58 protein-coding genes and 1 tRNA gene (1 of these 59 only partly in view) are annotated in these 56,181 nt (G+C 68.2%); 34 read left to right on the forward strand and 25 right to left on the reverse strand.

The features are described 5' to 3' along the window. The first annotated feature begins 23 nt into the window (after positions 1-23). From GX543_RS08325 to GX543_RS08355, 7 genes are all read left to right on the forward strand, one after another. The gene (locus GX543_RS08325) at positions 24-461 is read left to right on the forward strand and encodes an SRPBCC family protein (RefSeq protein ID WP_290851206.1); all 438 of its coding nucleotides are present in this window, start codon (positions 24-26) and stop codon (positions 459-461) included. Between the two features lie 67 nt (positions 462-528). Then, entirely contained in the window at positions 529-1,413 is an 885-nt protein-coding gene (locus GX543_RS08330; RefSeq protein WP_290851207.1) for a pseudouridine synthase, read from the forward strand. Positions 1,414-1,432: 19 nt separating this feature from the next. Beyond that, a complete protein-coding gene (locus GX543_RS08335) occupies positions 1,433-1,780 on the forward strand; it encodes a hypothetical protein (protein ID WP_290851209.1) in 348 nt (115 codons plus the stop codon). Positions 1,781-1,785: 5 nt separating this feature from the next. Continuing rightward, a complete protein-coding gene (locus tag GX543_RS08340) occupies positions 1,786-2,142 on the forward strand; it encodes a YbaB/EbfC family nucleoid-associated protein (protein WP_290851211.1) in 357 nt (118 codons plus the stop codon). 10 nt (positions 2,143-2,152) lie between these two features. Beyond that, positions 2,153-2,764, forward strand: coding sequence for a recombination mediator RecR (gene recR, locus GX543_RS08345; RefSeq protein WP_290851212.1), 612 nt, complete (start codon positions 2,153-2,155; stop codon positions 2,762-2,764). A 56-nt stretch (positions 2,765-2,820) separates the two neighbouring features. After that, complete coding sequence (locus GX543_RS08350; RefSeq protein WP_290851335.1) at positions 2,821-3,354, forward strand: hypothetical protein; 534 nt, start codon at positions 2,821-2,823, stop codon at positions 3,352-3,354. A gap of 67 nt (positions 3,355-3,421) precedes the next feature. Further along, the gene (locus tag GX543_RS08355) at positions 3,422-4,030 is read left to right on the forward strand and encodes a DUF4334 domain-containing protein (protein WP_290851214.1); all 609 of its coding nucleotides are present in this window, start codon (positions 3,422-3,424) and stop codon (positions 4,028-4,030) included. Between the two features lie 57 nt (positions 4,031-4,087). Here GX543_RS08355 and GX543_RS08360 read toward each other — a convergent pair whose 3' ends face one another. Together GX543_RS08360 and GX543_RS08365 are read right to left on the reverse strand one after the other, a co-directional pair. After that, entirely contained in the window at positions 4,088-4,801 is a 714-nt protein-coding gene (locus GX543_RS08360; RefSeq protein ID WP_290851215.1) for a glutamine amidotransferase, read from the reverse strand. Next, positions 4,801-6,078 carry a MurT ligase domain-containing protein gene (locus GX543_RS08365; protein ID WP_290851216.1) on the reverse strand — a complete coding sequence of 426 codons (1,278 nt, stop codon included), beginning with the start codon at positions 6,076-6,078 and terminating at the stop codon, positions 4,801-4,803. The genes GX543_RS08360 and GX543_RS08365 overlap by 1 nt, the downstream gene beginning before the upstream one ends. A 98-nt stretch (positions 6,079-6,176) precedes the next feature. Here GX543_RS08365 and GX543_RS08370 point away from each other — a divergent pair, with 98 nt between their 5' ends. After that, positions 6,177-7,244 carry an alpha/beta hydrolase gene (locus GX543_RS08370; protein ID WP_290851217.1) on the forward strand — a complete coding sequence of 356 codons (1,068 nt, stop codon included), beginning with the start codon at positions 6,177-6,179 and terminating at the stop codon, positions 7,242-7,244. 1 nt (position 7,245) lies between these two features. On the opposite strand, the gene GX543_RS08375 is transcribed toward GX543_RS08370, so the two are convergent. Together GX543_RS08375 and GX543_RS08380 are read right to left on the reverse strand one after the other, a co-directional pair. Beyond that, on the reverse strand, positions 7,246-7,965 hold the full coding sequence (locus tag GX543_RS08375) for a hypothetical protein (protein WP_290851218.1): 720 nt from the start codon (positions 7,963-7,965) through the stop codon (positions 7,246-7,248). 11 nt (positions 7,966-7,976) lie between these two features. Then, on the reverse strand, positions 7,977-9,458 hold the full coding sequence (locus GX543_RS08380; RefSeq protein WP_290851219.1) for an MFS transporter: 1,482 nt from the start codon (positions 9,456-9,458) through the stop codon (positions 7,977-7,979). 132 nt (positions 9,459-9,590) lie between these two features. Between GX543_RS08380 and GX543_RS08385 the strand changes: the two genes are divergently transcribed. Continuing rightward, positions 9,591-10,580 carry a YafY family protein gene (locus GX543_RS08385; protein ID WP_290851220.1) on the forward strand — a complete coding sequence of 330 codons (990 nt, stop codon included), beginning with the start codon at positions 9,591-9,593 and terminating at the stop codon, positions 10,578-10,580. Between the two features lie 16 nt (positions 10,581-10,596). Here the strand turns inward: GX543_RS08385 and leuA are convergent, their stop codons facing one another. The 6 genes from leuA to GX543_RS08415 all read right to left on the reverse strand — a co-directional run bounded on the left by leuA (position 10,597) and on the right by GX543_RS08415 (position 17,912). Then, complete coding sequence (gene leuA, locus GX543_RS08390) at positions 10,597-12,444, reverse strand: 2-isopropylmalate synthase (RefSeq protein WP_290851221.1); 1,848 nt, start codon at positions 12,442-12,444, stop codon at positions 10,597-10,599. A 170-nt stretch (positions 12,445-12,614) separates the two neighbouring features. Next, positions 12,615-14,102: an MFS transporter gene (locus GX543_RS08395; RefSeq protein ID WP_290851222.1), complete on the reverse strand. Its 1,488-nt coding sequence runs from the start codon at positions 14,100-14,102 to the stop codon at positions 12,615-12,617. Positions 14,103-14,110: 8 nt separating this feature from the next. After that, positions 14,111-15,115: a 2-oxoglutarate and iron-dependent oxygenase domain-containing protein gene (locus GX543_RS08400; protein WP_290851224.1), complete on the reverse strand. Its 1,005-nt coding sequence runs from the start codon at positions 15,113-15,115 to the stop codon at positions 14,111-14,113. Between the two features lie 87 nt (positions 15,116-15,202). Beyond that, the gene (locus GX543_RS08405) at positions 15,203-15,877 is read right to left on the reverse strand and encodes a cache domain-containing protein (RefSeq protein WP_290851226.1); all 675 of its coding nucleotides are present in this window, start codon (positions 15,875-15,877) and stop codon (positions 15,203-15,205) included. A 19-nt stretch (positions 15,878-15,896) separates the two neighbouring features. Continuing rightward, positions 15,897-16,628, reverse strand: a complete 732-nt coding sequence (locus tag GX543_RS08410; protein WP_290851228.1) for a GntR family transcriptional regulator — start codon at positions 16,626-16,628, stop codon at positions 15,897-15,899. A gap of 102 nt (positions 16,629-16,730) precedes the next feature. Next, positions 16,731-17,912, reverse strand: a complete 1,182-nt coding sequence (locus GX543_RS08415; RefSeq protein WP_290851230.1) for a hypothetical protein — start codon at positions 17,910-17,912, stop codon at positions 16,731-16,733. 113 nt (positions 17,913-18,025) lie between these two features. Here GX543_RS08415 and GX543_RS08420 point away from each other — a divergent pair, with 113 nt between their 5' ends. The 10 genes from GX543_RS08420 (at position 18,026) to GX543_RS08465 (ending at position 28,024) form a co-directional block, all read left to right on the forward strand. Next, positions 18,026-19,291: an aspartate kinase gene (locus tag GX543_RS08420; RefSeq protein ID WP_290851231.1), complete on the forward strand. Its 1,266-nt coding sequence runs from the start codon at positions 18,026-18,028 to the stop codon at positions 19,289-19,291. Between the two features lie 10 nt (positions 19,292-19,301). Then, positions 19,302-20,327: an aspartate-semialdehyde dehydrogenase gene (locus GX543_RS08425; protein ID WP_290851233.1), complete on the forward strand. Its 1,026-nt coding sequence runs from the start codon at positions 19,302-19,304 to the stop codon at positions 20,325-20,327. A gap of 143 nt (positions 20,328-20,470) precedes the next feature. After that, the gene (locus GX543_RS08430) at positions 20,471-21,769 is read left to right on the forward strand and encodes a lipase family protein (protein ID WP_290851235.1); all 1,299 of its coding nucleotides are present in this window, start codon (positions 20,471-20,473) and stop codon (positions 21,767-21,769) included. Between the two features lie 100 nt (positions 21,770-21,869). After that, a complete protein-coding gene (locus tag GX543_RS08435; RefSeq protein ID WP_290851237.1) occupies positions 21,870-23,276 on the forward strand; it encodes a hypothetical protein in 1,407 nt (468 codons plus the stop codon). A 52-nt stretch (positions 23,277-23,328) separates the two neighbouring features. Beyond that, positions 23,329-23,994, forward strand: coding sequence for a hypothetical protein (locus tag GX543_RS08440; protein WP_290851239.1), 666 nt, complete (start codon positions 23,329-23,331; stop codon positions 23,992-23,994). A 107-nt stretch (positions 23,995-24,101) separates the two neighbouring features. After that, positions 24,102-24,533: an organic hydroperoxide resistance protein gene (locus GX543_RS08445; protein ID WP_290851241.1), complete on the forward strand. Its 432-nt coding sequence runs from the start codon at positions 24,102-24,104 to the stop codon at positions 24,531-24,533. Between the two features lie 33 nt (positions 24,534-24,566). Beyond that, a complete protein-coding gene (locus tag GX543_RS08450; RefSeq protein ID WP_290851243.1) occupies positions 24,567-25,034 on the forward strand; it encodes a hypothetical protein in 468 nt (155 codons plus the stop codon). Beyond that, positions 25,031-26,512, forward strand: a complete 1,482-nt coding sequence (locus GX543_RS08455) for a hypothetical protein (RefSeq protein ID WP_290851244.1) — start codon at positions 25,031-25,033, stop codon at positions 26,510-26,512. Before GX543_RS08450 ends, GX543_RS08455 begins: the two co-directional genes overlap by 4 nt. An 11-nt stretch (positions 26,513-26,523) precedes the next feature. After that, positions 26,524-27,894 (forward strand): DUF2252 domain-containing protein, encoded by a 1,371-nt coding sequence (locus GX543_RS08460; RefSeq protein WP_290851246.1) that lies wholly within the window; start codon positions 26,524-26,526, stop codon positions 27,892-27,894. 56 nt (positions 27,895-27,950) lie between these two features. Beyond that, positions 27,951-28,024 (forward strand) — tRNA-Pro (locus GX543_RS08465). 164 nt (positions 28,025-28,188) lie between these two features. Here GX543_RS08465 and GX543_RS08470 read toward each other — a convergent pair. The 7 genes from GX543_RS08470 to GX543_RS08500 form a co-directional block, all read right to left on the reverse strand. Continuing rightward, a complete protein-coding gene (locus tag GX543_RS08470) occupies positions 28,189-28,971 on the reverse strand; it encodes an ATP-binding cassette domain-containing protein (RefSeq protein WP_290851248.1) in 783 nt (260 codons plus the stop codon). Continuing rightward, positions 28,968-29,996 carry an iron chelate uptake ABC transporter family permease subunit gene (locus tag GX543_RS08475; protein WP_290851250.1) on the reverse strand — a complete coding sequence of 343 codons (1,029 nt, stop codon included), beginning with the start codon at positions 29,994-29,996 and terminating at the stop codon, positions 28,968-28,970. Before GX543_RS08475 ends, GX543_RS08470 begins: the two co-directional genes overlap by 4 nt. Continuing rightward, positions 29,983-31,002 (reverse strand): iron chelate uptake ABC transporter family permease subunit, encoded by a 1,020-nt coding sequence (locus tag GX543_RS08480; RefSeq protein ID WP_290851252.1) that lies wholly within the window; start codon positions 31,000-31,002, stop codon positions 29,983-29,985. Before GX543_RS08480 ends, GX543_RS08475 begins: the two co-directional genes overlap by 14 nt. Positions 31,003-31,008: 6 nt before the next feature. After that, positions 31,009-31,992 carry an ABC transporter substrate-binding protein gene (locus GX543_RS08485; protein ID WP_290851254.1) on the reverse strand — a complete coding sequence of 328 codons (984 nt, stop codon included), beginning with the start codon at positions 31,990-31,992 and terminating at the stop codon, positions 31,009-31,011. Between the two features lie 73 nt (positions 31,993-32,065). After that, on the reverse strand, positions 32,066-32,641 hold the full coding sequence (locus tag GX543_RS08490; RefSeq protein ID WP_290851256.1) for a sugar O-acetyltransferase: 576 nt from the start codon (positions 32,639-32,641) through the stop codon (positions 32,066-32,068). A gap of 13 nt (positions 32,642-32,654) precedes the next feature. Continuing rightward, positions 32,655-33,638, reverse strand: coding sequence for a metallophosphoesterase (locus GX543_RS08495; RefSeq protein WP_290851258.1), 984 nt, complete (start codon positions 33,636-33,638; stop codon positions 32,655-32,657). A 103-nt stretch (positions 33,639-33,741) separates the two neighbouring features. After that, positions 33,742-36,159: a transglycosylase domain-containing protein gene (locus tag GX543_RS08500; RefSeq protein ID WP_290851337.1), complete on the reverse strand. Its 2,418-nt coding sequence runs from the start codon at positions 36,157-36,159 to the stop codon at positions 33,742-33,744. A gap of 288 nt (positions 36,160-36,447) precedes the next feature. On the opposite strand from GX543_RS08500, the gene GX543_RS08505 reads away from it, so the two are divergent. Beyond that, positions 36,448-36,777 carry a WhiB family transcriptional regulator gene (locus GX543_RS08505; protein WP_290851260.1) on the forward strand — a complete coding sequence of 110 codons (330 nt, stop codon included), beginning with the start codon at positions 36,448-36,450 and terminating at the stop codon, positions 36,775-36,777. Positions 36,778-36,834: 57 nt separating this feature from the next. Here GX543_RS08505 and GX543_RS08510 read toward each other — a convergent pair whose 3' ends face one another. Together GX543_RS08510 and GX543_RS08515 are read right to left on the reverse strand one after the other, a co-directional pair. Continuing rightward, the gene (locus GX543_RS08510) at positions 36,835-37,941 is read right to left on the reverse strand and encodes an ArsA family ATPase (RefSeq protein WP_290851261.1); all 1,107 of its coding nucleotides are present in this window, start codon (positions 37,939-37,941) and stop codon (positions 36,835-36,837) included. A 3-nt stretch (positions 37,942-37,944) separates the two neighbouring features. Further along, entirely contained in the window at positions 37,945-38,997 is a 1,053-nt protein-coding gene (locus GX543_RS08515; protein ID WP_290851263.1) for an ArsA-related P-loop ATPase, read from the reverse strand. Positions 38,998-39,020: 23 nt separating this feature from the next. Between GX543_RS08515 and GX543_RS08520 the strand changes: the two genes are divergently transcribed. The 4 genes from GX543_RS08520 to GX543_RS08535 are packed head-to-tail and all read left to right on the forward strand — an operon-like array spanning position 39,021 to position 41,162. Continuing rightward, positions 39,021-39,185: a DUF4177 domain-containing protein gene (locus tag GX543_RS08520; protein WP_290851265.1), complete on the forward strand. Its 165-nt coding sequence runs from the start codon at positions 39,021-39,023 to the stop codon at positions 39,183-39,185. 4 nt (positions 39,186-39,189) lie between these two features. Then, positions 39,190-39,663, forward strand: coding sequence for a RidA family protein (locus tag GX543_RS08525; RefSeq protein WP_290851267.1), 474 nt, complete (start codon positions 39,190-39,192; stop codon positions 39,661-39,663). Positions 39,664-39,667: 4 nt separating this feature from the next. Next, a complete protein-coding gene (locus tag GX543_RS08530) occupies positions 39,668-40,276 on the forward strand; it encodes a TetR/AcrR family transcriptional regulator (protein ID WP_290851268.1) in 609 nt (202 codons plus the stop codon). Between the two features lie 19 nt (positions 40,277-40,295). Then, a complete protein-coding gene (locus GX543_RS08535; RefSeq protein WP_290851269.1) occupies positions 40,296-41,162 on the forward strand; it encodes an MBL fold metallo-hydrolase in 867 nt (288 codons plus the stop codon). A gap of 75 nt (positions 41,163-41,237) precedes the next feature. On the opposite strand, the gene GX543_RS08540 is transcribed toward GX543_RS08535, so the two are convergent. Together GX543_RS08540 and GX543_RS08545 are read right to left on the reverse strand one after the other, a co-directional pair. Further along, a complete protein-coding gene (locus tag GX543_RS08540) occupies positions 41,238-41,912 on the reverse strand; it encodes a Crp/Fnr family transcriptional regulator (RefSeq protein ID WP_290851270.1) in 675 nt (224 codons plus the stop codon). 161 nt (positions 41,913-42,073) lie between these two features. Then, the gene (locus tag GX543_RS08545) at positions 42,074-42,289 is read right to left on the reverse strand and encodes a hypothetical protein (RefSeq protein ID WP_366929060.1); all 216 of its coding nucleotides are present in this window, start codon (positions 42,287-42,289) and stop codon (positions 42,074-42,076) included. A gap of 232 nt (positions 42,290-42,521) precedes the next feature. Between GX543_RS08545 and nth the strand changes: the two genes are divergently transcribed. The 4 genes from nth to GX543_RS08565 are packed head-to-tail and all read left to right on the forward strand — an operon-like array spanning position 42,522 to position 45,896. Next, the gene (nth, locus tag GX543_RS08550; RefSeq protein ID WP_290851340.1) at positions 42,522-43,208 is read left to right on the forward strand and encodes an endonuclease III; all 687 of its coding nucleotides are present in this window, start codon (positions 42,522-42,524) and stop codon (positions 43,206-43,208) included. Further along, entirely contained in the window at positions 43,205-43,891 is a 687-nt protein-coding gene (locus GX543_RS08555) for a TlpA disulfide reductase family protein (RefSeq protein WP_290851272.1), read from the forward strand. Before nth ends, GX543_RS08555 begins: the two co-directional genes overlap by 4 nt. Continuing rightward, entirely contained in the window at positions 43,888-44,697 is an 810-nt protein-coding gene (locus GX543_RS08560) for a CoA pyrophosphatase (RefSeq protein WP_290851273.1), read from the forward strand. Before GX543_RS08555 ends, GX543_RS08560 begins: the two co-directional genes overlap by 4 nt. Next, complete coding sequence (locus GX543_RS08565; RefSeq protein ID WP_290851275.1) at positions 44,694-45,896, forward strand: MarP family serine protease; 1,203 nt, start codon at positions 44,694-44,696, stop codon at positions 45,894-45,896. The genes GX543_RS08560 and GX543_RS08565 overlap by 4 nt, the downstream gene beginning before the upstream one ends. Before the next feature lie 28 nt (positions 45,897-45,924). Here the strand turns inward: GX543_RS08565 and GX543_RS08570 are convergent, their stop codons facing one another. The 3 genes from GX543_RS08570 to acs form a co-directional block, all read right to left on the reverse strand. Beyond that, positions 45,925-46,860, reverse strand: a complete 936-nt coding sequence (locus GX543_RS08570) for an alpha/beta hydrolase (protein ID WP_290851276.1) — start codon at positions 46,858-46,860, stop codon at positions 45,925-45,927. A 15-nt stretch (positions 46,861-46,875) separates the two neighbouring features. Continuing rightward, complete coding sequence (locus GX543_RS08575; protein ID WP_290851277.1) at positions 46,876-47,400, reverse strand: phage holin family protein; 525 nt, start codon at positions 47,398-47,400, stop codon at positions 46,876-46,878. A 138-nt stretch (positions 47,401-47,538) separates the two neighbouring features. After that, positions 47,539-49,482, reverse strand: a complete 1,944-nt coding sequence (gene acs / locus GX543_RS08580) for an acetate--CoA ligase (protein WP_290851279.1) — start codon at positions 49,480-49,482, stop codon at positions 47,539-47,541. Positions 49,483-49,713: 231 nt separating this feature from the next. On the opposite strand from acs, the gene GX543_RS08585 reads away from it, so the two are divergent. Continuing rightward, positions 49,714-50,466 carry an oxidoreductase gene (locus GX543_RS08585; RefSeq protein WP_290851280.1) on the forward strand — a complete coding sequence of 251 codons (753 nt, stop codon included), beginning with the start codon at positions 49,714-49,716 and terminating at the stop codon, positions 50,464-50,466. A gap of 424 nt (positions 50,467-50,890) precedes the next feature. On the opposite strand, the gene GX543_RS08590 is transcribed toward GX543_RS08585, so the two are convergent. Continuing rightward, on the reverse strand, positions 50,891-51,709 hold the full coding sequence (locus tag GX543_RS08590) for an HAD family phosphatase (protein ID WP_290851282.1): 819 nt from the start codon (positions 51,707-51,709) through the stop codon (positions 50,891-50,893). A 383-nt stretch (positions 51,710-52,092) separates the two neighbouring features. Here GX543_RS08590 and GX543_RS08595 point away from each other — a divergent pair, with 383 nt between their 5' ends. The 5 genes from GX543_RS08595 to GX543_RS08615 form a co-directional block, all read left to right on the forward strand. Next, positions 52,093-53,037 (forward strand): alpha/beta fold hydrolase, encoded by a 945-nt coding sequence (locus tag GX543_RS08595; RefSeq protein WP_290851284.1) that lies wholly within the window; start codon positions 52,093-52,095, stop codon positions 53,035-53,037. 92 nt (positions 53,038-53,129) lie between these two features. Beyond that, on the forward strand, positions 53,130-54,173 hold the full coding sequence (ssd, locus tag GX543_RS08600; RefSeq protein ID WP_290851286.1) for a septum site-determining protein Ssd: 1,044 nt from the start codon (positions 53,130-53,132) through the stop codon (positions 54,171-54,173). After that, positions 54,170-55,351: a TadA family conjugal transfer-associated ATPase gene (locus GX543_RS08605; RefSeq protein ID WP_290851288.1), complete on the forward strand. Its 1,182-nt coding sequence runs from the start codon at positions 54,170-54,172 to the stop codon at positions 55,349-55,351. Before ssd ends, GX543_RS08605 begins: the two co-directional genes overlap by 4 nt. Next, positions 55,348-56,142: a type II secretion system F family protein gene (locus GX543_RS08610; protein ID WP_290851290.1), complete on the forward strand. Its 795-nt coding sequence runs from the start codon at positions 55,348-55,350 to the stop codon at positions 56,140-56,142. The genes GX543_RS08605 and GX543_RS08610 overlap by 4 nt, the downstream gene beginning before the upstream one ends. Then, positions 56,139-56,181 carry the 5' end (the start) of a type II secretion system F family protein gene (locus tag GX543_RS08615; RefSeq protein WP_290851292.1) on the forward strand. It continues 527 nt past the right edge of the window, so 43 of the gene's 570 nt are visible here — the first part of the coding sequence; its start codon is at positions 56,139-56,141; the stop codon falls past the right edge of the window. The genes GX543_RS08610 and GX543_RS08615 overlap by 4 nt, the downstream gene beginning before the upstream one ends.

Genomic DNA, 56,181 nt, shown 5'->3' on the forward strand with positions numbered 1-56,181 from the left:
ACAACCCAAAGGAGCCACCACAAGTGGGACAGGTAACAGCCACCGCGAGCATCGCCATCAATGCAGCCCCGGAAACGGTCAGCGCGGCTCTCGCCGACTACGCGACGGTGCGTCCGGCGATCCTCCCGGAGAACTACCGCGACTTCCGCGTCGAGTCGGGCGGCACCGGTGCGGGAACCGTGGTCCACTGGATCCTGCAGGCCACCGAGAAGCGTCAGCGCGACGTGACCGCCGATGTGACCGTCAGCGGTGACACGATCACCGAGACCGACCGCAACTCGACGCTGGTGACCACCTACCGCGTCACCCCGTCCGGTACCGGTTCGCAAGTCGACGTCAGCACCTCGTGGAAGGGTGCCACCGGCATCGGCGGCTTCTTCGAGCGGACCTTCGCGCCCAAGGGCCTGAGCCGGATCCAGACCGCGCAGCTCACCAACCTCAAGACTCGACTCGAGGGCTGAGCTGAGCCGTCGGGGACGCCGTCGCGTCAAACCGCTTGCCGCCCGGGATGGCATCGATGCCACCCGGGTGGTGTTGCGTCTGCCCGACACTGGACTCCACGGAAACGGTGTCCGGCCGTGGGCGGTCGTCGACTCGCTGCTGGCCGCGCCGTCGTTGGCGGGCCTGACGGACGCCGACCTCCGACAGCGGGCGGCCGCGGGCGAGCTCGTCGACGCCGACGGCGGTCCGGTGAACCTCGACAGTCCGGTCACCAGACCGGTGTCGGTGTACCTGTACCGCGACCTTCCGCGGGAGTTCGACGTCCCGTTCGAGATGCCGATCCTGCACCTCGACGACGATCTCGTGGTGGTCGACAAACCGCACTTCCTGGCGACGATGCCGCGCGGCGCGCACGTGGCGCAGACCGCGTTGGTCCGACTGCGCCGGCAACTCGACTCCGACGAGGTGGCACCCGCGCATCGGCTCGACCGGCTGACCGCGGGCGTGCTGTTGTTCACCCGTCGCCGCGAGGTGCGGGCGGCCTACCAGGAACTCTTCGCCGAGCGCCGAGTGCGCAAGGCCTATCGCGCGCTGGCGCCCGTCGATCCGTCGCTGGCCGCAGGCGTCCGGGTGGAGAATCGCATCGTGAAGACCGCGGGCGATCTCCGCGCGCAGGTGGTCGCCGGTGCGGTCAACGCGATCAGCGACATCACCCTGGCCCGCACGCTCGACGGCGGCGTCGGCGAGTACCTGCTGCATCCGACCACCGGCCGCACCCACCAATTGCGGATGCACATGGCCGGCCTCGGCGTGCCGATCCTGGGTGACCCGCTGTACCCGGACGTCGACGCCGACCTCGCGACGGCCCCCGAACGCGGGGACTTCTCGACGCCGCTGCGGTTGATCGCCGCCGAGCTGGAGTTCGACGACCCGTTCACCGGCGAGCCGCGCCGGTTCAACTCGGCACGCTGATCCGCGTACCCTCGCGGGCATGGCGATCATCGGTTCCTACGAACGGCACACGGACCTGGGCTGCGAGGCCGTCGTCTTCTTGGACGAGGAGTCCGACGCCTGTTTTCAACTGCAGCGCGACCTCCCCGGAAGCCCGCGCGCGGGTGAGTACTGCATCACGACCGGGGCCAGCGCGCCGGTCTTCGCGGGCGTGCAGGCGTGGCGACGGGTGGGCGCCGACCGGTTCGAGTTCGCGCTGGTCCCGCAGGCCGCGCGACTGTTCGGCGACGAGGTGGTCTCGTTCGCGCTGGCGGCCGACAGCGACACCGACATCGACGAACTCGCCGGGCACGTCGAAAGGCTCCTCGGCATGGACCGACTACCCTGATGACTGTGACTGATGCATTCGATCCCAGCGCACTGTTCGGCGGCGGAGCCGACGGCGAGAATCCCATGGCCGGGCTGCTCGCCCAGGTTCAGCAGATGCAGACGCAGATGGAGTCCGCCCAGCAGGAGATCGCTGCGGCCGAGGTGACCGGCACGGCCGGCAACGGCCTGGTCAAGGTGACCGGCAACGGCACCGGCGACATCACCGCCGTCGAGATCTCGCGCGACGTGGTCGACCCGGAGGACATCGAGACGCTGCAGGACCTGGTTATCGGTGCGCTCGCCGATCTCGCCGCGCGCCGCGACGAGTTGGTCTCGGAGAAGATGGGACCGCTGGCAGGCGGCATGCCCGGACTGGGCTGACGGCACCACCATGTACGAAGGCCCGATTCAAGATCTCATCGACCAGCTCGCGAAGCTCCCCGGCCTGGGCCCCAAGGGCGCCCAGCGGATCGCCTTTCACCTGCTGGCGGGCGAGAACGTCGAGATCGACCGATTGATCTCGGCGCTCGGCCACGTGCGCGACGACGTCACCTTCTGCGTGGAATGCGGCAACGTCGCGGCCGAGAAGCTGTGCCGGATCTGCGGGGACGCGCGCCGCGACGTCACCAAGATCTGCGTGGTGGAGGAGCCGAAGGACATCTACGCGATCGAGCGGACCAAGGAGTTCGACGGCCGCTATCACGTCCTCGGCGGCGCCCTCGATCCGTTGTCGGGCATCGGTCCGGATCAACTCCGGATCCGTGAACTGCTGCGTCGTCTCGGCGATCAGCCGGACGGGCAGGACGTCTCGGAGATCATCGTGGCCACCGACCCGAACACCGAGGGCGAGGCGACGGCGACCTATCTGCTTCGCATGCTCAAGGACTTCCCGGGGCTGTCGGTCACCCGTCTGGCTTCGGGCCTGCCGATGGGCGGCGACCTGGAGTTCGCCGACGAACTGACGCTGGGCCGGGCGCTGTCGGGCCGTCGAATCCTCGTCTGACGGTGGCAGGCTCCGCTGCGGTGCACGCCGATCCGTCGCCAGGCGACTGGGCGTGGCTGGCGAACGACGTCGCCGTCCGCTACGGACTCACCGACGGGATCGTCGCCATCGACGGGCCGTCCGGCGCGGGCAAGAGCACCTTCGCCGCGGAGCTGGTTCGGGCGCTGGCCGACCGCGGACGCTCCAGCGTGCTGATCAGCACCGACGACTACGCCACCTGGGACGATCCCGCGTCGTGGTGGCCCGAATTGGAACGCGATCTGATCCGCGCGTTCGAACGCCGCCACGACTACTTCTACCGGCCCCGCATCTGGGTGGACGGTCGACCGGAGATCGGGCCGGAGACCTGGATCCGGTGGCAGCCGCTGCTGATCATCGAGGGCGTCACGTCGGCCCGGCGCAGTTCGGCGCATCGATTCGCCCATCGATTCTGGCTGGACGGTCCGTCGTCCGACGATCGGTTGGCCCGGACCGTCGCGCGCGACGGCGAGGCGGACCGCGATCACTTGGTTGCGTGGCAGCAGTTCGAGGAGGGCTGGTTCGCGATCGACGGAACCCGCGACCGTTGCGAGGTGCTCGAAGCCGAGTGAGCGCGCCGCACTACCGTTGGGGAACGATCCCGTTTCGACAAAGGTGTTTCGACAAAGGCGGTAGACCATGACGGATTCCACGGCAGCGGATTCCATGGCGGCGGATTCCATAGCAGCGGATTCCACGATGGCGGCGGGGCAGCGCCTGGCCCGGCTGGAAGAGCTCGAGCGGTCGGCGACACTCGACGACGCGCTGGCCTTCTTCGACGCGTGCCCGGCGGTCGCGGTCGACGACATGCTGGGCGCCTGGCGCGGCGGCGGGCTGGCCACCGACCACCCGATGGACGGCATGTTGGAGGCCACCGGCTGGCACGGCAAGCGCTTCGACAGCGTCGACGCCGTGCACCCGCTGATCTTCGGGACTCGACCGAAGCTCTTCAGCGTCAACCCGGCGCTGCTGCCGATGAAGGCGGCCGTCTCCCTCACCCCGCTCCTGGAGAACCGAACGGTGAGTGCGCTCTCGGCACGCGTCCTTCGCCTGGCGCGGACCACCAAGCCCGCGGCGCGTCTGCGCCCGGTGGAGTACCGGGGCGTCGTCACGGCCACCATGAGCTACGACGCACTGCCGATCAACGATCATTTCCGGAAGGTCGACGACGACACGGTGATCGGTGCGATGGACTTCCGTGCCATCGACCGGCCGTTCCTGTTCACCCTGCGCCGGGAAACCGCCTGACGGACACTGCCGTCAGATCGGGTCACCGGTGGCACGGCTCCCGACGCGCGAGGCGGGCTACTGCGCCGCGGCGATCCGCTCCCGGCGCAGCCGCTCCACCTGCGGGAGGTCGAGTGGGGCCAGCGCGGTGCCGGTGGCCCGCTCCAGGAGGTAGTCGGCGAGTTCGGGATTGCGCGCCAGCACCGGGCCGTGCATGTACGTGCTGATCACGCTGCCCTGCACCGCGCCTTCGACACCCGAGCCGTCGCCGTTGCCGACGCCGTTGCGCACCCTGCCGAGCGGCTTGGCCGCGCTGCCGAGCACGGTGCCGCCGCGGTGGTTCTCGAATCCCGACAGCGGCTGCGACAGCCCGCCGAGCACCGGGGTGGTCACCAACTCGCCGATGGCCCGGGCCTCGCGCGGGGAGGTCGTGAGGTCGAGCATGCTGATGCCCGCGACCCGCTCGCCGGCCGACGTCTCGTACCAGTGGCCGAGCACCTGGATGGCCGCGCAGATCGCCAGAACCGGCCGACCGGCCTCGGCGGCGCGTTGCAGGCCGGGGTACCGCTGCAGGTGGCGGGTGGCGATACGCTGGGCGTTGTCCTCGGCACCGCCGAGCGTGTAGACGTCGAGCGACTCGGGGACCTCGTCGTCGAGCGTGATCTCGACGATCTCGGCGTCCAGGCCGCGCATGCGTGCGCGCTGCCGCAGGATCAGGGCATTGCCGCCGTCGCCGTAGGTGCCCATCACGTCGGGCAGGACCAGGCCGATGCGCAGGGTCGATTCACTCATCAGGCGTTCCCCTCCATGGCGGCAGGCGTTGCGCCCGCCCGTTCCAGTGCGACGTTCAGGTCGCGGAACGCGGTGTAGTTGGCCAGGACCTCCACGCGTCCCGGCGGGCACGACGCGATGGCGTCGAAGGTGCTGTCGACGACCGTGTGCTCGGCGCCCGCGTACAGCAGCCGCACCGAGAGGTCGGCGGCGCGCTCGCCCGCCGCGATCACCTTGGCCTGCTCGAAGGCCTCGAAGCGCACGTCCCACAGCCAGGAGAGGTCCTCGCCGTCGGGCACCTGGCCGTTGACCGCGATCACCAGGCTGTCGGCGGTCTCGTCGATCATCGACAGCGCTTCCTGCCAGCCTGCGGGGTTCTTGGCGAGCAGGGTGCGGATGCGATGACCGCCGAGTTCGACGGTGCCGTAGCGGCCCGCTACGTTGCCGACCGTGCCGACGGCCTTGACCGCCGACGCCGGGTCGGCGCCCATGGCCACGGCGGTCGCGACGGCCTGAGTGGCGTTGCCGCGGTTCGCGCGTCCGGGAACGCTCAGCGTCATCGGTGCGGAGAAGCCGTCGGGGCCGTAGATGTTGTCGTCGTCGAACCACCACTGCGGGGTCGGGCGGCGGAAGTCCTCGCGTCCGGTGGAGTACCAGTCGTCGGCGCTGCGGACCACGGGTTCGCCGGAGCGGGGGCAGCTGACGGAGTCGCCGACCCAGCTCGATCCGGCGGCCACCCAGACGACGTTCGGTGCGTCGAACGCGGCGGAGGTGACCAGCACGTCGTCGCAGTTGGCGACGACGACGGCATCCGCATGAGCGGCGACGGCGCCGCGCAGGCTCTGCTCGATGATGTTGATCTCGCCGACGCGGTCGAGCTGGTCGCGCGAGAGGTTCAGCAGGGTGAACACCGCGGGGGAGGTGTTGGCGGCGACGTTCGCGACGTGCAGTTCGTCCACCTCGAGCGCCGCGATCCGGGCGTCGCGCTGCAGGCTCAGCGTGGCGATGATGCCCGCGTCCATGTTCGCGCCGTCGGCCTGCGTGGCCACGTCGCCGAGTTCGGCGAGGGCGGCCGCGGTCATCCGCGTGGTGGTCGACTTGCCGTTGGTCCCGGTGATCAGGGCGGTGGTGCGGCCGGCGGCGAGGCGCGACATGATCCGCGGGTCGATCTTCTCGGCGATCAGGCCGCCGATCATCGAGCCTTTACCGCGACCGGCGGTGCGCGAGGCCCAGCGGGCCGAGGCCGCGGCGGCGAGCGCCGCGCGGGTACGGACGGGTAGGCGAGTGGCTTCCGGCATTCCACGAGTTTCCCACATCCGCGGGAGTGCCCGGTTCGGCCGGGGACCGGATGCGTCGAGGAGTGACCGTTCCAACGGTCGGTGATAGGTTCGGCACTGTGAGTCGCGCAACAGCAGTGAAGCTGCCCCTTCGTTTCAAGATCCAGCAATCGGTCCTGCGAGGCGCGGGCAAGGTCCCGGCACCGCTGCTGAAAGCGATGTCGCGACTCACCACGGTCAACAGTGACGGCGACCGTCTCGATCCGGCGATGGCCCTGGTCGCGACGGCATCGGCCTACATTCCTTCGCTCGCCCTCGTCGGCAAGTCGGTCGACGTCTCGCGGCACACGCTCGAGCTGAACAGCGTGATGATGGCGCAGAGCTTCGACGCCTTCGCGGTCGAAGAGGACCTGATCATCGAGACCGACGCCGGACCGGTGCCCGCCACTCGGTACAGCGTCGACGGCACCGGCCGCGGCCTCATCGTGTTTTTCCACGGCGGCGGCTTTGTTCTCGGCAGTCGGGCGAGCCATGACTCCGCGGTCCGTGCGCTCGCGGTCTCGTCGGGCGCGGACGTGCTGTCCGTCGACTACCGCCTCGCGCCCGAGCATCAGTTTCCGGCGGCAGTCGACGACTGCCTCGCCGCGTGGCGCTTCGCCGTCAAGAAGGCGCCCGAGTGGGGCATCGACCCGAATGCGGTCGTCGTCGCGGGCGACTCGGCGGGCGGAAATCTCAGCGCGGTGGTCGCGCAGCAGGTGAAGGGCGAAGCCGTCGTGCCCTGCCTGCAGCTGCTGATCTATCCGGTCGTCGACATGTCGCGCAAGCGCGAGTCGATCCACGAGTTCTCCACCGGCTACTTCCTCACCGAGGCCCAGATCGACTACTTCTGCGACACCTACCTCGAGTCGCGCGAGCAGCTGTCGGATCCGCGGGTGTCGCCGCTGCTGGCCGACGACCTCTCCGGGCTGGCCCCCGCACACGTGATCGTCGCGGGCTTCGACCCACTGCGCGACGAGGGGCTGGAGTACGCCGACGCCCTGGAGAAGGCCGGGGTCCCGGTGACCGTCGAGCGCTCCGGCGGCATGATCCACGGTTTCCTCAACATGGCGGCGCTGAGCCCGGCCGCGAACGCCTCGGTGATCCGGATGGGCGAGGCGGTCGCCGCGGCGGTCCGCGCGGTCGGATAGGTCACTCGCCTGCCGGGGTCAGTCGGGGGAGGCGGCCGGTCGTGCGGATCGTCGTGAGCGCGCTCGGCGTGTAGTAGGCGGGCGACAACGGCAATTTGTAACTGATCTGTATCAGGTCGTCACCGTCGTGGCGGACTTCCACGTGGGCGACGATGCCCGACGGTGCGACACCAGTCGTGTCGCTCCCGAGTGAGCAATCGGCGATCAGTTTGGGCACTACCTCGGGGCAGCCCGGCGCGAGATGACGATGCAGGTCCGCTATCAACGCCTCGACGTCGTCGCGGGGTAGACCCCAGTCCTCGACCCCGCGGCGCAGTTCGGCGATGAGCTCGTCGGCGGGGAGCGAACGGTTGGCGTGGACCCAGTTGACGACACCGTCGGTATCGGTGGTGATACTGACGGTGACCGCACGGCTGGTAGAGCGCCCGCTGGGACCGTCGAAGGCGAGCAGGAGCCCCGGACCGAAGGAGAGGGCAGGCCAACGGTCTCTCGCGATGCCGAGCGACGAGCCGGAGATCGGCAACGAGCGCAGGTCCATCCGCAAGATGCGGCTGTCGTAGATGTGGTCCTTGCCTGCATCGTCGAACCGCGAGTACGGGACGGTGTCGACCTTTCTCGCCAGCGCGTCGAAATCGGACGGTGCCTTTCCGCACGCTGAGAGCAGTGTCGCGAGGATGATCCCTGCCGACACCGCAGCCCCGACCCGCAGTCTACTTCGCACGACAGCCGATGCTACTCGGGCGAGACGACGATCTGCTTCGGCATCGCCTGAGCAATCACGCCGCCCACCACTACGAGTCCGATCATGGCGAGCATCGCGACGCGGTAGCCGTCGGCGAGGCCGCTCGACTCCGTGACCGAGGCGTAGACGGTGCCGAGGGCGGCGGCGCCCAGGGCGACCGACAGCGCCTGCATGGTGTTGAAGACGCCCGAGGCAGCGCCGGCCAGGGTGACGGGGACGTCGTTGAGGACCAGCAGCCCGGCGGCGCCGACGATCAGTCCGAAGCCCGCGCCGGCGATCACCAGCGCGACGGTGAACCACAGCGCGGGGTGGGTTGAAGTGTCCGCGGTGATCAACGTCGTCAGGCCGACGACGAACACCCAGGCGCCGACCTGCAGCACCCGCTTGCCGAAACGGGCGGCGAGGATCGTCGCAGAGAGTCCGGCGAACACCGGGACCGCCAGGGAGAACGGGATCCACATCAGACCGGTGTGCAGCACCGACCATCCGTGCGACGCCTGCACGTGCAGCGACTGAATCAGGAAGAAGCCGCCGGTCGGAATGCTCAATGCGGTGAAAGCGGCGAGGCCGGTGCGGAACGATCGCGTCGCGAACACGGCGGGCGGGACCAGCGGCTCCACGCCGTTTCGTGCCGAAGTCAGCTGGCGCCTGGCGAACAGGACGAGTCCGGCCGCTCCCGCCGCCATCACCGCGAACCCCCACGCGGGCCAGTCGTTCTCGGGGCCGAGGGTGATCGGCGCCATGATCGCGGCCAGCGATCCGCCGAGAAGGGCCACCGACCCCGGGGTGATCGGCGCCGGGCGTTCGGCGAAGGTCTCCGGGATGAAGATCCGGGCGGCTATCAGCGCGATCACGGCCACCGGCACGTTGATGAGGAACACCGGGCGCCAGGACAGTCCGAACCAGTCGCCGTCGGTGATGAATGCGCCGAGGACGGGGCCTGCGACGGCGGCGATGCCGATGATCGAGGTGAACAACCCCATGGCGCGGCCGCGTTCGGCGGGCGGATAGAGCACCTGGATGTTGGTCAGGACCTGCGGGATCATCAGCGCCGCCGCGGCGCCCTGCAGGATCCGGAACACCACGAGGGAGCTCGGGGACAGGGCGAGGCCGCACAGCAGCGACGATGCGCCGAAGGCCACGAGGCCGATCAGAAACAGTCTGCGCCTGCCGTACCGGTCGCCGAGTCGGGCGCCCAGGATCAGGCCGATCGCGTAGGCGAGCGGATAGCCCGCCACCACCCACGACATCGCCGTCGCGGACGCCCCGAGGTCGTCGCTCATCGTGCGGAGCGCGACGTTCACCACCGTCGCGTCCATCAGTTCCATGAACGACGCGGCCAGCAGACAGATCAGAGCGATCGTCCGGGCCCGGGCACCGATCGGTGGATCGGCGACGCCCGCGGACGGCGGGGACTGAATCGAGGACGGGGGTGGGGCCGGCGAGGACGACGTGGGTGAATTGACTGACATGAGAGCCTCCCTGCGGTGGGATCGGGGTTTCGGTACTCATGACGGTAGGAATCGTTGTGGACCGAATCGGTCCGGAAGAACGGTGAATACTTCCGGACAGAATCTGACCGGTGAATGCTGCATCATGCAGGTATGGCCGATACGACGACACGCACTCTGAAGCTGCTCGCGCTGCTGCAGGCGCACCGGTTGTGGTCGGCGATCGAGCTAGCCGATCGGCTCGGGACCACGGAGCGGACGGTGCGTCGGGACGTCGAACGCCTCCGGGAACTGGGTTACCCGGTGGAATCGGTGCGGGGGACCGGCGGCGGGTATCAGCTGGCTCCCGGCGGGTCGTTGCCGCCGCTGGTGGTGGACGAGGAGGAGGCGGTCGCCATCGTCAGCGCGCTGCGCACCGCGGCATCGGGGTCCGCGGCCGGCCTGGCGGAGGCCTCGGTGCGGGCGCTGGCCAAAGTGATGCAGGTGCTGCCGCCCAAGCTGCAGCGCCGAGCCGACGCGCTGCGGGCGATGAGCGTGGTGCTGCCCGGCGAGTACCAGGCACCGCCGATCGACGCCGAGACCTTGACGACCGTCGCACTCGCCTGTCGCGACGCCACCGAACTGACCTTCACCTACGCGCCCGGAGAACGGTCGGGCAGCGCGCCCGGGGCGCGTCGCACCGAGCCGCTGCGCCTGGTTCCGGTGGGACGTCGCTGGTACCTGCTGGCCTACGATCTCGACCGGCAGGACTGGCGCACCTTCCGGCTCGACCGACTGCGGGACGCGAAGCCGCAGAAGCGGCGCTTTGCCCCGCGCGCGGTTCCCGGTGGCGATCCCGCCGCCTACGTCCGGGCCGGGCTGAGGCATGGACGCGATCACCAGCGCGTCCGCGCCGTCGTGCACGCCGACCCCGACGCGGTGCGACACCAGATCGGGCGGTGGTCGGAGGTGGCCGCGCACGCCGACGGGGCGCTGGTGGTCATGCACGTCGACGATCCCGGGTGGCTGGCCCTAGCGCTCGGCGGTCTCGATGCCGACTACGAGTTCCTGGAGATCCCCGCCGACCTGCTACGGGACCTGCGTGGACGCAACGCGAGGCAGGCGCGGGCCCTGTACCTGGCCGACCGCGAGACCGACGGGTGACGCAGGCTCGGCTGCCTTACGGCGCCCAGGTGCGCGCGCCCTCGGCGGCCTCTTCCACGACCGTCGGCGAGCGGAATGCGCGGTTCACCGCAGAGACCACGGCTCGCAGGCTGGCGGTGGTGATCGACGGCGCGATGCCGACGCCCCACACCGTCTCGCCGTTGATCTCGGCTTCCACGTAGCTGGCCGCCTCGGCGTCGCCGCCCGCGGTCATCGCGTGCTCGGAGTAGTCCAGGACCCGGACGTCGTAGCCGATCGTCGACAGGGCGTCGACGAACGCGGCGAGCGGTCCGTTGCCCGAGCCGGAGATCTCCTTCTCCACGCCGTCGACGCGGACCACGGCGGTCACCGAGTCCTCACCGTCGTCGGTCTCTGCGGCGTCGACGCGCTGGCGCATGCGCTCCAGCGGGTTGATCGGCTCCAGGTACTCGCGGGCGAAGACGTCCCACATCGCCTTCGCGTTCACCTCGCCGCCTTCGCCGTCGGTGAGCTTCTGGATCTCGCGGCTGAACTCGATCTGCAGGCGACGAGGCAGCTCCAGGCCGTGGTCGGCCTTCATGATGTAGGTGACGCCGCCCTTGCCGGACTGGCTGTTGACGCGGATGACGGCCTCGTAGTTGCGGCCGACGTCCTTCGGGTCGATGGGCAGGTACGGCACCTGCCAGAGGATGTCGTCGACGTCCTTGTCGGCCTCGTCGGCGTCGATCTTCATCTGGTCCAGGCCCTTGTTGATGGCGTCCTGGTGGCTGCCGGAGAAGGCGGTGTAGACCAGGTCGCCGCCGTAGGGGTGGCGCTCGGGGACGTTCAGCTGGTTGCAGTACTCGACGGTGCGGCGGATCTCGTCGATGTCGGCGAAGTTGATCTGCGGGTCGACGCCGCGGCTGAACATGTTCATGCCCAGGGTCACCAGACAGACGTTGCCGGTGCGCTCGCCGTTGCCGAACAGGCAGCCCTCGATGCGGTCGGCGCCTGCCATGTAGCCCAGCTCGGCCGCCGCGACACCCTCGCCGCGGTCGTTGTGCGGGTGCAGGCTCAGGATGATCGAATCACGGCGTGCCAGATTGCGGTGCATCCACTCGATCGAGTCGGCGTAGACGTTCGGCGTGGCCATCTCGACCGTGGCGGGCAGGTTCAGGATCAGCGGCTTCTCGGGGGTCGGCGCGATGACCGCGGAGACGGCGTCGCAGACGTCCCGGGCGTACTCCAGCTCGGTCCCGGTGTAGCTCTCGGGCGAGTACTCGTAACGCCAATTGGTGTCCGGGTACTTCTTGGCCTCTTCCAGGCACAGTTCGGCGGCGTCGGTGGCGATCTTGGTGATCGCCGCCTTGTCGGCGCGGAACACCACGCGCCGCTGCAGCACCGACGTGGAGTTGTAGAAGTGGACGATCACGTTCTGGGCGCCGGCGCAGGCCTCGAAGGTGCGGGCGATCAACTCCGGGCGCGACTGCGTCAGCACCTGGATGGTGACGTCGTCGGGAATCGCGCCGTCCTCGATGATCTCGCGGACGAAGTCGAAGTCGGTCTGGCTGGCCGACGGGAAGCCGACCTCGATCTCCTTGTAGCCCATGCGGACCAGGAGGTCGAACATGCGGCGCTTGCGCGCCGGGCTCATCGGGTCGATCAGCGCCTGGTTGCCGTCGCGCAGGTCGACGGCGCACCACATCGGGGCGCGGTCGATGACCTTGTCGGGCCAGGTGCGATCGGGCAGCGAGATCTTCTCGACCTCGGCCTCGAAGCTGCGGTAGCGATGCACGGGCATCGCGGAATTGCGCTGCGGATTCCAGCTGGGCTGGTCGTCGGGAATGGGGCCGTTGGGCTCGACGATGCGGCTCGGGCCGGAAGTGAATGCGTCTGCTGGTGCCATGATCTGGTCAATCTCCTGATGGAAAGGAATGGGGTTGACCGGCGCGTAAAGAGGCCCCGCGACGGAGGGCCGGTCGGATCAGACCCCGCCGCGGCAACCGAGAAGAAGTGCACGCTGCATGTCTTCGAGCATAACACCGCTCACGGCGGGCTCGCCGCCGCCCAAAGTCCTCACCTGCGGGCGGGGTTCCGCATCGCGACGAACACGACGACGGCGAGGATCGCCAGCAGCGCACCGCCCGCGGTGGCCGAAACGTGCATGCCGTCGACGAAGGCGGCCTTGGCGGCGTCGGCCGTCGCGTCGCCGGCCTCGCCGAGTTCGCTTGTGCGCTTGAGGGTTTCGCCGAGAGAGTCGGAGAAGCCGTGGCCGTCGTCGTGGGAGAGGAAGACCGCCGTGGACAGCGACCCGAGCAGCGCCAGACCGAGTGCGGTGCCGAGTTCGAAGCTCGTCTCGGAGATGCCGGACGCCGCTCCCGACTGTTCGGGCGGCGCTGCGCCGACCACGACGTCGGTGACGAGAGCGAACTGCACGCCGTATCCGACGCCGGCCACCGCGCTGAGGGCCATGTACATCCAGATCGGTGACGACGTGCCCAAGGCCAGGAAACCGATGTTGGCGACGGCGGCCAACAGAACCGACCCCGCGAGCGCGAACCGTGGCCCCAGCAACCGCGAGACACGGTCGGCGAAGATCGAGAACGTGGCGACGGTGACCGCCATCGGCAGCCCGGCCAGGGCGGCAGCCAAGACGTCGTGGCCCAGCACCGACTGCAGGTAGGTGTTCGCGAGATAGGTGATGCCGCCCTGGGCCATCATGCCGACCAGCGCGACGGCCAGGGATGCGCTGAAGAGCGGATTCTTGAACAGGCTCAGGTTCACCAGCGGAGCCGCGGCCCTGGACTGGTGCCAGAGGAAGACGGCCAGCATCACGATGCTGAAGACGCCTGCGCCGATCGCCTGCGGCGAGGGGCCCGCGGTGGCGAGGGCCTTGACCGCGTACACGCCCGGGAGGATGCCGAGCAACGAGAACGCGACACCGAGGATGTCGAACGGCTCGGTGCTCGTCGCCCGGAACTCGGGCAGGATGAACGGCCCGGCGGCGAACAGGATCGCCAGCACCGGCACATTGATGAGGAAGACGATGCCCCACCAGAACTGGTGCAGGAGCAGGCCGCCGAGCACCGGCCCGATCGCCGCGCCGCCGGCGAACGCCGAGGTCCAGATGCCGATCGCGCGGGCGCGTTCGCGGCTGTCGGTGAACATGTTCGCGATGAGGGCGAGGCTGGCGGGCATCAGGGTGGCACCGCCCAGACCCATCAGCGCGCGGGCGGCGATGAGTGCGCCGGGGTCGGCGGCGAAAGCGGCGAGGATCGACGCCCCGCCGAAGACCGCGGCCCCGCACAGGAGGATGCGTCGTCGTCCGATGCGATCGCCGATGTTGCCCATCGTGATGAGCAGGCCGGCGATCATGAACCCGTAGATGTCGAGGATCCACAACTGCTGGGTGGCGGTGGGATCCAGCGAGTTCACGATGGTCGGCATCGCCAGATAGAGGACGGAGAAGTCCATCGAGACCAGTAGGACCGGCAGGGTCAGGACGGCGAGGCCGATCCAGGTCCGCCGGGGTGCGGGTGCGGCGGTGGCCGCCGGTGCGGGCATCCGAGACCTCAGCCCAGCAGATCGTCGTGGTGCCGCGCGGCGACGTCGGGGTGTGCCCGCAGCCGGGCCTTCAGCATGTTCTCGCCGAACGTTCCCGAGATCACGTTGTCGGGGTCCTGCGTGATGCCGGACGCCTCGGCGGCCAGTTCGGGCGGCAACGCGATCTGCGGCATGGTCGACGCCAACGCCGGGTTGAAGAAGAACGGCACCGACAGTCGCTCGGAGCCTGCGGGCGGCGACACCACGCGATGCATGGTCGCCTTGAGGTAGCCGTCGGTGGCGAACTCCATCAGTTCGCCGATGTTCACGACGAAGGCGTCCTCGACCGGCGGCGCATCGATCCACTCGCCGTCGTGCTCCACCTGCAGGCCGCCCTTGCCGGGTTCCACGAGCAGGAGCGTCAACACGCCCGGATCCTTGTGGGCGCCGACGCCCTGCCGGTCCTGCGTCTCCTCGCGGCCCGGGTATCGGACCACCTTCAACAGCGTCGACGGGCGTTCCGCGAACGCCTCGTCGAACGTGTCGGGTGCCGCGCCGAGGCTGACCGCCCACTCACGCATCAAGCGCAGCCCGAGGTCGCCGCAATGCCGCTGCCAGTCGAGCATCACCTCGCGAAAACGGGGGAGTGCGTCGGGCCAGAGATTGGGCCCGTCCAGCCGGAGGAACGCGGGATCCTCGCCGAGTGGCTCGTATTCAGCGGCGATGTCGATCTGTTCGCGCCAGTCGACAGCACCCTGCGTGTACTCGCCGCCGAACCGCGTGTACCCGCGGAACTGCGGGCTGGCGAGCATCTCGACACGGAACTTCTCGGTGTCCGGGAGGGCGAAGAAGTCGCGGGCGGTCGTGAAGAGCGCCTCGCGGGTCTCTCGATCGATCCCGTGTCCGACGAGATAGAAGAAGCCGAACTCGTGTGTCGCGGATCGGAGCGCGGCGCGGAAGGCCTCGCCACCGGACGGAGTCCCGTCGAGCGTCGACATGTCCACGACAGGGAGTCGGGTGCGAGTCTCCGGCATGGTCAGTCCTCTGCTCGTTGAACAACGTCGTTCTAGGAGGTCGATTCTAGAAGTCAGACGGCCGTCACAGCGTCGGCGACTCGATTATCAGGCGATCACCGAGAGGCCGTGACCGATGGTCCACCGCTGGTCGGAGGGTTCGGCGAAGTCGCCCGGTGACGCCTGCGGGGAGACCGTGACGATGATGCGGTCGTCGTTGTTGACCAGGGACGCCGTGGCCGACACCGCCGCGAGCTTGCGGGCGAGTAGGCGTTCCAGGGACGGAATGGCGATGTCGACACCGGCCACGCCCAGCGGCCCTTCCGGCCTGCCCCACTCGACCGGAGCGGTGTACGTGAGGAGGAAGCCGTCGGTGCACAGCAGGTCGACGTACGGTCCGGTGACGGTCAACCGGCCCGAGGTGAGCGGAATCCGGTACCAGTCGGTGTCCCGGTAGCGGCCCGGCGTGGAGGCGGAGAGATTGGCGATCGCGTCGACCCGATCCGCCTCGGGGCCCTGCCACCAGGCCATGTAGTTCCGGTCGGCTCCGACGATGCCTTCAGCGGCGACGAATCCCGCCCCGGCGATGTCGGGGTCGGCGGCGAGCATGGCCTCGACGTCGGGCTTCACGATGCGGTCGATCGCGGCTCCGGTGAGCGGTCCGCGCCGAGCGGTCAGGCTTCGGCCCAGCGTGACGGCCCACCGCTGCACCTGGTCGGACTGCGGTGTGAGCGATCGGGCCACCTCGGTCACCTCGGGCGGGGTCTTACGCGGCGCGGTCATGAAGCCTCTCTCCGGCGGGTCAGACGAGCTCGGCGTGACGGGTCAGCAGCCACGATGCGGAATGCGCGATGAGCGCCCGGGCCGCATCCTCGGCCTCGGCCTCGCCGTGACACGCGATGGCGTTGATCAGTCGTTCGCGATGATCGGCGGCTGCGGTGCGGAACTCCGCATCGGTGTTGGGCAGGAAGCTCAGCACCCCGAACTCCGCTTGGGCCTGCATGAGTGCGCGAGCCAGGCGCGCGATGCGCCCGGCGGCGGCGACCTCGACCAGGAACTCGGTCTCGAGTCGACGCCATTCGGCGGAGTCGGATCCCTCGGCCGAGACGAACGAGCGCATCTGCTCGACATCTCGTTCGCCCGCGCGCCGTGCGGCGGCGCGCGCGCACCCGGCGGCCAGGGCCTCGACGTGTGCGCTGAGATCGGTCAGTTCGGCGCGGGTGGTGTCGCGGAGGCGGGACTCGGCGCGTTCGGTCGACGGCGCGAGCTCGGGCGAGATGAAGCTGCCGCCGTTGCGACCGCGGGTCGTCACGACGATCTCGGCGTCGCGCAGCCGGGCGAGGGCTTCTCGAATCGTCAGCGGGGAGACGCCGAGTGCGGCAGCGAACTCCACCTCGTTGGGCAGCCGCTGGGACGGCTCCAGCAGGCCTGACTCGGCGGCCTCGGCGATGCGTTCGCTGATCTGATCGACCAGCGATCCAGAGCGGAGCGGGGTGAACACCGCCGACATGCTGCGAGTCGGTCCGGTGGGCATACTGCTTCGGTCCTCTCTTCGCCGATTGATTAGGGCAAACATACTCTCGCGGTGGAGGACTCGGTCAGGCGGTACGCTCCCGCAGTTTGAAACGAATACGCTTCAGATTGCGTACTCGAAGACGGTCAGCATGTACGCGCCGAACCAACCGGAGAAGGCTGCGGCCACCGCCAGGAATGCCAGGATCTCGCCGCGCGGGCGTCGGGCGATGCGCAGGGCGACGGGAAGAAGAAGGACGAACGCGGGCAGCAGCAGTCGAGCCCGGCTCATCATCAGGCCGTCCGACAGCAGGATCGACGCGAGCACGCCTCCGCCGTAGAGCAGGACCGGCCACGGCACGCGGTCGGCGACCGACCATGCCGCCAAGAGCAGGACCGCGACGATGATCAGCGCGGTCGCGATCGCGGAGAACTCAGAACTGCGGCCCAGCGACTCGCTGAGAAAGCGCCACGTCGCGGCGCCGCCGTCGATACGGGTGTTCCAGCCCGACGTCTGAATCTGGAACCAGCCGTCGATGCTGCCCGTCCGCGCGCCGACCAATGCCAGGTAGCCGAGGTAGCCGAGCGGGGCGATCACGACCGCCGCCCACGCGCGCGGACCGTCGCGCCGGGCCAGGAAGGCTGCGAGCATCACCGCGCCGATCACGGCGGCGCCCGTCGGACGCACCAGGCCGGCGCCGAATGCGCAGAATCCGGCGAGCAGCCATTGACGTTCCAGGATGCCGACCAGTGCCCACGCTGCGGCCGCACAGAACAGCCCCTCGGTGTAGGCCATGTTCAGGACCACCGACATCGGGGTCGCCGCGAACAGGCCCACCAGCACCAGACCGGCCGTCGACGTGCTCGCCGGACGCACCGACTCCCGCACCCGTTGCGCGCACAGTCGGCCGACATGCCCCACCGCCACCGCGGCGAGGGGGCCGGCGACGACGGCGACCAGCATGGCGCCGCCGAAGGTCGAGACGCCGGGGATCAGGGCCAGCGTCCGGACAGTCATCGGATAGCCGGGGAAGAAGGCGTAGGCGGTGAACTCCGTGTGGATGCCGTTGGCGTCGGTGAAGTTCAACGGAACGCCGCCGTAGCCGTACTGCGCGATGCCGAGCATCCACTCGCCGTCCCACATCGACAGGACGTCGACCATGGGCATCGCGTGATAGGCCGCGAAGGCGGTGAGAATCACGATTCCGACGACCCGGACAACCAGGTAGACCGCGATGCATCGGAGTGCGAACTCGTGAGCCGCGCCGAAGCGCTGAAGCGAGGACATCGTGCGGGCGGTAGTCATCGGAGGCGATCCTACGGCGAGCTCGCCAGAATGTGCCGCGACAGGCGTCCCAGGTAAGGTGAACCCGGCGAAAGTCCAGCAGACAGGTAGATGGATAAGGAAGGTTGCACGACGTGGCACTGGTCGTCCAGAAGTACGGCGGATCCTCCGTGTCGGATGCCGAACGCATCCGCCGGGTCGCCGAGCGCATCGTCGAAACCAAGCGCGCTGGCAATGATGTCGTCGTCGTGGTCTCCGCGATGGGTGACTCCACAGACGAGCTCCTCGATCTCGCACAGCAGGTCACTGAGCATCCGCCGGCGCGCGAGATGGACATGCTTCTCACCTCGGGTGAGCGCATCTCGAACGCGCTCGTTGCGATGGCTATCAACGCCCTCGGCGAAGATGCGCAGTCGTTCACCGGCTCCCAGGCCGGCGTCATCACGACCAGCACGCACGGTTCGGCGAAGATCATCGACGTGACTCCCGGTCGAGTCCGCGACGCCCTCGACAACGGCAAGATCGTCCTGGTCGCCGGTTTCCAGGGCGTTTCGCAGGACACCAAGGACGTCACCACGCTCGGCCGTGGCGGCTCCGACACCACGGCGGTCGCGCTCGCCGCGGCGCTGGAGGCGGATGTCTGCGAGATCTACACCGACGTCGACGGCATTTACACCGCCGATCCGCGGATCGTCCCGAATGCCAAACATCTCGACAACATCTCGTTCGAGGAGATGCTGGAGCTCGCCGCGTGCGGCGCCAAGATCCTCATGCTGCGCTGCGTGGAATACGCCCGCCGCTACAACGTTCCAATTCATGTGCGCTCGTCGTACTCGACAAAGCCCGGCACGTTCGTGTCCGGCTCGATGGAGGACATCCCAGTGGAAGACGCAATTCTCACCGGTGTGGCCCATGACCGCAGCGAAGCTCAGGTCACCGTGGTCGGCATCGACGACAAGCCGGGCTACGCGGCCAAGGTGTTCCGCGCCGTCGCCGACGCCGAGATCAACATCGACATGGTCCTGCAGGGCGTGTCGGCGGTCGACACCGGCAAGACCGACATCACCTTCACGCTGCCCCGCGAACTCGGCGACCTCGCCGTCGAAGAGCTCGGCAAGCTGAAGGACGAGATCGGTTTCAGCGAGGTGATCCTCGACAACGACATCGGCAAGGTCTCGCTGGTCGGTGCAGGCATGAAGAGCCACCCCGGCGTCACCGCGACGTTCGCCGAGTCGCTCAGCGACGCCGGCATCAACATCGAGTTGATCTCGACCTCGGAGATCCGAATCTCTGTTCTGATCAGCGAGAAGGACCTCGACCGCGCGGTTCAGGTCCTGCACGAGGCCTTCGGTCTCGGCAGCGAAGAGGACGCCGTGGTCTACGGCGGCACCGGACGATAGGAGAACTGACATGGGTATCCGACTCGGAGTGGTCGGCGCCACCGGCCAGGTCGGCGGCGTCATGCGTCAGCTTCTCGAGGATCGGGACTTCCCGGTCGACGAGATCCGGTTCTTCGCGTCCTCGCGTTCTGCGGGCAAGACCCTGCAGTTCCGCGGTCAGGACGTGGTGATCGAGGACGCCACCACCGCAGACCCCACGGGTCTCGACATCGCGCTGTTCTCGGCGGGCGGCACCATGTCGAAGGTCCAGGCCCCGCGGTTCGCCGCAGCGGGCGTCACCGTCATCGACAACTCGTCGGCATGGCGTAAGGACCCCGACGTGCCGCTGATCGTGGCCGAGGTGAACGGCGAACTCGCAAAGAATCCGCCCAAGGGCATCATTGCGAACCCGAACTGCACCACCATGGCCGCGATGCCGGTCCTCAAGCCGCTGCACGATGCCAAGGTGCTCAAGCGTCTCGTCATCTCCAGCTACCAGGCGGTCTCCGGCAGCGGTCTGTCCGGCGTGCAAGAGCTCGCGGGTCAGGTCCGAGCAGGCGTCGCCGACGCCGAGAAGTTGGTGTACGACGGCAGTGCGGTCGATCTCGGCGAGAAGATCAACTACGTCGCCCCCATCGCGTTCAACGTGGTGCCGCTGGCCGGCTCCCTCGTCGAGGACGGCAGCGGTGAGACCGATGAGGACCAGAAGCTGCGCAACGAGTCGCGCCGCATTCTGAACGTCCCGGAGCTGCTCGTCAGCGGCACCTGCGTGCGCGTCCCGGTCTTCACCGGTCACTCGCTCTCGATCAACGCGGAGTTCGCCGAAGCGGTGACCCCGGAGCAGGCGCGCGAGATCCTCGCGAACGCTCCCGGCGTCTCGCTCGCCGACGTCCCGACTCCGCTCGACGCGGCCGGCGGCGACGTCTCGCTGGTCGGTCGCATCCGTCAGGACGAGGGCGCCCCGGAAGGACGCGGTCTAGCGTTGTTCGTCTCGGGCGACAACCTCCGCAAGGGCGCGGCACTCAACACGATCCAGATCGCCGAGCTGTTGGTCTGAGCGCCGGATCGGAACGCTTGTTGCGCCGCTCGTGAGCCTCGCTCGCGAGCGGCGCCTCTTTTGTTACCGAATGTGGCACTTATCACTGCGATGGCACGAATTTGGGGCTACTCACGAGTAGCATTGTGTCGTAGATTACCGATGTGAGAAACATTCGGGGCTTCGTCTCATTTCGTCATCAGTCATTCGTTGGAATCGGTAAGAAGGCGGCCGCGGTCACCGTCGCCGGTGCCGTCGTCGGAAGCGGGCTCGTCATCGCGCCCGGTGCTGCGGACGCCGCAGGCAACTTCTACACGCCGCCCGCCACGGTGTCGGACCATCCCGGCACCGTGCTCAAGAAGCAGTCGACGGAACTGCTCCTGCAGATCCCGGGCATCCGCGGCCAGTGGCCGGGAACCGCGACCAAGATCATGTACTCCTCCACCAAGCAGGACGGGAAGCCGACGGCCGTCACCGGAACCGTCGTCGAGCCGACCGCACCGTGGAAGGGCAAGGGGCCGCGGCCGACCGTCGTGCTCGCGCCCGGCACCGTCGGGCAGGGCGATCAGTGCGCAGGCTCCAAGATGCTCGCGTTCCCGCTCGCGATCGATCCCACCAAGCCGAGCATGGGCGTCAACTACTCCGGTCTGGAGATGAACCTCTTCCTGCTCAACGGCGTCCGCGTCGTCATGACCGACTACATCGGGATGGGCACTCCGGGAATCCACACCTACGTCAACCGCGTCGAATCGGGCCATGCGGTCCTCGACGCCGCACGCGCGGGCCTCAAGGCCGTCGGCGCCCCCAAGGACGCACCGGTCGCCTTCTCCGGATACTCGCAGGGTGGTGGATCGGCGGCGTCGGCCGCCGAGCTGGCCTCGACCTATGCCGCTGACCTCAACGTCAAGGCCACCTACGCCGGAGCCCCGCCCGCCGACCTCTCCAAGGTGATCAACCAGATCGACGGCACCTTCATCACCGGAGCCATCGGCTACGCGATCAACGGCCTCGCGGCCCGCTATCCGGAGCTCGACCCGATCCTCAAGAAGGAGACCAACGCGCACGGCAAGCAGTTGCTGCGTCGCGTCGCCACCGAGTGCATCGGCGACACCGGCCTCTCGCACGGCTTCCAGCGGTCCAGCAGTTGGACGCGCAGTGGCAAGTCGCTCGCCGCTGTCATCAAGCAGTACCCGGAGATTCAGAAGATGATCGACGAGCAGCGCATCGGGCGGCTCAAGCCCAACGCTCCGGTCCTGATCTCCACCGGTGTCAGCGACGATGTGATCCCGCACGGCCAGGCGGTTCAGTTGTACCGCGACTGGAAGAAGCAGGGCGCCCCGGTGACGTTGGCCAACGACTACGTGCCGCCGATCTTCCCCGGGCTGGTCGTGAACCACGCGCTGCCGATGCTCACCCAGTTGCTGCCGGGAACCACCTTCATCCTGACGGAATTCAACCGCTGAGAGATTCGACCGCTGAGTGGAGCGGTCGATATGGGCAGACCGGTGCCGTGTGCGGGGGAAGTCTGCACGCAAAAGTTGATCGTGTGATCGACTGACAGGCATGACCGTTTCCAAACGCATCCTGATCGTCGTCGCAGCGACGATCCTCGGGCTCGCCACGGCGTCGTTCGCGACCGCCGCGGCGAGCCCTTCTGTTCCCGGTATGGGCCCGGCGTGGACGTCGCTGATGCACGGTGATCCGGAGTCGACCGACAGCACGGCTTTCCGCGGGCCCGGTCGCGGTGCCCACCTGGCGGCGTCGAGCGTTCCCGGCGGCGTATGCGCGGCCACCTTCGTCGGCAGCGACGGCTATCCGCTCTCCCTCTGCACCGCGTACGCGGCCGGGACGCCGCCGCAGTTCGCGACGCCCGTCGTCACGCTGTTCCACCCGCGCACCGCGCAGGTGTTGGCCCAGCTGCCGCTGACCAAGGGCAAATTGCTCGGCGGCGTCTACGGCTTCCTCGACGACAAGAACCGAGTGGTGGTGGCGGACGGATCGGGCAAGATCCTTCGCGTCGGGCACCATCGCACCGCAAGCGGCTGGACGCTGCGGATCGACAAGAGCACCGACGTCTCGCGGCAGATCGGCTCCGACGGGATCACCGGCCTCGCGCCCGATTACCAGGGGCGCACCTGGTTCGCGACCACCGGCGGCGTGGTGGGAACGGTGCTGCCCGACGGTCGGATAGGCTCCACGCGACTGCCCCGGGGCGAGGAACTGGGCAACGGACTCACCATTCGCGCGGCCGGCGCCTCGGTACTGACGACCCACGCGCTGTACGAGATGAAGGCCGACGCGAACGGCGTGCCGCGCACGGTGTGGCGTCGTTCCTACGACCGCGGGGCCGCCCGCAAGCCCGGCCAGCTGACCTGGGGTTCGGGCACCACGCCGACCTACTTCGGTCCGGGCGGCGACGGTTGGGTCGCCATCGTCGACAGCGCGGCCGTGCCCGAACTCATCGTCTACCACGCCGACAGCGGGTCCGAAGTGTGCCGGATGCGGGCGTTCAAGTCACCCGTCCAAGGGACGGAGAACTCCCCGATGGCCTGGGGCAACAGCCTCGTCATCCCCAGCACTTACGGATTCCAGTACCCGCCGATCGCGGTGACCGGTCCCAGCGTGCCCGCGACCGCACCCTTCCGCGGCGGCATGACCAGGATCGACGTCGAGGACGGCCGGTGCTCGCGGGTCTGGGAGACCACCACCGACCGGATGGCGACGCTTCCGCGACTCTCGCGTGCCGACGGCATGATCCACGGTCTCGCCTACGGGCGGTACGTGCCGGGGCCGCAGCAGCTGGGGTCGGTGAACTACGCGGCCATCGACTTCCAGACCGGACGTCGCGTGGTCACCCGCCAGGTGGCGACCGCACCACTCGACGAGCCGCTGCAGCTCACCGGAATGATCGGCCCCGACGGCAGCCTCTGGCAGGGGACCGCCACCCGCATGCTGAAGATCGCGCGGTGACGGCGAACGCTGCGATGCCGGCGGATCCGGCGAGTCTGTCATCATCGAGGGCATGACCACAGCCGGACCGTCCGATCCTGATCCCGATCGCCCTCGGATCCCCACGCAGGCCGAGCTCGACGCGGAAGACATGGCGGAGATCGCCAGGCTGTCCAAGGACAAGGACCGCCAGAATCGGTACCCGTCGCGGCGGGCCGATCCGGGGCCGCCGCCGGCGCCGCTGGTGCGCGATGCGCGGGTGCTGTGGTGGATCGCGGCGACCGCGTGTCTGGCGTGGGTGATGTACGGGCTGATCAACCTGGGCTGGCTGGAAGACCTGATGGCCGAGCGCCTGCTGCCCGGACTGTACGACGTCCCGGACGTCGATCCGGAGTCCAAGGCGTCGTCGATGGCCGATTTCTGGACCCCCGCGCTGCTCCTCGGAATCCCACTGTTCACCGCACTCGGCTACCCGCTGCTAGTGGGGATCGCGAAGTCGAACAGTCGTAACGTGCGCAGCATCTATCTCGCGTTGATCACCGTCACCGTTCTCTTCACCGTCGTCGGCGCCGACCTGCTGTTCGGGTACGACGAGGTGTCGGTGACGGTCCGGATCCTGGCCTGGGTGCAGTGCGGCGCGCTGGTGCTGTCGGGGATCGTGACCATGCGTCGCAGTATCAGCCAGTGGCTTCCGGGCGCTATGACGGTGAAGCCGTTCCGGCGGGCCGCCGACGAGTAGGCTGGGGAGCAGCGGGTTCTCCTCCTGCGAACGTTCGGAACTTCTGAACTCCGGAACTTCAGCGAGGCGGACCTGTCCGCTGCTCGAAGAATCGATAGGAGAATGCAATGACCGTGAGCCCCGTGTACCACGTCTCGTCGACTTCCACCGGAGGTGGCCGCGACAGCGAAGTGGTCTCCGAATCGGGTCGCGTCGATCTCGTCCTGGCACCCCCTGTCGAAATGGGCGGCAACGGTGACGGCAGCAACCCCGAGGAGCTGTTCTCGGCGGGCTACGCCGCCTGCTTCATGGGGGCGCTGCGCCACGTCGCGGGCACCAAGGGCGTCAAGCTGACCGACGAGACCGCGGTCAAGATCACCGTCGGCATCGGCAAGGACGACGCCGACGGGGGCTTCGGGCTCACCGCCGACATCGACGTCTACCTTCCGGGCCTCGACACCGCGCAGGCGGCCGAACTCGCCCAGGGCGCGCACGCCTTCTGCCCGTACTCCAAGGCCACCCGCGGCAATATCGCGAGCACCGTCACCTCGCGAGTGTGATTGGCGGCACGATGCCCGGTACCGTGAGTCCTCGTGAGTAACTGGGCAATCGTCGCCGCAGCCGCAGTGCTGGCGGTAACCATCGCAATCATCGCCTACGTGCGATACCGCCAGAACGAGACTGCGGTCCTCAAACGGGATGCCGAACTGGCGGTGGCGCTTCGCGACATCGCGGGCAAGGACGCTGTTCGTCTCGCCGCCGTCGACGAGTTCGAGACGGCCGTGTACCGACGGCTGTTCTACACGCGAGCCATCGCCCCGCGGGCCCGTTCGGCGGCCTGGGCGCTCCTGGGCACCGTGCTCGCCGCGGTCCCGGTGGTCGTCCTGGACGGCAACTCCAGCACCGTCAGCGTGGTGCTCTGGGCCGCATCCATCGTCCTGGCGGTCGGATTCGGTCTGGCGACCGTCGTCTACGTGGTCCTCGCGGGTTACGCCGCGCTGACCACCCCGCGGGTCTCGTTCGACGAGTCATACGAAACCGAGACCGCGGACAACGAATGACGTCGGCGCGCCGCTGGGCGGCGCTGCACCGGTCGCCGGTGAGCCGATGGGCGGCGGCCATCTCGATCGGGGTGGCCGTCGCTCTGCTCGTTGTGTCGTCGGCCCTGGTGGTGGTCGCGGACAAGCCCGCGGTGGCACTGCCGTCGCGGTCGGTCGAGACGGTGTCCGATCCCGGTGTACCCGACGCGGTGCTCGTCAGTCGGACGCTGTTCACCTCGGCGCCCGCGGCGGTCGTCGTTGCGGCGACGGCAGATCCGGATCGCCTCGCCGAAGCAGTGGACCTGGCGCGTGCCAACCGGGTCCCGGTGTTCCGGGTCGCCCCCGGTGCCGCCGCGCATGTCACCGCCGAACTACGGCGGCTCGGCGTCGACCAGGCGGTCGCCGTCGGCGACGTTTCGGACCTCGGCGTACCGGTCACGGACCAACAGAACGTTCTCGCGGGCGGTGCGACGGCCAACGGTGGCGGCGTGCTGGTCCTGTTGTCCGGGGACGCCGCCGACGCCGTAGCGACCGCCGAGGCCTCCGGTGCTCGCGCGGTCGCACTGCCCGAACCGGATCCTCGGAGTTCGGGGCGGGCCGTCGAACTCCTCACAGCTGAGCCCGACGCCGCGATCCGAGCGATCGGCGACGGTTTCGGCAGCCGGGATCAGCTCGCCGAGCGGATTCGGTTGGCGCGGACTGTTCCGGAACTGCCGGGCGGCGGCCAACTGATGTTCCCCGGCCGCCGCGTGGTGGCGCTGTACGGTGCGCCCGGCTCGCCGGAACTGGGTCCCCTGGGACGCCAGAGCATTCCGGCGTCCGTCGCCCGGGCCAAGGCGCTGGCGGCTCGCTACGACCGACTGTCGCCGGTTCCGGTGGTTCCCGGATTCGAGATCATCGTGACCGTGGCCTCCGCCGAGCCCGGCCCCGACGGCAAGTACTCGACGGTGGCCGATCCGGCGGACATCCGCCCCTGGGTCGACGCGGCAGCCGAAGCGGGCGTCTACGTGACTCTCGACCTGCAGCCCGGCCGTTCCGACTTCCTGACGCAGGCCAAGAAGTTCCGCGAACTGCTGCGGCAGCCGCACGTCGGACTGGCCCTCGACCCGGAGTGGCGACTCAAGCCCGACCAGGTACACCTCGAACAGATCGGCGCGGTGACGCCCGCCGAGATCAATCGGACCTCCGCCTGGCTGGCGGATCTCGTGGCTGAGGACAACCTGCCGCAGAAGGCCTTCGTGCTGCACCAGTTCGACGCCGACATGCTGGGCGATCGCTCCAAGATCGACACCCGCCGCCCCGAGCTGGGATTCCTGATCCACGCCGACGGGCACGGGACGCCGCGCGTCAAGATGGGGACGTGGAATCGGATCGTCGCCGGGATCCCGCCGCGAACGTGGTTGGGGTGGAAGAATTTCTTCCAGATGGACAAGCCGACGTTCTCACCGCGCAGAACGATGGGGGTCGACCCGGTTCCCTGGTTCATCTCCTACCAGTAGAGGGGCTCGGCATGGCATCGTCCGTCGATCAACTGTCCGTGGATCAGCTTTCAGGGGTACCGGCTTCGGCCGATCGTGCCGATCCCATGGCGATCCTTGCCGAGCAAGACCGGTCTCGTCTGCCCGACCTGGTTCCGGTGCGCCACTACCGCATGGCGGCGAGCGCGTTCACCTTCTACCGCGGTGCGGCGGCGGTGATGGCGTCCGACCTCGCGGCCACGCCCGACACCGGCATCATCACTCAACTGTGCGGCGATGCGCACCTGAGCAACTTCGGTCTCTTCCGCTCGCCCGAGCGCACCCTGGTCTTCGACCTCAACGATTTCGACGAGACCCATCCCGGCCCCTTCGAATGGGATGTGAAGCGCCTCGCGGCCAGCGTCGTGATCGCGTCGCAGGCCAACGGCTTCGACGAGAAGGCGGTGCGCGACGCCGCCCGGAACGCGGCCAAGACCTACCGCAAGACCATGATCGCCAGTGCGAAGAGGACGGCCCTCGCCTGCTGGTACGCGAGGGTCGACGCCGACGAGGTGGCCAGCGACCTCGGGGATCGGTTCGACACCGCGACATCGACCAACACCCAGAAGATCCTGGCGAAGGCACGTCACCGCGACAGCGCGCAGGCGTTGGAGAAGCTCTGCTACTTCGACCTCGCAGGCGCCCACATCAAGAGCGATCCGCCGCTGCTGATGCCGGTGGCCGAGATCGTGCAGAACGTGCCGAAGAGTCAGCTGGACCAGGAGTTCATCGCCGGCTTCGAGCGTTACCGCAAAACCCTGCCGGACCATGTCGCCGCCCTGTTCGCCCAGTACTCCTACATCGAGGCGGCACGGAAGGTGGTCGGTGTCGGCAGTGTCGGCACCCGCTGCTGGATCGCGCTGTTCGGCGGCAGTCACGTCGACGACCCGCTGTTCCTCCAGATCAAGGAGGCGTCGAAGTCGGTGCTGGCCCCGTACGTGCCGGGCCACGAGTACCCGAACGAGGGTAAGCGTGTCGTGTACGGACAGCAGCTGCTCCAGGCCTCCAGCGACATCATGCTCGGCTGGGTCCAGGAGACCGCGTTCGTCGGCGGATTGGAGACCGACTTCTATGTCCGACAGCTGCGCGACGGCAAGGGCTCGGTGGTCGTCGAGGCGCTGGCGCCGCCCGGCATGGCGTACTACGCGCGACTCTGCGGCGAGGTGCTGGCGCAGGCACACGCGCGGACTGCGGCCCGCGGCGAGATCGCAAAGTACCTCGACGGCGCGGGCAAGGCCTTCGATGCCGCGATCGCCGATTTCGCCGTGGCCTACAGCGAGATCAACGTCGGTGACCATGCTCGCCTGGAAGCGGCGATCCAGGACGGCTCGATGTCGTCGGACGCTGTCGAAAAGAGCTCTTGACCAGTCGATTTAATACTTTCGCCACCCACGTTGTAGGCTATTGCAGGCTAGACCAGCGGGGTATGGCGCAGCTTGGTAGCGCGCTTCGTTCGGGACGAAGAGGTCGTGGGTTCGAATCCCGCTACCCCGACGCTTTGGTTGAGAAGCAGTAGAGGCCCCCGGATCGCAGAAATGCAGTCCGGGGGCTTCCTCGTGTTCAGCGCAAGACCTCGCGCACCACTTCCGGTCTGTGCACTTGGTCGCGACTGAGTGCGCAGGCCGGAAGTGGTGCGGGACGGCCGGAAGTGGTGCGGTCTATTCCGCCGCGGCCAGATCCGGCAGCCCCGCGTACACCGCGACCGGGACGCCGTCGAGCACGTGGACGCGCACGGTGGTCCGGAAGATCTCGGTCAGGAGGTCGGAGTCCATGATCTCCGCGGGTGTTCCGCTGGCGACGATGTCGCCGCCCTGCAGCACGACGATCCGATCGGCGTAGGCGGCGGCGAAGTTGAGGTCGTGCACCACGACGATGATCGTCTTGTCGAGGGCGTCGGCGGCCCGGCGCAGCTGGCTCATCATGCGGACTTGGTGGCGCATGTCGAGGTTGTTGAGCGGCTCGTCGAGCAGGATGACGTCGGTGTCCTGGGCCAGGGTCATGGCGACGTAGGCGCGCTGCCGCTGGCCGCCGGAGAGCTCGTCCAGGAAGCGGTCCGCGAACTCCTCGAGCCCGAGGAAACCGATGGCCTCGTCGATCTTGGTCTCGTCCTGGGCGGTGAGCCGACCGCGGCTGTGCGGGAAGCGCCCGAAGGCCACCAGATCGCGCACCGACAGCCGGGCGTTGACGCCGTTCTCCTGGCGCAGGATCGCCAGCCGCTGTGCGAGCTCGGCCGGTTTGAACGACGCGATCGGCCGACCGTCGAGACTCGCGGTGCCGGAGGTCGCGTCGATGAGGCGGCCGATGATGGTGAGCAGCGTCGACTTGCCCGCACCGTTGGGGCCGACGAGCGCGGTGACGCCGCCGCGGGGGAAGGCTCCGGACACCGGGCCGAGAACGGTGCTGTCGCCGTAGGACTTGGTGAGGTCGGCGAACTCGATCACAGGTTGCCCTTTCGTAGAAGCAGGATCGCCAGGAAGACGGCGCCGCCACAGAATTCGATGATCACGGTGAGCGTGCCCGCCGCATAGAAGACGTTGTGGATGATGAACTGTCCGGCGGCCAGGGTGAAGACGCCGATCAGCACCGACATCGGCAGCGTCGCGCGATGCCGCCAGTCGCCCGCGAGCTGGTAGGCCAGCGTCGCGACGATGAAGCCGAAGAAGGTCAGCGGGCCGACCAGCGCGGTCGACACCGAGATCAGCACGGCGATCAGGATCAGCGCGAGAGTCAGCTCGCGCTTGTGGTCCACGCCGAGGCCGGTGGCGCTCTCGCGGCCGAGGAGCAGGACGTCGAGCACATGGCGGCGTCGCCAGACGACGACCCCGACGATCGCGCAGATCACCGCTGCGATCGGCAGCAGATCGGTGTTGACCGAGCCTAGCCGACCGAAGAGCTTGATCTGCAGGGCGTCGAAGTCCGACGGGGTGATGAGGCGCTGCAGGAACTCCGAGATGGAACGGAACGCCATGCCGATCACCACGCCGGCCAGCAGCAGCAGGAACAGGCTGGTGAAGCGGCCGGAGAACATCCACCGGTAGAGGAGCGCGGCGAACAGCACCATGCCCGCGGTCTGCAGGAGGAACTGGCCGACCGAATCGCTGTTGTCGACGAAGCGGGCGCCGACCACGGCGACGCCGACAGTCTGGATCAGCACGTAGAGGGCGTCGAGCCCGATGATCGACGGCGTCAGGATGCGGTTGTGCGTCACGGTGTGGAACAGCACCGTCGCCACGCCCTGGCAGAAGGCTGCCAGCACGATGGCGGCGACCGTCTTGAGTCGGCGCTCGAACGACGGGCCGAAGCGGAGGTCCCAGCGGAGGACGTCGTCGGCCCCGGTGCGCAGGAGCAGGTACAGGGCGACGGCTGCGGCCGCGACACCGGCGGCGATCAGCAGCCGCATCCGCCATGAGACCCGCGTGCTGCGTCCGGCGTCGAGTGACGGGGCGGAGGTCTCAGAGACTGCCACGGAACCTCCCGGAGAAGATGATGGCGAGGAAGGCGCCCGCGCCGATCACGCCCATGATCACCGACGTGGGGATCTCCATCGGGCGGACGATGATGCGGCCGATCAGATCGCAGCCGATGATGAGGACGGTGGCGACGACGCCGATCCACGGAAGGTTCTTCCGCATGTCGTCGCCGCGGAGCATGCTCACGATATTCGGCACCACGAGGCCGAGGAACGGGATGAATCCGACGACGACGCTGGTGACGCCGGTGGCCAGGGCCACCATCGTCACTCCGATGGCCAGGGTGCGGCCGTAGTTGAGGCCGAGGCTGGTCGCGACGTCGCGCCCGAGGCCCGCGATGGTGAAGTAGTTGGCGAGCAGGTAGGCGCCGATGGCCACGAACAGCACGGCCCACAGCGGCTCGTAGAAACCGCGGACGATGTGCGCGAACCCGCCGGAGCGCCAGGCGACGACGGCCTGAAGCATGTTCTGCTCGACGGCGATGTAGGTGGTGGCGGCGCCGACCACGGCGCCGAGCATCAAGCCGACCAGGGGGACGATGGCCGTCTTGCGTGCCCGGATGCGGTTGATGATCCCCAGGAAGACGACGGTGCCGATGAACGCTGCCGCTGTCGCGATCACCATCCGGACCAGTGGCGAGGCGCCGGGGACGAAGATGAAGCACAGGAGGACGCCGAGGCCGGCCCACTCCGCGGTGCCCGCGGTGGTCGGCTCCACGAATCGGTTCTGGGTGAGCCGCTGCATGATGACGCCGGAGAAGCTCATGGCGAGACCGGCGAAGATCAGGGCCAGGGTGCGCGGCACGCGGGAGATGAAGAACATCCGCCACATGTCGCTGTCGCCGGACAACAGACCGGACAGGGTGATCCGATACTCGCCGACCATGAGCGACGCGAAGACGAGGACCACGCACAGCGCAGCGGCGGCGGGGAGGACGAACCGACCCGGGCCGGGAACCGTGGAGTTCCCCGCCCGGGTCTTGGTGACAACGGTGCTACTCACGGCGGGCTATTTCGCGCCCATCGCGTCGGCGATCGTCTGGTAGTTGTCGCCGTAGCACTGGATCCCTTCGCGCAGGTAGAACTGCGGATCCAAGTGGACGATCTGGTTCTTGTCGGCGAAGGTGGTGCCCTTGAAGGCCTCCTGTGCGGCGAAGACCTGCGCGGCCGGGGTGGCCTGCTGGCCGTTCTCCGGCTTCACGGCGGCGTCGCGATCCATCGCGAGGACCCACTCGGGGTTCGCCTGGGCGATGGCCTCGGGGGTGAGGCCCGAGTTCTGGTGGAGGTCGCCGCCCTCGCCGCCGAAGACGTCCTTGACGTTCAGCGGTGCGACGAGCGGGCTCAGTCGCTTGGCGCCGTTGTCGATCTTGCCGCCGCTGACCACGGCGAGGAACACCGACTTGCCCTCGGCGACGCCCTTGGCGGCGTTCAGCTTGGTCTGGAAGTCGTCGACGATCTGCTTCGCCTGCTCCTGCTTGCCGAAGATCTCGCCGAGGGTCTCGGTCTGGCGGATCATCGCGGCGACGCGACCATCGGCGGCGTCGTCGCTGGCGGCGATGTCGATGTACGGTGCGCCGACTGCGTCGCCGACCTTCTTGAGGTCGTCGTTGTACTTGCTGAAACGGTAGCCGCCGATGATCAGATCGGGTTCGACGTCTTCGATGACGTCGAACTTGGGCTCGTTGTGCGTGCCGACGTCCTTCACCGCGTCGTTGTCGGTCCACTCCTTGAGTTGATCGGTGGCGAACAACTGCTTGGGCACGGCGACGGGGGTGATGCCGAAGGCCTTGACGGTCTCGGCTGCGGTGTTGTCGAGGACCACGACGCGCTTCGGGGCGGTGGTCACCTCGACGTCACCGGAGTTGGTGGTGACGGTGATGGACTCACCGGATGCCGACGTCTCTTCGGATGCGGTGGAGCACGCGGTCAGGGCGAAGCCGGCGGCGACGACGGCGGCCGCGACGGCGCTGCCTCGGCGGAGTCTGGAGAACATTAAGTAAGCCTCTCATTACGCAGGTTAGGCAAAGGTAACAAACCTGTGTATCTCAGAGGTATTTGGGTTTCGCTCAGCGGGTGGGCTCGGCGGGAAGTGTGCGGATCACCCGCGCCGGATTACCCGCCGCGAAGACGTGATCGGGCAGGTCGCGGGTCACCACGCTGCCCGCCCCGACAACGGTGTTGCGGCCGACCGTGACGCCGGGACAGACGATGACGCCACCGCCGAACCAGACGTTGTCGCCGATGACGATGGGCGCTGCGGACTCCCAGCGGGCGCGACGGGCCCGGTGATCGTCCATCGGGTGGAGGGCGGTCAGCAGTTGGACGCGGGGCCCGATGGAGCAGTCGTCGCCAATAGAGATCGGTGCGCAGTCGAGCAGGATCGCATCGTAGTTGAGGAAGCTGTTGGTGCCGATGGTGATGTGGGTGCCGTAGTCGCATTGGAATCGCGGCATGATCCAACTGTCGCCGCCGATATCGCCTAGAAGCTCTCGGAGGATCGCGGCGCGGTGGTGGTCGTCGTCCGCTGCGGTCGCGTTGAACCGGTCCAGGAGTCGCTGACACGCCTTCCGCATCCCGACGAGTTCGGGATCGCTGTCGGCGTAGGGCTCGCCGGCCAGCATCAACTCGCGATTGGTCGGCATTCGTTGCCGGGGGTCAGCTCAGCTGGTTGGCGAGCTGCGGGAGCGACTGCTGCTCGCTGGCGTCGTCGCCGCCGTTCGAGACGGCGGTGAGGGTCAGCAGCGAGGCCTCGGGGCGGCAACAGAATCGGGCGGGCGCATACGGCGACGTGCCGAGGCCCGCACTGACGTGCAGCTTCATCGTGGATCCCCAATTGGAGACGCCCTTGACCCGGGATCGGTCGATGTGACAGTTGGTCACCAGCGCGCCATATCCTGGGAGGCACAGTTGGCCGCCGTGCGTGTGGCCCGCCAGGACGAGGTCGTAGCCGTCCTCGGCGAAGGCGTCGAGGACGCGGGGCTCCGGCGAGTGCGTCAGACCCAGGCGCAGCTGCGCGAGCGGATTGGGACGACCGGCGATCGCCTCGTAGCGGTCGCGCTCGATGTGCGGATCGTCCACACCCGCGGCAACGATGCGCACCGAGCCCGCCTCGAACTCGCGGACGGTGTGCGTGGCGTCGAGCCAACCGCGCTCGGTGAACGCGGCGCGCAGGTCTTGCCAGGGGAGGGGCTCGCCGTGCGTGCGACGGTGGTCCTTCTTGAAGTACTTGAACGGATTCTTCGGCTTGGGGCCGAAGTAGTCGTTGGAGCCGAACACGAACAGGCCCGGGCGAGCGAGCAGACCGCCGAGCGACTGCACGACGGCGGGCACTGCGTTCGGGTGGGCGAGGTTGTCGCCGGTGTTGATGACGAGGTCGGGCTCCAAGCTGTCGAGCTCGGCGATCCACGCCTGCTTCAACTGCTGGTTCGGCATCATGTGGATGTCGCTGATGTGCAGGACACGTAGCGGCGACGCGCCCGGCTCGAGTACCGGCAGCGTCGCGTGACGAAGGGTGAACGCATTCCGTTCGATCACGGTCGAGTACACGAGTCCCGCCGCGGCGGCGCCGGCCGCACCGGCCGCCACGCGAGCGAGGGCTGACGAATCACGGGCGGAGGGGAAACCGGGAACCGAAGGCATGACCACAGGATACGCGCCGTCAAGGACACCCGGACCGATCCCGACCCCGGATGCCGGACCGATCGCGACCCTGGATCGGTCGGTGGGCTCGGACGCCCGGCGATCAGCCTCCCGGCACCTCGATGACCACGGGTCCGACTCCCGGGACTTCGATCGTCTTCTCCGCGGGCGGCTGGTTCTCGTCGTTCGACGTCTTGCCTCGACCGTTGCTCACGTACATCGCGATCTCGCTGCCGGGCATCGCGCTGTCGGACGGCGCGGTGAAGACCACGGTGCCCTTGGGGCGTGAGCTGTCGACTTCGAGTTCGGTGACCTTGAAGCCCGCCTCCTGCAGCCGCGACGTGGCCTGGCTCGCGGGCAGTCCGCTGACCTGGGGGATCCGGCCCCGGTCGCTGCCTGCCACGTACCGGGGGTCGGAGGGCGGGAGGTTCACCGGACCGAACTTGGTCGCGATCGGCCCCATGGCCTCGAACCAGGTGCGCGCGGGTTCCATGCCGCCGTACAGGTCGCCGTCGTAGCACTGGCGCAGGGGCGACGAGCAGATCCCGGACGGGTGGGGACCGTCGTTGTAGGTGTAGACGGCGGATGCGAGACGGTTGGTGAAGCCGAGGAACGCCGACGACCGGTGGGCCTCGGTGGTTCCGGTCTTACCTGACATCGGTAGTCGCCAACCGGCGGAGTTGGCCGCCGCGGCCGACGTGCCCGCGCCCTTGTCGTCCTCGCTCATCGCGTTGGCCAGGGTGTTGGCGAGTCCGGCTTCGACCACCTGCTCGCACTTCGGGGGGTTGAACGGCACGTTGATCATCGCCGGCTGCCCGTTCTTGTCGAGAATCGGGTTGCTGTACGGGTCGCGCTTCATCTGCTGGATCGACGCGATCGGGTTCGGCGGGCACCAGACGCCGCCGGACGCGAGGGTCGCCGCCACGTTCGACAGCTCCAGGGCGTTGACCGCGAACGGACCCAGGGTGAACGAACCGAAGTTGCCCTTCTTGATGTACTCGGCGAGGCTCTGCTCGCTGACGCCCGACGTGCCGGGCAGGTTGTACGACCGCAGGCCGAGGCGGACGGCCATGTCGACGGCGGGCTTCACGCCCACCTGCTGCAGCAACTGCACGAACGTGGTGTTCGGGGAGGTCGCGAGCGCCTGCGTCACCGACAGCGCGCCGGGGTAGGGCCCGGCGTTCTTGACGCAGTAGGCGTTGACCGGACATCCGAAGGCCCCGTTGCTGTTGCCCATGCCGTAGACGGCGACGCTCGACGGGACGGGCAGCACGCTGCCGGTGCCCAGTCCCTTCTCCATCGCGGCCGCGGTGGTGAACAGCTTGAACACCGATCCGGCGCCGTCACCGACCATCGAGAACGGCTGTGGCTGAACAGTTTCGTTCTTGGCTGCGTCGAGACCGTAGTCGCGGCTCGACGTCATCGCCAGGACGTCGTGCGAGTTGGTGCCCGGCGCAACGATGTTCATGACCGTCGCGATGCCGTCGGTGTCGGGTGATGTCTGCGCCTTCACGGCACGCGACGCGGCCGCCTGCACCTCGGGGTTCAGCGTGGTGCGAATCAGATAGCCGCCGCGCATCACCTGGGCGCGCGGAATCCCGTTGTCCGCCAGGTACTGCAGAACGTAGTCGCAGAAGAAGCCGTTGTCGTCGGCCGCGATGCAGCCCTGCGTCGGCGTGCGGGGCGACGGCAACACGCCGAGCGGCTTCTTCTTCGCCGCCTCGAGTTCTGAGCGCCGCTCGGGGAAGTTGGCGATCATCGTGTCGAGCACGGTGTTCCGGCGCGCCATCGACGCCTGCGGGTCGGTGTACGGGTTGAGGCCCGAGCTCGACTGCACCATGCCCGCGAGCATCGCGGCCTGCTCGACGTTCAGGTCTTTCGCCGGGATGCCGAAGTAGGTCTGCGCGGCGGCTTCGATGCCGTACGCGTTGTTGCCGAACGGGACCACGTTCAGGTAGCGGGTGACGATCTGCTTCTTGGCGTCCTGCTTGGCTGCGGCGTGGTCGAGGCCCTTCTCGCGCTTGGCCTGCTCGATCAGCGTCTGTTCCAGCGTCAGCGCCATCCGCACCTCGCGCAGCTTGCGGGCCGGCGTGGTCTCGACGGCGGCTTCGCGCTCGGCCTCGGTCCGAGCCAGGACCAGCAGTTGGTAGTTCTTGATGTACTGCTGGTCGATCGTCGACGCACCCTGCTGAACCTCGCCCGACGACGAGTTCTTCAGTGCCGCGCGGATGGTGCCGCGCCAGTCGACGCCGTCGTGCTCCAGGAACCGGCGGTCCTCGATGGAGATGATCGCGCGGATCATCTCCTGCGAGATGTCGTTGTAGCCGACCTGATAGCGGTACTGGTCGAACAGCGTCGCGATCGGTTTGCCGTTGACGTCGGTCACGGTGGTGACCTCGGGGACGGTGCCGCCCAACAGCTCGGACGACGAATTCTCCATCGTGGCGGCCGCTCGGTTGGAGAGGACGCCTGCTCCGGTGGCGATGGGAAAGAGCAGTCCGGCCACGAGGACGGCGGCCATCACGATGGCGATGGCCAGGCCTGCGAGGTTCGAAGTCTTGCGCACGACCGCCAGGATACGTGGGATTCGCCACGGTGCGTTGAAGCGACCTGCGGCAATGTGCGCTATCGGATCACGAAGAGGTCGCACCATAAACGACCGACTTGCGCTGTATCGGCACCCTCAATAGATTGGAGACGTGAGTTACCTAACAAAAGAACTCGCGGGTAGGTACGAATCACACTTGGATCTTATGCATGCACCTCACAAGGGGCATGTCGATGGGTTTGTGAAAGGCGGGATCGCGTAATGACTCTGGCGCCGTTGTCCACCGTTGACTCTGAAGCTCGGCTGGCTTGGGTTTCCCAAGCACGTTGCCGTGGAGGTGACCCGGACGACCTGTTCGTCCGCGGAGCTGCTCAGCGGAAGGCCGCGACCATCTGCAGACACTGTCCGGTTCAGCTCGAGTGCGGAGCAGATGCACTCGACAACCGCGTCGAATTCGGTGTCTGGGGCGGAATGACCGAGCGCCAGCGGCGCGCTCTGCTCCGCCAACACCCCGACGTGACGTCCTGGGCCGACTTCTTCGACGGCCAGCGTCGCCGCCAGCGCCTCGGCGCGGTGCGGGACTCCAACTGATCACACAAGCAAGCCCGGCTCGCGCCGGGCTTGCTTGTTTCGTGGGCGCGGAGGCGCTCAGCCGCGGCTGACGATCTGCTCGGCGACGGCTCGCAGCGCCTTCGCGTCGGCGACCTCGAACGGAAGTGCGGGGACACCCACCAGTCGCACGCTCGGATGCGACGAAGTGAAACGCTGCAGCAGGTGCAGTTCGCGCTTGGCGGTGGCCGCTCGCTCCACGTGGACCTTCAGCACGCCGCGCGTGAGGTCGTCGTCGACGGTCACCAGCGCGGTCTCGGCCGCTGCCGCGGTCATCCCGGTCAGGGTCGGGTGGGTGCGGTTGACGATCAGGCCGGCCAGCGGCATGGAGTCCTTCGACAGCCGCTCCACGAAGAACGACGCCTCGCGCAGTGCGTCGGGTTCGGGGGCGGCGACCACCACGAACTCCGTGCCCGGCTGCTTGAGGAGCGCGTACGTGCGGTCGGCCCGCTCCTGGAAGCCGCCGAACATCGAGTCCAACGACTGCACGAAGGTGGCGACGTCGCGCAAGATGTCGCCACCGACGATCGTCGAGATGCCGCGCATCGCGATGCTCATCGCGCCCGTCAACACGCGGCCCACGCCGCGTCCGCCGCCCACCAGCATCTTCATCAGGCGGCCCGACAGGAACGAGCCGAGTCGCTGCGGCGCGTCGAGGAAGTCGAGCGCGTTCCGCGACGGCGGCGTGTCGACCACGATCAGATCCCAGCGGTCCTGATCCAGCAGTCGGCTGAGCTTCTCCATCGCCATGTACTCCTGCGTTCCGGAGAACGACGACGCGACGGTCTGATAGAAGCTGTTGTTCATGATCGCCTCGGCGCGCTCGGGCGTCGAGTGTTCGACGACCATGTCGTCGAACGTGCGCCGCATGTCGAGCATCATCGCGTCGAGCGTGCCCGAGCCTGCGGCGTCGGGGTTCTCGAGCGGAACCGGCTGCGGCTCGTTGGTCAGTTCAGTCATGCCCAGCGACTGCGCGAGGCGTCGAGCGGGGTCGATCGTCAAGACCGCGACGCGCCTGCCGTTCTCGGCCGCGTGCAGAGCCATCGCCGCGGCGGTGGTGGTCTTGCCGACGCCGCCGGAGCCGCAGCAGACCACGACGCGCGTGGCGGGATCGGCCAGAACGGATCCCATCTTCAAATCGGGCATGCCTTACGCTCCAGCCTTCTTCAGCACCGCGGAAAGTTCGTACAGGGCGCCGAGGTCGACGCCTTCCTCGACAGTCGGCAACTCCACCTGGGCCGCGTCGACCTCGTCGAGCTCCGAGCGCGCCACCTGCTGCGCCTGCAGTCGGGAGGCGTAGTCGATGGCCTCGGTCAGCAGGCCCGCGAGATCGTCGTCCGCCAGGCGGACGCCGACGTCGGCGAGGCTCTTCTCGATGCGCGCCGAATCGATTCGACCCTCGGCGATCGCGTCGGACTCCTCCTCGGGCAGGTACGGGGGGTTGACGCGGTTGATGATGATCGCACCGATGTGGAGTTCCTTGCTCCGCAGTTCGGCCACCGACTCGATGGTCTCCTGCACCGGCATCGCCTCGAGCAGCGTGCAGAGGTGCACGACGGTGTCCGGCGAGTGCAGAAGCGCCGCAACGCCTTCGGACTGGTTGCGGATCGGGCCGGTCTTCGCGAGGTCGCGCATGGCGGTGGTGACGTCGAGGAAGTTGCCGATGCGTCCGGTGGGCGGCGAGTCGACGACGATGACGTCGTACGTGCGCGCGCCCGCCTTGTCGGTCGCGATGGCACGTTCCTTGATCTTGCCGGTCACCAGCACGTCCTTGAGGCCGGGTGCGACGGTCGTGACGAAGTCGATCGCTCCGACCTTCTTGATCGCCCGGCCGGCGAAGCCCAGGTTGTAGAACATGTCGAGGTACTCGAGCAGTGCGTGCTCGATCTGCAGGGCCAGGGCCCAGACTGATCCGCCGCCCTCCATCGCCACCAGCTGGGTGTCGGTCGGGGGGAGCGGGGGAACGTCGAAGAGCTGCGCGATGGCCTGCCGCTCCTCGCATTCCACGAGCAGCACCTTCTTGCCCCGGGAGGCGAGCGTGAGGGCGAGGGCTGCCGCCACGGTCGTCTTGCCCGTTCCGCCCTTGCCGGACACGAAATGGAGCTTCGCGTCACGCGCCTGTGCCGGCCACACCCCGGGACCGTCCTTCGCAACTTCATTGACCACGTCGATCACCTTATCCACCGCGTCCACCGAGACCATCGACAACCGTTAAGGTTGGCACCATGAGTGAAGTCACCGTCTGGGAATACGTCACCGTTCCGCTGCTCACGCACGCGACCAAGCAGATCCTCGATCAGTGGGGCGCCGACGGGTGGGAGCTGGTCAGCGTCCTCCCCGGTCCGACCGGTGAGCAGCACGTCGCGTACCTGAAGCGCGCGAAGGCCTGATCGCATGAGCGGACAGTGGTCGCAGCGTCTCGCAGCACTCGGGATCGAGCTCCCGGCCGTCGTGAAGCCGGTGGGCAGCTATGTGCCCGCCCTGCGGGTCGGCGACCTGGTGTACACGTCGGGGCAACTCCCGGTGGTGGCGGGCGAGCTCGCATTCACCGGAAAGGTCGCCGAGGGCGCGGAGGGCCTGGTCTCCCCGGAGCAGGCCAACGCCGCGGCGCGTCTGTGCGCGTTGAACGCCCTCGCCGCGGTGCACGCCGAGGTCGGCATCGACTCGGTGGTCCGGGTGGTCAAGGTGGTCGGCTTCGTGGCTTCGGCACCCGGTTTCACGGGGCAGCCCGGCGTCATCAACGGGGCCTCGGACCTGATCGGCGAGGTCTTCGGCGACGCGGGCGTGCACGCGCGCTCGGCGGTCGGCGTCGCGGCGTTGCCGCTCGGCGCGCCCGTCGAGGTGGAAATCATCGTTCAGGTGAACTGACCGGGTGGTCGGCGGAAGCGGTCCGCGTCTGCGGACCTCCGCGGCGCCGGAGGAACAGGAAGCGGAGATCCTCGCCGCCGCGCGGCGTGAGTTCACCGAGATCGGCGTGCGGCGAGCCAGCATGGACGCGGTGGCGCGGGCGGCGGGCGTCTCCCGCAGCACCCTGTACCGGCGCTTTCCCAACAAGGACGCGCTGCTGGCGGCGGTCGGTCAGGGCATGGCGGCCGAGACCATGGAACGGCTCGGTGAGGTGGTCCGCGGGCTCTCCCCGGGCGACGCGGTGGTCGAGGCGTTCGTCGAATGCGCTCGCATGGTGGCCGACGACCAACTGATCCGCAGGCTGCTGCTGGACGAGCCGGACCTCACCGACGTGCTGGTGAGTCGTTCGCCGCGTGGCGCCGGCGAGTTCCTCGAAGCCTCCAGCCTGGCCGTCGCGAGCACCCTGCGGCGTACCGGAGCCACCATGTCCGACGACGACCTCGCATTGGTGTCCGAGCACTTCGTGCGGATCGCGCTGTCGCTGACGCAGGTCCGGACCCGGCTGCTGGACGTGGCCGACCTCGACTCCATCCGCGTGTACGCGGCGCGGTTCTTGGCGCCGATGGTGTCCTGAGCCTGGGTAATGTGGGTCCATGGCTCCCGACGTCCCCAACACTGAATCCGCACCCGAGATCGCTTCAGGCGACGCCGGTGCGACCCCCGCTCATCCGGCGTACGGTGTGCTCCGCGAGGTGACGCCGTTCGCCTCCGTGCTGCTGTGCAATAACCCGGGTGCCTTCGAACTCGACGGCACCAACACCTGGATTCTGCGGGCGCCGGACTCGGAGACCTCGGTGGTCGTCGACCCCGGGCCGGCCAAGCACGGCAAGCACGTGCGCGCGGTCGCGAAGGCTGCGGGGGAGGTGGAGCTGGTCCTCATCAGCCATCGGCACCACGATCACGTCGGCGCGTGCAAGAAGATGCGCAAGCTCACCGGCGCCCCGCAGCGTGCGTATACGGACAAGTACTCCGACAATGCCCCGCGGCTGCGCGACCGTGAGGTCATCAAGGCCGCGGGCCTCACCATCACCGTGATGCACACGCCCGGGCACACCGCTGATTCGGTGAGCTTCCTCGTCGAATGGGAGGGGCAGCGCGCGCTCCTCAGCGGCGACACCATCCTCGGGTTCGGGACCACCGTCCTCGACCCGACCGACGGCACACTGACCGACTACTTCAACTCGATCAACCGGGTGATCGTCGACGCCTCCGACGCGGCGCTGCTGCCCGCCCACGGTCCCGACCATCCCGAGGTCGGACCCATCGCGCGCTACTACAAGACGCACCGGGAAGAGCGCTTGGCGCAGATCGTGGCCGCGCTCGACGACATGGGAGTGTCGCCGGAAGACGCCAAGCCGATGAAGGTGGTCCGCAAGGTCTACGCCGACATCGACAAGAAACTGTGGCCTGCGGCCAAGATGTCGGTCAAGACCCAGCTGGAGTACCTTCGCACGCTGTGAGGCACGAAACGAGAAGAGGTCCGGGGAGACAATCCCCGGACCTCTTGTCGTTCTCGGTCTGAACTGCGCGAGCCGTCAGCGTGCGCGGCGTGCCAGGCGCTCGGAGTCGGCGATCAGGACGCTCTTGCCCTCGAGGCGGAGCCATCCGCGCTGGGCGAAGTCGGCGAGCGCCTTGTTCACGGTCTCGCGCGAGGCGCCGACCAACTGGGCGATCTCTTCCTGCGTGAGGTCGTGGGTGACGCGCAGGGCGCCGCCCTCCTGCGTGCCGAAGCGCTGTGCCAACTGCAGCAGCTGCTTCGCCACGCGACCCGGAACGTCGGTGAAGATCAAGTCGGCGAGGTTGTTGTTGGTGCGGCGCAGGCGACGTGCCAGGACGCGGAGCAGCTGCTCGGCGATCTCGGGACGGTCCTTGATCCACTTGCGGAGTGCGTCGCGGTCCATCGTGACGGCGCGGACCTCGGTGACCGTGGTGGCCGACGACGTGCGCGGGCCGGGGTCGAAGATCGAGAGCTCGCCGAACATGTCGGACGGGCCCATGATCGTCAGGAGGTTCTCACGGCCGTCCGGGGAGCGGCGTCCGAGCTTCACCTTGCCGGACAAGATGATGTAGAGCCGATCGCCCGGCTCGCCCTCGTGGAAGATCACATGGCCGCGCGGAAACTCGACCGGCTGAAGTTCTTTCGCGAGAGCGGCAATGGCAGTGGGTTCGACACCCTGAAATATGCCTGCCCGTGCTAGTACTTCTTCCACCTCAAAGAACCTCTCTCGTTACTTTCGCCGCGTCCAGTGACAAAGACTACCGTGAAAAAGCATAGATGTTGGATTGATCACTGTGCGCATTAGTAGGTAACTACCGCGCGCCAGACCCGGCGTGTCGGCTCGCGATTGCGTTCGACGACACGGTTTTTGTCCTAGGACGCGCGGGTGCTGACCGCGTCGTCGGGTTCGATCTCGATCCGCGGCCGCCTACTCCGGAGCTCGTCGAGCGCTGCGGGCAGGCCGTCGTTGGCCAGGTTGTGGACGTCGGTCGCGTCGGCGTCCTCGAGGAACTCCTCGACATGCTCGGGTCGGACCGACAGGCGGTCCAGTCCGGTCTGCACGCGGTCCATCGCGACGGCGAAAAGCATCAGCGCAACGGGAAAGAGAAGTACGGCCAGTCCTTGCATACGCACCAGTAAACACCGCTACGGCGGGGGGTCGCCAAACCCAGACGGACGTCGTCACCGAGTTGTGACCTGGGTTTTCTCGGCCGGCGGCTCCTGCGGTGGCCGGTCTGCGGGGCGCCGACGGCTAACCTGGTGAGTTGTGAGCAGACGCAAAGAGGAGACCAGGCTGGGACTGGTCCGGCGCGCCCGGCGGATGAACAGATCGCTGCAGGTGGCTTTTCCTCATGTCTACTGCGAGTTGGACTTCACGACGCCGTTGGAACTGTCGGTGGCGACGATCCTGTCGGCGCAGTGCACGGACGTTCGGGTGAACCAGGTGACGCCGCCGCTGTTCGCTCGCTACCCGGATGCGATCTCGTACGCGGAGGCCGACCGGACCGAACTGGAGGAGATGATCCGCTCCACCGGGTTCTACCGAAACAAGGCGAACTCGATCATCGGTCTCGGGCAGGCGCTGGTGTCGCGGTTCGACGGCGAGGTCCCGAGCAAGCTGAAGGACCTGGTGACGCTGCCGGGCTTCGGGCGCAAGACGGCGAACGTGGTGCTCGGGAACGCGTTCGGTGTTCCGGGGATCACCGTCGACACGCATTTCGGTCGGCTGGTCCGTCGCTGGGATTGGACGCAGGAGACCGATCCGGTCAAAGTTGAGCGCGAGATCGGCGAGTTGTTCCCCAAGAGCGACTGGACGGACCTCTCGCACCGAATCATCTTCCACGGACGTCGCGTGTGTCATGCCCGCAAACCCGCGTGCGGCGTCTGCATCCTCGCGAAGGACTGCCCTTCGTACGGGGAAGGGCCTACCGACAAGGGGCAGGCTGCCGCTCTGGTCAAGGGGCCCGAGACCGAGCACCTGCTCCGACTTGCTGGAGTAGCTGAGTGAAGCTTTTGAAAGAACCCGCGACCCGCGCGACGATCGTCTTCGTGGTGATCGTCGTGGCGGCGATCGTGGCCCTGTGGCCGCGGGACAGCGAACCGAGTTCCACCGGGCCCACTGCCGGGCCGATCGCGGGACAGACCGCGTTGCCGGAAGTGAGCGACCAGGAACTGGCCAAACTGCGCGCCGACGTCGCGCTGCGCCCATGCCCCGACGCCCCCGGTCCGGCGGCCCCCGGCGCCGCCCTCGCGGGGGTCACCGTGCCGTGCATGGCGAGCGGTGAGCCGGTGAACCTCGGGAATGCGACGGCCGGCAAGCCGCTGGTGATCAACATGTGGGCGGTGTGGTGCCTGCCGTGCCGCAAGGAATTGCCGTTGTTCGACGAGTTCTCCCAGCGGGCGGGCGATCGGCTCAACGTGCTTGCCGTGCACGCGCGCGAAGGCGGCGACAACGAACTCTTCGTGCTGAAGTTCTTGGAGGAGGTCGGTGTGCACGTGCCGGTCGTCACCGATCCGAAGGGCGACGTCGCGAAGGCGGTCGAGGCGCCGCGGATCTTCCCGTCGACGATCCTGGTGAGCGCCGACGGCAAGGTCGTCAAGGTGCTCTCCGAGCTGTTCGAGACCGAAGCCGAGATCGCCGACGTGGTCCGCGAGCACCTCGGCGTCGACATTCAGGGAGCGGCGTCGTGAGCGACATTCCGGTGGGCCCGCTGGTGGCCCGCGAGCAAGTGCCCCCGTGGCTGCGGGCGATCACCGACGACCCGTACATCGTCAACGAGAAGGTCCTCGGTCGCGGCGGCAACCGCGCGCGCATCGCCGCGGCATTCCGCGCGCAGCGACGGGCCGCGGTCCTCGTGCTGTTCTCCGGTGCGTTCGACGGCGATCCGCTGGCTCCGGGCGGGCTTCCCGCAGACGCCGACGTCCTGCTCCTGGAGCGGGCCGCGACGCTGCGCACCCACAGCGGTCAGGTGGCCTTTCCCGGTGGTGGCCGCGACCCCGGCGACGATTACCCGGTCGGTACCGCGATGCGGGAGGCGAACGAGGAGACCGGACTCGTCAGCGACGGGGTGAGCATCCTGGCGAACCTGCCGGGCTTCCCCGTCCCGACGGGGTTCGAGGTGCACCCGGTGCTGGCGCACTGGGCGCAGCCGTCGCACGTGTACGCCGTCGATCACGGTGAGACCGCCAGTGTCACGCGCGCCAACCTCCGGGAACTCCTGGCGCCGGAGAACCGTTTCCAGGTCAGCCGATCGATCGCGGGCGTCTCCGTCTACAAGGGGCCGGCCTTCATGCACGAGGGCATGCTCGTCTGGGGCTTCACCGGAGGATTGATCGCAGCGATCAGTGAGGCCGCAGGCTGGGACGTCGAATGGGACACCGACGACGTCCGACCGCTGGAACAGATGATCGCGGAGACCGGCGGACGTCAAGTGTCCGGTTTCGAGGACCCGCCGCCCGGCGACGGTCCCGAATCCGAAGCGAATGGAGATCGATGAGCGGATCGGTGTGGGTCGACCTGGCGATCCTCGGGGTGGCGCTGCTCGCCGGCCTGAGCGGCTACCGCCAGGGTGCGGCGGCGTCGGCCTTCGCGTTCTTCGGCGTGGTTCTCGGCGCCGTGGCAGGCATTCTGCTCGCCCCGATCATCATCTCGCGCTTCGACGAGCCGCGACTGCGTCTGGTGGTCGGGATCCTGCTGATCGTCACGCTGGTGGTGATCGGTGAGGTCGCTGGCATGGTGCTCGGTCGCGCGGTGCGCAGCGGCATCCATTCGCCGAGCCTGCGGCGCATCGACAGCTGGGTCGGTTCGATCCTGCAGGTGATCGCGATCGTCATCGCCGCTTGGCTGCTGCTGTTTCCGCTCCGCAGCTCGGACCAGCTGCGGATCGCCGCCGCGATCGACGATTCGAAGGTGGTCCAGACCGTCGACCAGGTGGCGCCCCAGTGGGTGCGGGACCTGCCGGGCGAGTTCACCGCCCTGGTCGAGAGCTCTGGCCTCAAGGAAGTCATCGGCCCGTTCGGCCAGACGCAGGTGGCCAACGTCGACGCTCCGGACGCGACGCTGACCGATCAGCCCGGTGTGCGGTCGGCGCGGCCCAGCGTCATCAAGATCACCGGCGTCGCGCACAGTTGCGGGCAGGCCCTCGAGGGCAGCGGCTTCGTCGTCTCCGCCGAGCGGGTGATGACCAATGCGCACGTGGTCGCGGGTACCGACACGGTGAGCGTCGAGACGACCTCCGGCCGCAGGCTCCAGGCCAAGGTGGTGTGGTTCAACGCTCGCAACGACATCGCGGTGCTGGACGTTCCGGGTCTGCGAGCGCCCGCTCTCAAGTTCGCCACCGATCCGGCGGAGACCGGATCCGATGCGATCGCCCTCGGCTTCCCGGAGAACGGTCCGTTCACGGTGACTCCGCTACGCGTGCGCAACGTGGTGGAGCTCAACGGCCCCGACATCTATCAGTCTCCGCGCGAGGTGGAACGCCAGGTGTACACGGTGCGCGGCAACATTCGCTCCGGCAACTCCGGCGGCCCGATGATCTCGCCGTCGGGCGAGGTGCTCGGCGTGGTCTTCGGTGCGGCCGAGGACCCGACCGACGACACCGGTTTCGTGCTGACCGCCCAGCAGGTGCAGCGCGATCTCGCTGCGTCGAAGCAGAACGACGTCGCCGTCAGCACACAGCAGTGCGTGTCGCAGTAGCTCGCGCTGCTGCGAGAGACGCCGACCGCTAGCGGGCCAGCAGCTCCAGCAGCATACCGTTGAACTCCGCGGGCGACTCCTGGTGTGCGAAGTGCCCGGTGTGGGGGATGGTGCGGTAGTCCATGTCGGCTGCCCACTGCCTGCTGTTCGCCATCAGGGAGTCGAGGATGTACTCGTCGTCCCGGCCGCGAGCGGCGAGAACCGGGATCTGCAGGCGATGGTTCATCAGCTCCATGAACCGCCAGCCGTCGGTGCGGAACTGCGAACGGAAGGCCCAGCGACGGTACTCGAGGCTGCAGTGCGCCACCCCGGGGATCTGGATGGCGAGACGGTTGCGGGAGACGGCCTCGGTGAAGTCGGCGGTGTGCTGCCACGAGGGCCCGGAACGCTCGCGGAAGTAGTCCTCGATGAACGCGCCGTTGCCACGCGTCAGGCGACGTTCGCCGAGACGTGGCAGCTGGTTGTGGAGGAACGGTGCGAGGAAGGCCGTACGTTCTTCCGGGTTGCGCAGCACCCCGTGCTTCAGGGCCCTCGGATGGGGCGACGACAGGACCGCCACGCGGTTCACCACACTCGGGTGGAGGGTGGCGGTGGCCCAGCAGACCAGCCCGCCGTCGGCGTGCCCCACCAGTGCCGCGCTGGAGTGGCCGAGCGAGCGGATCAGGGCGTGCGTGTCGCCGGCGAGCGTCCAGCCGTCGTAGCCGCGAGGCGGCTTGTCGGAGTCGCCGTACCCGCGCAGATCGACGGCGACCGCGCGATACCCGGCGTCGGTCAGGGCCTCGAGCTGGTGCCGCCACGACCACCAGAACTCGCCGAATCCGTGCAGCAGCAACACCAGCGGGCGGTCGGCGACGAAGCGCTCGGTCTCCACAGCATGGAAGCGGAGGCCGTTCGCGCGGACGTCGAAGTGTCGCCAGGGCCCGTCGAAACGGACCAGCGTGGGGTCGGGCGGAGGTGTCGTCAAGCTACGAGCGGGTGGTCAGCGTTGCATCGGGTGGCGCGCAGGCGGGATCTGCGGGTGCGCCATGCCGCCGGTGTGATCGCCGCGTCCGGGGATCACCGAAGCCAGTTCGTTGACCGACTCGATGGTCTTCTCCGGTGCCTTGAGCCGCTTCAGGAACAGGTAGCCCACCAGGATCAAGACGATGGAGACCACCAGGAGCAGCAGGAAGACGATGCCGAAGGCCGCCCATTCGGGGAGCCAGAGCGACAGCAGGAAGCCGAGGAAGACGAAGAAGAACAGGCTCGCGTAGAGCAGGAGCACGCCTGCGACCACCAGGAGGCCGCTGCCGGCTCCGGCCTTCTTGGCCTCCTGAACCAACTCGGACTTCGCCAGCTTGATCTCGGCGCGGAACAGGGTGGAGGCGCTCGCGGTGGCGTCCTTGACCAGGTTGCCGATGGTCGGCTCGCCGTTTCGTCCGAGGTTCGCATCCGACATCGGAATCGACGGAACACGCGGAGTGTTGCTCGGTTCGCTAGGCCAGGTGTCGGAATTTCCGCTCACGAATTCTCCCTTGAAGATCGTTTGGGTCGGTCTCATGGTGCCACGTCGCGTCTTCGGGCGAAACGACACCGCCGCACCGGCGACGTGTGTCGCGGGTGCAGCGGTGTCGTCGGCAGGCGTGTGAAGGTGCGCCAGAGGTCAGCCGCGACGCGATCGGATCGCTTCGAACACAGACGGATCGACCAGGGTCGAGGTGTCGCCGAGTTCGCGACCTTCCGCGACGTCTTTGAGGAGGCGACGCATGATCTTGCCGGAGCGAGTCTTGGGCAGCTCGGGTACCACGTTGATCTCGCGCGGCTTCGCGATCGGCGAGATGTCGACCGCGACCTGTTCGCGCAACTCGGCGATCAGCGCCTCGCCGGTGTCCGTTGCGCCCTCCATCAGGATGACGAAGGCGACGATGCCCTGGCCGGTGGTCTCATCGGCGGCGCCGATGACCGCGGCCTCGGCGACGGCGCTGTGCGCCACCAGTGCCGACTCCACCTCGGAGGTGGAGATCCGGTGGCCCGACACGTTCATCACGTCGTCGACGCGACCGAGCACCCAGAGCGCGTGGTCCTCGTCGTACCGGGCGCCGTCGCCTGCGAAGTACCAGCCCTGCTCGGCGAAGCGCGACCAGTAGGTCTCCTTGAAACGGTCCTCGTCGCCCCAGATGCCGCGGAGCATGCCCGGCCACGGCTTGTCGAGGACCAGGTAGCCCTGTTCGCCGTCGGCGACGCTGTTGCCGTTGTCGTCGACGATGTTGGCGCTGATGCCGGGCAGCGGACGCATGGCCGAACCCGGCTTGCACGCGGTGACGCCGGGGAGCGGCGAGATCATGATGCCGCCGGTCTCGGTCTGCCACCAGGTGTCGACGATCGGGCACTTCTTATTGCCGATGACCTCGTAGTACCACTGCCAGGCACCCGGGTTGATCGGCTCGCCGACGCTGCCGAGCAGGCGCAGCGACGAGAGGTCGTGGGCGTCGGGGATCTCGCGGCCCCACTTCATGAAGGTGCGGATGAGCGTGGGGGCGATGTAGTAGATCGAGACGCCGTACTTCTCGATGATCTGGAAGTGGCGGTGCTCGTCGGGCGTGTTCGGGGTGCCCTCGTAGATCACCTCGGTGGCGCCGTTCGAGAGGGGACCGTAGACGAGGTACGAGTGTCCGGTGACCCAGCCGATGTCGGCGCCGCACCAGAAGACGTCGCGACCCTCCTTGTGGTCGAAGACGTTGTGGAAGGTGTAGCTGGCCTGCGTCAGGTATCCACCCGATGCGTGGACGATGCCCTTCGGCTTGCCCGTGGTGCCGGAGGTGTACAGCAGGAACAGCGGGTGCTCGGCGTCGAAGGCCTCCGGCGTGTGGTCGGGGGAGGCCTCGCCCACGGTGTCCTCCCACCAGACGTCGCGACCCTCGACCCAGTTCAGGTCGTCCTCGTGGTTGGTACGGCGGACGACGATGACCTTCTCGACCGACTTCGCGGCGTCGTCGCCGGTGCCGAGGGCCTCGTCGACGGCGACCTTCAGCGGGGCCGGCTTGCCGCGGCGGTACTGGCCGTCGGTGGTGATGACGACCTTGGCCTCGGCGTCGTCGACGCGCGAGCGCAGCGCGGTGGCCGAGAATCCGGCGAAGACCACGGAGTGAGTCAGGCCGAGGCGCGCGCAGGCGAGCATCGAGACGATGGCCTCGGGCACCATCGGCATGTAGATCGCGACGCGGTCGCCGGTCTGCAGGCCGATCGCCGAGAGGTAGTTCGCGGCCTGGGAGACCTCGGCCTGGAGCTGGCGGTAGGTGATGTCACGGGAGTCGCCGGGCTCGCCGACCCAGTGGATGGCGACGCGGTCGCCCTTACCTGCTGCCACATGGCGGTCCACGCAGTTGTACGCGACGTTGAGCTTGCCGCCGACGAACCACTTGGCGAAGGGTGCGTTGGTCCAGTCGAGGACCTCGCCGAACGGGGTCTCCCAATCGAGACGGCGGGCCTGCTCGGCCCAGAACTCCATCGGGTCGGCCTCGGCGCGGTCGTACATCGCCGCCGTCGCGTTGGCGTTGGCTGCGAATTCTGGGGACGGGGGGTAGACCTGGTTAGCGCTCGAGGACATCGTCGTTATGCCTTTCCATACTGTTCAATTCCGGTCACTGTGCAAACCCGGTCTCGCGGCGAGGCCGGGCCCGGACGGCAGGGCGAAGATCTTTTATGTGAAGGTAGTCACTTCATCCTTGCAGTGTGACGTCGTCACGGTTGCATGCGGGTTGCGCGCGATAAACGGTCGATCCTTCGCGATCGGCGGCGGGCGCGGCGTGCGCTTCTCACGGTGACTACCCTTGACCGGGTGAGTCAAGATCCGCTGGCACCCCTGCTCGACCTTCCCGGCGTCCGCGATGCCTCCGACCGGGCGCGCGACGCGGTGAGCGCCGCGCACCGGCACCCGATCAACCTGCGCCAGTGGGACAAGACCTCTCGCGAGGCCTCGTGGCGCGCGGGGCGGTCGTCGGCCGCCATCGACGGCGCCACCACCGACATCTCTCGCGACGACCTGGGGGATCCGATCGCCGCAGGTGCGATTCGCGTGGCGCAGTCCCTCGACAGCGATGCGATCGATCAGGCGGTCGCGGTATTCCGTCGCGCGCCGGCGCAGGCCCTGGCGCGCCTGCACACGCTGGCCGCATCTGATCTGGTCGATGACGCCGCGCTGTTGGGGCGGCCGCGCTCGGAGCCGCACATCGCACAGCGACTGGATTTCCTCGGCCAGTTGATCACCGGTGGCACCGCGGTGCCTGCGCCGGTGCTGGCGGCCGTGGTGCACGGCGACCTGCTGGTCCTGGCGCCGTTCGCCGAGGCGAATGGCGTCGTCGCGCGCGCGGCGTCGCGGCTGGTGTCGGCGACCACCGGTCTGGATCCGCATCTGCTCTGTGTTCCCGAGGTGACCTGGCTCAAGCGGCTCGGCGAGTACCGCGAATTGTCGGCGCAGTTCGCGACCGGTGATCCCGAAGCGCTCGCCGCGTGGATCGTCTTCTGCTGCGAAGCGATGGAGGCCGGCGCGGACGAGGCGAAGTCGATTGCCGACGCCGCTCGCGGACAGTAGCTGCGGCGGGGGCTCACCGGTTCTTCCTACATAGCCGGTGAGCAGGGCTTCAGCGCACATATTTGCGGGCGGCCGCCCGACCGGATTCCCGGTTCGGATTGCCGCCCGCAAGCACGGACTCAAGATACCAATGCGTGCATATGTGGGTTGTGGGATCGCCTAGGCGAGGGAAAGCTGACGTCTCGTCGTGACTCGAAGGTAGATCGGGGATCAGCGCGAGTCGCGAATAACGCCTGCAATGTCGCAAGCGCACAACACTTCTGCCAATGCGGCGCGCTCCGCGTGGGTGCTTGCCGCCCGTGCTGGGAACTTGCCGAGCCGGGGGTTTCTACCTTCTCTTCCGGTAGAAGCTTTGCCGTCCGGGGTTCCGTAACTTCATTTGTACACGGTGACCGGCATCACATCAAGGGCTTTGTGGAAAAACTTATGCGGCCTCTGGCCTGGGGTTTTTCGAGTGTCGGAGTTGGTAGATGATGGCGGCTGCCGCGGCTGCGCCGATTCCAGTGGCACACAACGCAGTACGCGCCAGTACCGGTTTCGAGGGCCATGTCGGGTGGGCTAGGGGGTTCGGGAAATCGAGGATCTCCCAACCGTTTTCGCTCGCGTGCTGGCGAAGCGCCTTGTCGGGATTCACCACCGCCGGGTGGCCGACCGCGGTCAGCATCGGCAGATCGGTGCTCGAGTCGGAGTAGGCGTAGCAGTCGTCGAGGCGGTACCCGCGCTCGTCGGCGAGTTCGCGGACGGCGGCGGCCTTGTTCTCGCCGTAGCAGTAGAACTCGAGCTCGCCCGAGTAGTGGCCGTCCTCGATGTGCATGATGCTGGCGCGGACGTGGTCGACGCCCAGCAGTTCGCCGATCGGCTCCACCATCTCGATGCCCGAGGCGGAGATCAGCACGACGTCGTGGCCGGCGTTCTTGTGTTCGGCGATCAACGCGGCGGCTTCGGCGAAAATGGTCGGTCGGACCACGTCGTCCAAGGTCTCGGAGACGATCTCGCGGACCTGTTCCGCGTCCCACCCCCGGCACATGTCTGTCACGTGTTTGCGGAGGCGCTCCACTTGATCGGCTTCGGCCGATGCGAGGAGGAATTGCAGTTGGGCGATCGCTGATTTCAGCATCGCGCGACGGGTGAGCAGGCCGCCCTCGAAGAAGGGTTTGGTGAAAGCCAGTACGCTGGATCGGGCGATCACAGTCTTGTCGAGGTCGAAGAACGCGGCGATTCGGCTGGATGACGTCGAGGTCACACCGCAAATCCTACGACGACCCGAGGAATCAGGGGAAGGGCGGAAGTAATCCCGCAAAGTGTGACCGGGGGAACAAATGGCGGAGATAGTTGGTGTTGCAATGTTCGCGTCTACGCGTGTAGGTTGTAGATATCCGGTTCACGCCGGTAGCTTTCAGCCCGACCCCCCGGGGCTGAAACGCTGATGACCCCGGCCTCCTCCCCCCTGGCCGGGGTCGTCCCTATTTCTAGACCTTTTCCTCTGATGCGCACCCAGAGCTCGCGCCCTGATGAATAGAGACGTTTCTAGTCAATAGTCTCACGCTGCGCGATATTGCGCTGTAGGTTCAAGAATGTGACGCCTGGACAGGTGTCTGACACGAATCTCACAGGGGGAGCTCCCGCATGAAATCCGTCCTACGTCTCGTGGTGGCCGTGTGTGCCGCACTGCTCGGTGCGGTCACCGTGATCGCACCGGCGCAGGCCGAACCCAAGCTCCCGGAGAACTACAACTTCTTCGGCGGCATCCCGTACGAACTCCAGCATCCGGGCGGTTCGCTGCCTGGCTCCAACGACTTCTCCTGTAAGCCGAGCGCGGAGCACCCGCGTCCGGTGATCCTGGTCCACGGCACCGGCGGCGCCAAGACCACCAACTGGGGTTCGTACGTCCCGATGCTGAAGAACCGCGGCTACTGCGTCTTCGCGCTCACCTACGGCGCGCTGCCGGGACTGCCCTGGCCGTTCACTGCGGTCGGCGGCATGGACAAGATCCAGGTCAGTGCCGCGCAACTCGCCAAGTTCGTCGAGCGGGTGCGCAAGTCGACCGGTGCCGAGACCGTCGACCTGATCGGCCACTCGCAGGGCACCTACATGCCGACCTATTACTTGAAGTACTACGGCGGCGCGGACAAGGTGACCAACTACGTGTCGATCGCACCGCTGTGGAAGGGCACCGGCTCGCTGACCCCGCAGTCGAAGACCCTCGGGCAGTTGCTCGGCAACGTGCCGATGCCGATGTGCATCGGCTGCGGCGGAATGATGCCGGGCTCGGACGTCAACAACAAGATCTGGCGCGGCGGCAGCCCGTACGTCAAGGGTGTCAAGTACACCAACATCATGACCCGGTACGACGAGCTCGTGATTCCCTACACCGCAGGCTACGTGCGCGGCCGCAAGGGCGAGAACGTCAAGAACATCGTCGTGCAGGACACCTGCTCGCAGGACTACAGCGATCACCTCGCCATCGCCGGTTCGCGTCGCGCGGCGTACTTCGCGCTCAACGCCCTGGACGAGAAGAACCCGGTCAAGGTGCCGTGCTCGTTCGTGCCGCCGTTCACCGGGCAGTCGTAGCGTCGCGAGTATGTGCACGTCTGTGGATGGAAGTGTCGGATTCTGTGGATGACGCGGTTTCTTGAACCGGTCCGGGGGCGCACGCTCGACGCATGAGCGATGTGCTGCTGGTCCTGGCGGGCAAAGAACTCCACGACGATCTCGCGCGGTGCAGTGCGGCCGCCGGCTACTCGATGGTGATCGCCGAGGCGGAGCGGGCGCGGCACCAGTGGATGCGGGCGGCCGCCGTGGTCGCGGACGCCGACTCGCTGCGCGTTCTCGGGGCCGTCGGGCTGCCTCGCCGACCGGGGCTGTTCGCGGTTTCTGCTCCGGACGGCGACGGCGAACTGTGGCGGTCCGGGCTGGCGCTCGGTGCCGACGGCGGGTTCGTCCTCCCCGACGAGGAGGGTGCGCTGGTCGCCGCCTTGACGCGAGTCCGCGAGCCGCGGCGACATCGAGCGGGCGCGGTCGCGGTGGTCCCCGGTCACGGTGGCGCCGGCGCGAGCACGTTGGCGGCAGCCGTTGCGCTGGTGGCAGCGCGGTCGGCGAAGGTGCTGCTGCTCGACGTCGATCAAGCCGGCGCGGGTGCGGACTTGATGCTGGGCCTCGAGGCCGCGGCCGGCTTGCGGTGGCCCGATGTGAACGGTGAGACCGGGGCCATCGGCGGCGCCGCTCTGCGCGCCGCCGTGCCGCGAACCCGGGGAGTCGGGGTGCTCGCGGGAGCGCGCGACGCCGCAGTACCGCTGCTGCCGGAGACGGTGATGGCCGTCCTCGACGCCGGACGTGGAAACGGTGACGTCGTGGTGGCCGACGTGGGACGCGAGCCCGGGCCGGTGGCGGCGGGCGTTGTCGACTCGGTGGATCTGACGGTGGTCGTCGCGTGCGCGACAGTGCCCTCCGTGGCCGCGACGCGTCGGACCGTCGCGCGGATGCTGGCCGATCGCGAACCGGCGCTGCTGGTCCGCGGGCCGTCGCCCAGCGGATTGACCGCCCGCCAGGTGGCCGACTCGATCGGCCTCCCGCTCCTCGCGCACCTACGCCCGGAACCGGCGTTGGCCGCGCGCTGCGAGTCGGGCGGGTTGGTGCTTCGCCGCTTCTCGCCCCTGGTGAAGGCCGCCGAAGCCGTGTGCGAGCGACTCGGAGTGCCCGCGCGATGACGGCGATCGACGCGAATCTTCTCGATCGTGTTCGGCAGCGCCTCGCAACGGAGGCGGGCGGGTCGTCGTCCGCGCCGCCGCCTGACGTGATCGCGTCGGCCATCAGGGCGGAGTCGGGCGGTCTGCTCGGCGACACCGATCTGCTTGCGGTGCTGCGGTATCTCCAGACCGAGATGATCGGGGTCGGGCGCTTGGAGGTGCTGCTGGCCGATCCGTCGGTGACGGACGTGCTGGTCGTGGGGGCGCAGCGGGTCTGGGCCGATCGCGGGGATGGACTGGAGTTGACCGACGTCGTCTTCGATGACGAAGCGGGTGTCCGCCGTCTCGCCTCTCGGCTCGCGTTGAGTGCCGGACGACGCCTCGACGATGCGCAACCGTGGGTGGACGGTCGCCTGACCGGTGTGGGACGCGGCGAGTTTCAGATCCGACTGCATGCGCTGATCCCGCCGCTCGCCTCCGACGGCACGTGCATCTCGCTGCGGGTGCTGCGTGGCGCGACACACGACTTCGAGAGCCTCGTCGCCTGCGGTTCCGTGCCGACGGAGATCGCCGAGACGGTGGCGGCGATCGTGGCTGCCCGGCTGGCGTTTCTGGTGGTCGGCGGGACCGGCGCGGGCAAGACCACGGTGCTGAACAGCCTTCTGGGCCTGGTGGATCCGGGCGATCGGATCCTGTGCGTCGAGGACGCTCCCGAGCTCGAACCCCACCATCCGCACGTGGTGCGCATGGTGGCGCGTGCGGCGAACGTGGAAGGCGTCGGTGAGGTGACGGTGCGGACGCTCGTCCGGCAGGCCTTGCGGATGCGGCCGGATCGGATCGTCGTCGGGGAGGTGCGAGGCGCCGAGGTGATCGACCTGCTGACCGCGCTCAACACCGGTCATGACGGGTGTGCGGGGACGCTGCACGCCAATTCGATCGGTGAAGTTCCCGCCCGGATGGAGGCACTGGCGGCGCTCGGCGGAATGGAACGAGCGGCTCTGCACAGTCAGCTCGGCCCGGCCATTCAGGTGATCCTCGGCGTCGGGCGCGATCGTTCGGGCCGTCGCGGACTCAACGAGATCGGGGTCGTGGAGCGCGATGAGCGCGGGATGGTGCGGGTGGAACCGGTGTGGCGTCGCATCGGCGGCTTCACCGATCGGCGCGAGGTGCTCGATCGGCTGATCGGGGAGCGGCGGTGAACCCGGGGGCGCTGTTGGTCGCCGTCGCCGCACTCCTGGTGCTGTGGCCGATTCCGGAATCGCAGCGTCGGCTCGAGCGGTTGGTCGGCGTCGGCGGTCGGCCGGTGCGTCGACGAGTCGATCCATGGCAGTTGATCTGGGCGCTACCGGTGGTCGGAGTCGTCGGTTTCGGTCCCGCGCCAGGGATCGCGGGCGCCATGGTGGCGGGTCTGGTCACCCGGCAGCGTCGGCGGGGCGTGCGCGACGCGGAACGCGATCGCGATGTTCGCGAACTCATCGCGGCGCTCGCGGTGATGGGCGCCGAACTCTCCGTCGGCGCGCCGGTGGTCGGGGCATGCCGCGCGGCGGCGTCGGAGTTGGCGTCGGCCGACGACGGCGGCCCAGTGGGGCCGGAGCTGGCATTGATGGCCGCGCGCGCCGAGCTGGGCGGCGATCCCGGGCCGGCGGCGCACAGCGGCGCGGTGCGCCGGCTGGCCGAGGCGTGGTCGACGTCCCTGAGGTTCGGCTTGCCCGTCGGCGACGTGCTGGCCGCGTTGCGCGCGGACCTCGTGGCCCGGCAGGACTTCGCGGCACGCACCAAAGCCGGGTTGGCCGGTCCGCGGGCGACGGCCGCGGTGCTGGCGGGGCTCCCGATCCTCGGGTTGCTGCTCGGTGAGGCGATGGGGGCCGGGCCGATCGGCGTGCTGTTACACACTGGGATCGGAGGCGTCCTGCTGGTGGTCGGGACGGGCCTGTCGGTGGGTGGCGTGCTGTGGTCGGGTCGGATCACCGACAAGGTGGTCTCGCGATGATGGTGCCGTTTCTGCTGCTGGCCGCGGCACTTCTGGCGT

Origin of the sequence: Gordonia sp. (in: high G+C Gram-positive bacteria) (assembly GCF_012515855.1) — a bacterium.
Classification (GTDB): Bacteria; Actinomycetota; Actinomycetes; order Mycobacteriales; family Mycobacteriaceae; genus Gordonia.

Bases quoted from the DNA above. Each gene is read 5' to 3' on its own strand.
- GX543_RS08410 (WP_290851228.1), bottom strand. From the start codon at position 16,628: ATGCCCACCGGACCGACTCGCAGCATGTCGGCGGTGTTCACCCCGCTC.
- GX543_RS08605 (WP_290851288.1), top strand. From the start codon at position 54,170: ATGACGGCGATCGACGCGAATCTTCTCGATCGTGTTCGGCAGCGCCTC.
- GX543_RS08565 (WP_290851275.1), top strand. From the start codon at position 44,694: ATGAGCGGATCGGTGTGGGTCGACCTGGCGATCCTCGGGGTGGCGCTG.
- GX543_RS08360 (WP_290851215.1), bottom strand. From the start codon at position 4,801: ATGAGTGAATCGACCCTGCGCATCGGCCTGGTCCTGCCCGACGTGATG.
- GX543_RS08380 (WP_290851219.1), bottom strand. From the start codon at position 9,458: ATGTCAGTCAATTCACCCACGTCGTCCTCGCCGGCCCCACCCCCGTCC.
- GX543_RS08415 (WP_290851230.1), bottom strand. From the start codon at position 17,912: ATGACTACCGCCCGCACGATGTCCTCGCTTCAGCGCTTCGGCGCGGCT.
- GX543_RS08395 (WP_290851222.1), bottom strand. From the start codon at position 14,102: ATGCCCGCACCGGCGGCCACCGCCGCACCCGCACCCCGGCGGACCTGG.
- GX543_RS08490 (WP_290851256.1), bottom strand. From the start codon at position 32,641: ATGCCGACCAATCGCGAGTTGATGCTGGCCGGCGAGCCCTACGCCGAC.
- GX543_RS08595 (WP_290851284.1), top strand. From the start codon at position 52,093: ATGAAATCCGTCCTACGTCTCGTGGTGGCCGTGTGTGCCGCACTGCTC.
- GX543_RS08405 (WP_290851226.1), bottom strand. From the start codon at position 15,877: ATGACCGCGCCGCGTAAGACCCCGCCCGAGGTGACCGAGGTGGCCCGA.
- GX543_RS08535 (WP_290851269.1), top strand. From the start codon at position 40,296: ATGGCTCCCGACGTCCCCAACACTGAATCCGCACCCGAGATCGCTTCA.
- acs (WP_290851279.1), bottom strand. From the start codon at position 49,482: ATGTCCTCGAGCGCTAACCAGGTCTACCCCCCGTCCCCAGAATTCGCA.
- ssd (WP_290851286.1), top strand. From the start codon at position 53,130: ATGAGCGATGTGCTGCTGGTCCTGGCGGGCAAAGAACTCCACGACGAT.
- GX543_RS08455 (WP_290851244.1), top strand. From the start codon at position 25,031: ATGACGTCGGCGCGCCGCTGGGCGGCGCTGCACCGGTCGCCGGTGAGC.
- GX543_RS08440 (WP_290851239.1), top strand. From the start codon at position 23,329: ATGACCACAGCCGGACCGTCCGATCCTGATCCCGATCGCCCTCGGATC.
- GX543_RS08400 (WP_290851224.1), bottom strand. From the start codon at position 15,115: ATGCCGGAGACTCGCACCCGACTCCCTGTCGTGGACATGTCGACGCTC.
- GX543_RS08335 (WP_290851209.1), top strand. From the start codon at position 1,433: ATGGCGATCATCGGTTCCTACGAACGGCACACGGACCTGGGCTGCGAG.
- GX543_RS08495 (WP_290851258.1), bottom strand. From the start codon at position 33,638: ATGCCTTCGGTTCCCGGTTTCCCCTCCGCCCGTGATTCGTCAGCCCTC.
- GX543_RS08385 (WP_290851220.1), top strand. From the start codon at position 9,591: ATGGCCGATACGACGACACGCACTCTGAAGCTGCTCGCGCTGCTGCAG.
- GX543_RS08515 (WP_290851263.1), bottom strand. From the start codon at position 38,997: ATGGTCTCGGTGGACGCGGTGGATAAGGTGATCGACGTGGTCAATGAA.
- GX543_RS08545 (WP_366929060.1), bottom strand. From the start codon at position 42,289: ATGCTTTTCGCCGTCGCGATGGACCGCGTGCAGACCGGACTGGACCGC.
- GX543_RS08520 (WP_290851265.1), top strand. From the start codon at position 39,021: ATGAGTGAAGTCACCGTCTGGGAATACGTCACCGTTCCGCTGCTCACG.
- GX543_RS08525 (WP_290851267.1), top strand. From the start codon at position 39,190: ATGAGCGGACAGTGGTCGCAGCGTCTCGCAGCACTCGGGATCGAGCTC.
- recR (WP_290851212.1), top strand. From the start codon at position 2,153: ATGTACGAAGGCCCGATTCAAGATCTCATCGACCAGCTCGCGAAGCTC.
- GX543_RS08510 (WP_290851261.1), bottom strand. From the start codon at position 37,941: ATGCCCGATTTGAAGATGGGATCCGTTCTGGCCGATCCCGCCACGCGC.
- GX543_RS08365 (WP_290851216.1), bottom strand. From the start codon at position 6,078: ATGCCGGAAGCCACTCGCCTACCCGTCCGTACCCGCGCGGCGCTCGCC.
- GX543_RS08505 (WP_290851260.1), top strand. From the start codon at position 36,448: ATGACTCTGGCGCCGTTGTCCACCGTTGACTCTGAAGCTCGGCTGGCT.
- GX543_RS08445 (WP_290851241.1), top strand. From the start codon at position 24,102: ATGACCGTGAGCCCCGTGTACCACGTCTCGTCGACTTCCACCGGAGGT.
- leuA (WP_290851221.1), bottom strand. From the start codon at position 12,444: ATGGCACCAGCAGACGCATTCACTTCCGGCCCGAGCCGCATCGTCGAG.
- nth (WP_290851340.1), top strand. From the start codon at position 42,522: ATGAACAGATCGCTGCAGGTGGCTTTTCCTCATGTCTACTGCGAGTTG.
- GX543_RS08425 (WP_290851233.1), top strand. From the start codon at position 19,302: ATGGGTATCCGACTCGGAGTGGTCGGCGCCACCGGCCAGGTCGGCGGC.
- GX543_RS08460 (WP_290851246.1), top strand. From the start codon at position 26,524: ATGGCATCGTCCGTCGATCAACTGTCCGTGGATCAGCTTTCAGGGGTA.
- GX543_RS08355 (WP_290851214.1), top strand. From the start codon at position 3,422: ATGACGGATTCCACGGCAGCGGATTCCATGGCGGCGGATTCCATAGCA.
- GX543_RS08435 (WP_290851237.1), top strand. From the start codon at position 21,870: ATGACCGTTTCCAAACGCATCCTGATCGTCGTCGCAGCGACGATCCTC.
- GX543_RS08485 (WP_290851254.1), bottom strand. From the start codon at position 31,992: ATGTTCTCCAGACTCCGCCGAGGCAGCGCCGTCGCGGCCGCCGTCGTC.
- GX543_RS08500 (WP_290851337.1), bottom strand. From the start codon at position 36,159: ATGGCCGCCGTCCTCGTGGCCGGACTGCTCTTTCCCATCGCCACCGGA.